Origin of the sequence: Vibrio sp. A1-1, assembly GCF_021728175.1 — a bacterium.
Taxonomy (GTDB): Bacteria; Pseudomonadota; Gammaproteobacteria; order Enterobacterales; family Vibrionaceae; genus Vibrio; species Vibrio diabolicus.
Genome location: NZ_JAKKCL010000002.1, coordinates 579254 through 636924 on the forward strand (window position 1 = coordinate 579254; position 57671 = coordinate 636924).

At 45.8% G+C, this 57671-nt stretch carries 52 protein-coding genes and 6 tRNA genes; 37 read left to right on the forward strand and 21 right to left on the reverse strand.

What is annotated here, in order from left to right:
* Positions 1 to 36 precede the first annotated feature (36 nt).
* From L3V30_RS06710 to L3V30_RS06735, 6 genes are all read left to right on the forward strand, one after another.
* Positions 37 to 121, forward strand: a tRNA-Leu gene (locus L3V30_RS06710).
* Positions 122 to 143: 22 nt separating this feature from the next.
* Positions 144 to 220 (forward strand) — tRNA-Met (locus L3V30_RS06715).
* Positions 221 to 266: 46 nt separating this feature from the next.
* Positions 267 to 351 (forward strand) — tRNA-Leu (locus tag L3V30_RS06720).
* Between the two features lie 29 nt (positions 352 to 380).
* Positions 381 to 465, forward strand: a tRNA-Leu gene (locus L3V30_RS06725).
* Positions 466 to 515: 50 nt separating this feature from the next.
* Positions 516 to 590, forward strand: a tRNA-Gln gene (locus L3V30_RS06730).
* A gap of 53 nt (positions 591 to 643) precedes the next feature.
* Positions 644 to 728 (forward strand) — tRNA-Leu (locus L3V30_RS06735).
* A 135-nt stretch (positions 729 to 863) separates the two neighbouring features.
* Here L3V30_RS06735 and L3V30_RS06740 read toward each other — a convergent pair.
* Positions 864 to 2042 carry a 2-octaprenyl-3-methyl-6-methoxy-1,4-benzoquinol hydroxylase gene (locus tag L3V30_RS06740; protein ID WP_104974402.1) on the reverse strand — a complete coding sequence of 393 codons (1179 nt, stop codon included), beginning with the start codon at positions 2040 to 2042 and terminating at the stop codon, positions 864 to 866.
* 257 nt (positions 2043 to 2299) lie between these two features.
* Between L3V30_RS06740 and miaB the strand changes: the two genes are divergently transcribed.
* The 5 genes from miaB to lnt all read left to right on the forward strand — a co-directional run bounded on the left by miaB (position 2300) and on the right by lnt (position 7918).
* Positions 2300 to 3724: a tRNA (N6-isopentenyl adenosine(37)-C2)-methylthiotransferase MiaB gene (miaB, locus tag L3V30_RS06745; protein ID WP_005391310.1), complete on the forward strand. Its 1425-nt coding sequence runs from the start codon at positions 2300 to 2302 to the stop codon at positions 3722 to 3724.
* 73 nt (positions 3725 to 3797) lie between these two features.
* Positions 3798 to 4895, forward strand: coding sequence for a PhoH family protein (locus L3V30_RS06750; protein WP_005373033.1), 1098 nt, complete (start codon positions 3798 to 3800; stop codon positions 4893 to 4895).
* A gap of 2 nt (positions 4896 to 4897) precedes the next feature.
* Complete coding sequence (gene ybeY, locus L3V30_RS06755) at positions 4898 to 5362, forward strand: rRNA maturation RNase YbeY (RefSeq protein ID WP_237308560.1); 465 nt, start codon at positions 4898 to 4900, stop codon at positions 5360 to 5362.
* Positions 5363 to 5467: 105 nt separating this feature from the next.
* On the forward strand, positions 5468 to 6367 hold the full coding sequence (corC, locus tag L3V30_RS06760; protein WP_005384118.1) for a CNNM family magnesium/cobalt transport protein CorC: 900 nt from the start codon (positions 5468 to 5470) through the stop codon (positions 6365 to 6367).
* A 33-nt stretch (positions 6368 to 6400) separates the two neighbouring features.
* The gene (gene lnt / locus L3V30_RS06765) at positions 6401 to 7918 is read left to right on the forward strand and encodes an apolipoprotein N-acyltransferase (protein WP_041852981.1); all 1518 of its coding nucleotides are present in this window, start codon (positions 6401 to 6403) and stop codon (positions 7916 to 7918) included.
* Positions 7919 to 8002: 84 nt separating this feature from the next.
* On the opposite strand, the gene L3V30_RS06770 is transcribed toward lnt, so the two are convergent.
* A complete protein-coding gene (locus L3V30_RS06770) occupies positions 8003 to 8473 on the reverse strand; it encodes a zinc ribbon-containing protein (protein ID WP_005373024.1) in 471 nt (156 codons plus the stop codon).
* Positions 8474 to 8626: 153 nt separating this feature from the next.
* Between L3V30_RS06770 and leuS the strand changes: the two genes are divergently transcribed.
* The 12 genes from leuS to lipA all read left to right on the forward strand — a co-directional run bounded on the left by leuS (position 8627) and on the right by lipA (position 21158).
* The gene (gene leuS / locus L3V30_RS06775) at positions 8627 to 11200 is read left to right on the forward strand and encodes a leucine--tRNA ligase (protein ID WP_124008592.1); all 2574 of its coding nucleotides are present in this window, start codon (positions 8627 to 8629) and stop codon (positions 11198 to 11200) included.
* A 151-nt stretch (positions 11201 to 11351) separates the two neighbouring features.
* Positions 11352 to 11891, forward strand: a complete 540-nt coding sequence (gene lptE, locus L3V30_RS06780; protein ID WP_005373019.1) for an LPS assembly lipoprotein LptE — start codon at positions 11352 to 11354, stop codon at positions 11889 to 11891.
* A 5-nt stretch (positions 11892 to 11896) separates the two neighbouring features.
* Positions 11897 to 12916: a DNA polymerase III subunit delta gene (gene holA / locus L3V30_RS06785; protein WP_104971365.1), complete on the forward strand. Its 1020-nt coding sequence runs from the start codon at positions 11897 to 11899 to the stop codon at positions 12914 to 12916.
* Positions 12917 to 13004: 88 nt separating this feature from the next.
* On the forward strand, positions 13005 to 13322 hold the full coding sequence (rsfS, locus tag L3V30_RS06790; protein WP_005373015.1) for a ribosome silencing factor: 318 nt from the start codon (positions 13005 to 13007) through the stop codon (positions 13320 to 13322).
* A gap of 4 nt (positions 13323 to 13326) precedes the next feature.
* A complete protein-coding gene (rlmH, locus tag L3V30_RS06795) occupies positions 13327 to 13797 on the forward strand; it encodes a 23S rRNA (pseudouridine(1915)-N(3))-methyltransferase RlmH (RefSeq protein ID WP_017821762.1) in 471 nt (156 codons plus the stop codon).
* A 29-nt stretch (positions 13798 to 13826) separates the two neighbouring features.
* Positions 13827 to 15743: a penicillin-binding protein 2 gene (gene mrdA / locus L3V30_RS06800; RefSeq protein WP_012842067.1), complete on the forward strand. Its 1917-nt coding sequence runs from the start codon at positions 13827 to 13829 to the stop codon at positions 15741 to 15743.
* Positions 15743 to 16864 carry a rod shape-determining protein RodA gene (gene rodA, locus L3V30_RS06805; protein ID WP_005391317.1) on the forward strand — a complete coding sequence of 374 codons (1122 nt, stop codon included), beginning with the start codon at positions 15743 to 15745 and terminating at the stop codon, positions 16862 to 16864. Before mrdA ends, rodA begins: the two co-directional genes overlap by 1 nt.
* Before the next feature lie 2 nt (positions 16865 to 16866).
* Positions 16867 to 17670 carry a septal ring lytic transglycosylase RlpA family protein gene (locus L3V30_RS06810; RefSeq protein WP_012842068.1) on the forward strand — a complete coding sequence of 268 codons (804 nt, stop codon included), beginning with the start codon at positions 16867 to 16869 and terminating at the stop codon, positions 17668 to 17670.
* 90 nt (positions 17671 to 17760) lie between these two features.
* Positions 17761 to 18939 (forward strand): serine hydrolase, encoded by a 1179-nt coding sequence (locus L3V30_RS06815; RefSeq protein ID WP_012842069.1) that lies wholly within the window; start codon positions 17761 to 17763, stop codon positions 18937 to 18939.
* A gap of 139 nt (positions 18940 to 19078) precedes the next feature.
* Positions 19079 to 19357 carry a DUF493 family protein YbeD gene (gene ybeD / locus L3V30_RS06820; protein WP_005384135.1) on the forward strand — a complete coding sequence of 93 codons (279 nt, stop codon included), beginning with the start codon at positions 19079 to 19081 and terminating at the stop codon, positions 19355 to 19357.
* 176 nt (positions 19358 to 19533) lie between these two features.
* On the forward strand, positions 19534 to 20196 hold the full coding sequence (gene lipB, locus L3V30_RS06825; RefSeq protein ID WP_237308561.1) for a lipoyl(octanoyl) transferase LipB: 663 nt from the start codon (positions 19534 to 19536) through the stop codon (positions 20194 to 20196).
* Entirely contained in the window at positions 20193 to 21158 is a 966-nt protein-coding gene (lipA, locus tag L3V30_RS06830; protein WP_005391329.1) for a lipoyl synthase, read from the forward strand. The genes lipB and lipA overlap by 4 nt, the downstream gene beginning before the upstream one ends.
* A gap of 447 nt (positions 21159 to 21605) precedes the next feature.
* Here the strand turns inward: lipA and glyA are convergent, their stop codons facing one another.
* The gene (gene glyA / locus L3V30_RS06835) at positions 21606 to 22856 is read right to left on the reverse strand and encodes a serine hydroxymethyltransferase (protein ID WP_005391333.1); all 1251 of its coding nucleotides are present in this window, start codon (positions 22854 to 22856) and stop codon (positions 21606 to 21608) included.
* Positions 22857 to 23203: 347 nt separating this feature from the next.
* On the opposite strand from glyA, the gene L3V30_RS06840 reads away from it, so the two are divergent.
* The 3 genes from L3V30_RS06840 (at position 23204) to L3V30_RS06850 (ending at position 26448) form a co-directional block, all read left to right on the forward strand.
* A complete protein-coding gene (locus tag L3V30_RS06840) occupies positions 23204 to 23806 on the forward strand; it encodes a YitT family protein (RefSeq protein WP_005496223.1) in 603 nt (200 codons plus the stop codon).
* 90 nt (positions 23807 to 23896) lie between these two features.
* A complete protein-coding gene (locus tag L3V30_RS06845; protein ID WP_237308562.1) occupies positions 23897 to 25417 on the forward strand; it encodes a winged helix-turn-helix domain-containing protein in 1521 nt (506 codons plus the stop codon).
* A 131-nt stretch (positions 25418 to 25548) separates the two neighbouring features.
* A complete protein-coding gene (locus L3V30_RS06850; protein ID WP_024703722.1) occupies positions 25549 to 26448 on the forward strand; it encodes a hypothetical protein in 900 nt (299 codons plus the stop codon).
* 101 nt (positions 26449 to 26549) lie between these two features.
* Here L3V30_RS06850 and treC read toward each other — a convergent pair whose 3' ends face one another.
* The 4 genes from treC to gmhB all read right to left on the reverse strand — a co-directional run bounded on the left by treC (position 26550) and on the right by gmhB (position 31526).
* On the reverse strand, positions 26550 to 28235 hold the full coding sequence (treC, locus tag L3V30_RS06855; RefSeq protein ID WP_237308563.1) for an alpha,alpha-phosphotrehalase: 1686 nt from the start codon (positions 28233 to 28235) through the stop codon (positions 26550 to 26552).
* 87 nt (positions 28236 to 28322) lie between these two features.
* Positions 28323 to 29747 carry a PTS trehalose transporter subunit IIBC gene (gene treB, locus L3V30_RS06860; RefSeq protein ID WP_237308564.1) on the reverse strand — a complete coding sequence of 475 codons (1425 nt, stop codon included), beginning with the start codon at positions 29745 to 29747 and terminating at the stop codon, positions 28323 to 28325.
* A 176-nt stretch (positions 29748 to 29923) separates the two neighbouring features.
* Positions 29924 to 30871, reverse strand: a complete 948-nt coding sequence (gene treR / locus L3V30_RS06865) for a trehalose operon repressor TreR (RefSeq protein WP_006743211.1) — start codon at positions 30869 to 30871, stop codon at positions 29924 to 29926.
* 103 nt (positions 30872 to 30974) lie between these two features.
* Positions 30975 to 31526 (reverse strand): D-glycero-beta-D-manno-heptose 1,7-bisphosphate 7-phosphatase, encoded by a 552-nt coding sequence (gene gmhB, locus L3V30_RS06870; RefSeq protein ID WP_005391350.1) that lies wholly within the window; start codon positions 31524 to 31526, stop codon positions 30975 to 30977.
* A gap of 341 nt (positions 31527 to 31867) precedes the next feature.
* Here gmhB and metN point away from each other — a divergent pair, with 341 nt between their 5' ends.
* From metN to L3V30_RS06885, 3 genes are read left to right on the forward strand one after another with little or no spacing between them, the layout of a single operon-like run.
* Complete coding sequence (gene metN, locus L3V30_RS06875; RefSeq protein ID WP_005391353.1) at positions 31868 to 32902, forward strand: methionine ABC transporter ATP-binding protein MetN; 1035 nt, start codon at positions 31868 to 31870, stop codon at positions 32900 to 32902.
* Complete coding sequence (locus L3V30_RS06880; protein WP_005391355.1) at positions 32892 to 33569, forward strand: methionine ABC transporter permease; 678 nt, start codon at positions 32892 to 32894, stop codon at positions 33567 to 33569. The genes metN and L3V30_RS06880 overlap by 11 nt, the downstream gene beginning before the upstream one ends.
* Before the next feature lie 32 nt (positions 33570 to 33601).
* On the forward strand, positions 33602 to 34411 hold the full coding sequence (locus L3V30_RS06885; protein WP_005391357.1) for a MetQ/NlpA family lipoprotein: 810 nt from the start codon (positions 33602 to 33604) through the stop codon (positions 34409 to 34411).
* Positions 34412 to 34523: 112 nt separating this feature from the next.
* Here L3V30_RS06885 and L3V30_RS06890 read toward each other — a convergent pair whose 3' ends face one another.
* Together L3V30_RS06890 and syd are read right to left on the reverse strand one after the other, a co-directional pair.
* Positions 34524 to 35300 (reverse strand): Zn-ribbon-containing protein, encoded by a 777-nt coding sequence (locus L3V30_RS06890; protein ID WP_053808746.1) that lies wholly within the window; start codon positions 35298 to 35300, stop codon positions 34524 to 34526.
* Between the two features lie 2 nt (positions 35301 to 35302).
* Entirely contained in the window at positions 35303 to 35848 is a 546-nt protein-coding gene (gene syd / locus L3V30_RS06895) for a SecY-interacting protein (protein ID WP_053808745.1), read from the reverse strand.
* A 108-nt stretch (positions 35849 to 35956) separates the two neighbouring features.
* Between syd and queF the strand changes: the two genes are divergently transcribed.
* The 5 genes from queF (at position 35957) to xni (ending at position 43422) form a co-directional block, all read left to right on the forward strand.
* Positions 35957 to 36802, forward strand: coding sequence for an NADPH-dependent 7-cyano-7-deazaguanine reductase QueF (gene queF, locus L3V30_RS06900; protein WP_237308565.1), 846 nt, complete (start codon positions 35957 to 35959; stop codon positions 36800 to 36802).
* A 165-nt stretch (positions 36803 to 36967) separates the two neighbouring features.
* Positions 36968 to 39250: a hypothetical protein gene (locus L3V30_RS06905; protein ID WP_005391368.1), complete on the forward strand. Its 2283-nt coding sequence runs from the start codon at positions 36968 to 36970 to the stop codon at positions 39248 to 39250.
* Between the two features lie 98 nt (positions 39251 to 39348).
* Positions 39349 to 40914 (forward strand): GGDEF domain-containing protein, encoded by a 1566-nt coding sequence (locus L3V30_RS06910; protein ID WP_237308566.1) that lies wholly within the window; start codon positions 39349 to 39351, stop codon positions 40912 to 40914.
* Positions 40915 to 41204: 290 nt separating this feature from the next.
* On the forward strand, positions 41205 to 42581 hold the full coding sequence (gene ppnN, locus L3V30_RS06915; protein ID WP_005391372.1) for a nucleotide 5'-monophosphate nucleosidase PpnN: 1377 nt from the start codon (positions 41205 to 41207) through the stop codon (positions 42579 to 42581).
* A gap of 58 nt (positions 42582 to 42639) precedes the next feature.
* The gene (gene xni / locus L3V30_RS06920) at positions 42640 to 43422 is read left to right on the forward strand and encodes a flap endonuclease Xni (RefSeq protein ID WP_150916390.1); all 783 of its coding nucleotides are present in this window, start codon (positions 42640 to 42642) and stop codon (positions 43420 to 43422) included.
* Between the two features lie 107 nt (positions 43423 to 43529).
* Here xni and rlmM read toward each other — a convergent pair whose 3' ends face one another.
* The 7 genes from rlmM to pomA all read right to left on the reverse strand — a co-directional run bounded on the left by rlmM (position 43530) and on the right by pomA (position 50425).
* On the reverse strand, positions 43530 to 44621 hold the full coding sequence (gene rlmM / locus L3V30_RS06925; RefSeq protein WP_005391375.1) for a 23S rRNA (cytidine(2498)-2'-O)-methyltransferase RlmM: 1092 nt from the start codon (positions 44619 to 44621) through the stop codon (positions 43530 to 43532).
* A complete protein-coding gene (locus tag L3V30_RS06930; RefSeq protein WP_005391376.1) occupies positions 44618 to 45016 on the reverse strand; it encodes a DUF423 domain-containing protein in 399 nt (132 codons plus the stop codon). The genes rlmM and L3V30_RS06930 overlap by 4 nt, the downstream gene beginning before the upstream one ends.
* Entirely contained in the window at positions 45006 to 45629 is a 624-nt protein-coding gene (locus tag L3V30_RS06935; RefSeq protein ID WP_012842074.1) for an alpha/beta fold hydrolase, read from the reverse strand. The genes L3V30_RS06930 and L3V30_RS06935 overlap by 11 nt, the downstream gene beginning before the upstream one ends.
* Complete coding sequence (locus tag L3V30_RS06940) at positions 45610 to 46530, reverse strand: transcriptional regulator GcvA (protein WP_005391378.1); 921 nt, start codon at positions 46528 to 46530, stop codon at positions 45610 to 45612. The genes L3V30_RS06935 and L3V30_RS06940 overlap by 20 nt, the downstream gene beginning before the upstream one ends.
* Before the next feature lie 511 nt (positions 46531 to 47041).
* Entirely contained in the window at positions 47042 to 48490 is a 1449-nt protein-coding gene (thiI, locus tag L3V30_RS06945) for a tRNA uracil 4-sulfurtransferase ThiI (protein ID WP_031780206.1), read from the reverse strand.
* Between the two features lie 211 nt (positions 48491 to 48701).
* Positions 48702 to 49649 carry a flagellar motor protein MotB gene (locus tag L3V30_RS06950; protein WP_074190973.1) on the reverse strand — a complete coding sequence of 316 codons (948 nt, stop codon included), beginning with the start codon at positions 49647 to 49649 and terminating at the stop codon, positions 48702 to 48704.
* Between the two features lie 14 nt (positions 49650 to 49663).
* Positions 49664 to 50425, reverse strand: coding sequence for a flagellar motor protein PomA (pomA, locus tag L3V30_RS06955; RefSeq protein WP_005381564.1), 762 nt, complete (start codon positions 50423 to 50425; stop codon positions 49664 to 49666).
* 263 nt (positions 50426 to 50688) lie between these two features.
* Between pomA and xseB the strand changes: the two genes are divergently transcribed.
* The 3 genes from xseB to dxs are packed head-to-tail and all read left to right on the forward strand — an operon-like array spanning position 50689 to position 53723.
* Positions 50689 to 50931, forward strand: coding sequence for an exodeoxyribonuclease VII small subunit (xseB, locus tag L3V30_RS06960; protein WP_005381566.1), 243 nt, complete (start codon positions 50689 to 50691; stop codon positions 50929 to 50931).
* Positions 50932 to 50952: 21 nt separating this feature from the next.
* Positions 50953 to 51837: a (2E,6E)-farnesyl diphosphate synthase gene (ispA, locus tag L3V30_RS06965; RefSeq protein ID WP_005391389.1), complete on the forward strand. Its 885-nt coding sequence runs from the start codon at positions 50953 to 50955 to the stop codon at positions 51835 to 51837.
* Between the two features lie 20 nt (positions 51838 to 51857).
* Entirely contained in the window at positions 51858 to 53723 is a 1866-nt protein-coding gene (gene dxs, locus L3V30_RS06970; RefSeq protein ID WP_237308567.1) for a 1-deoxy-D-xylulose-5-phosphate synthase, read from the forward strand.
* A 46-nt stretch (positions 53724 to 53769) separates the two neighbouring features.
* Here dxs and pgpA read toward each other — a convergent pair whose 3' ends face one another.
* The 5 genes from pgpA to ribBA form a co-directional block, all read right to left on the reverse strand.
* Positions 53770 to 54276, reverse strand: a complete 507-nt coding sequence (gene pgpA / locus L3V30_RS06975; protein ID WP_046874310.1) for a phosphatidylglycerophosphatase A — start codon at positions 54274 to 54276, stop codon at positions 53770 to 53772.
* A 91-nt stretch (positions 54277 to 54367) separates the two neighbouring features.
* Entirely contained in the window at positions 54368 to 55333 is a 966-nt protein-coding gene (gene thiL, locus L3V30_RS06980; RefSeq protein ID WP_152812631.1) for a thiamine-phosphate kinase, read from the reverse strand.
* 78 nt (positions 55334 to 55411) lie between these two features.
* Positions 55412 to 55879: a transcription antitermination factor NusB gene (nusB, locus tag L3V30_RS06985; protein WP_005381571.1), complete on the reverse strand. Its 468-nt coding sequence runs from the start codon at positions 55877 to 55879 to the stop codon at positions 55412 to 55414.
* Complete coding sequence (ribE, locus tag L3V30_RS06990) at positions 55879 to 56349, reverse strand: 6,7-dimethyl-8-ribityllumazine synthase (RefSeq protein WP_005381572.1); 471 nt, start codon at positions 56347 to 56349, stop codon at positions 55879 to 55881. Before ribE ends, nusB begins: the two co-directional genes overlap by 1 nt.
* A gap of 169 nt (positions 56350 to 56518) precedes the next feature.
* The gene (gene ribBA, locus L3V30_RS06995; protein WP_005381573.1) at positions 56519 to 57628 is read right to left on the reverse strand and encodes a bifunctional 3,4-dihydroxy-2-butanone-4-phosphate synthase/GTP cyclohydrolase II; all 1110 of its coding nucleotides are present in this window, start codon (positions 57626 to 57628) and stop codon (positions 56519 to 56521) included.
* Positions 57629 to 57671: the final 43 nt, after the last annotated feature.

A 57671-nucleotide genomic window follows, 5' to 3' on the forward strand; every position in this document is an offset into this window, starting at 1 on the left:
ATTTTACCAATTATCTTGATATCTACAGATCAAGTTGCGGAAGTGGCGGAATTGGTAGACGCACCAGATTTAGGTTCTGGCGCCGCAAGGTGTGAGAGTTCAAGTCTCTCCTTCCGCACCATTCTTGGTCGAAGTTTTAAAATGGCTACGTAGCTCAGCTGGTTAGAGCACATCACTCATAATGATGGGGTCACAGGTTCGAATCCCGTCGTAGCCACCATTGATTGGATTGCTAGCATAAGCTATCGGTCACGTAGATTTAAGATGCGGAAGTGGCGGAATTGGTAGACGCACCAGATTTAGGTTCTGGCGCCGCAAGGTGTGAGAGTTCAAGTCTCTCCTTCCGCACCATCTTAAATTAATCTACACTATCAGAATACGCGGAAGTGGCGGAATTGGTAGACGCACCAGATTTAGGTTCTGGCGCCGTAAGGTGTGAGAGTTCAAGTCTCTCCTTCCGCACCATTCTTTCTCTCGGTAAGAGAGGTTAAGTAGTCTTTGACTATTTACGCTGTAGGGCTATCGCCAAGCGGTAAGGCAGCGGCTTTTGATGCCGCCATTCCCTGGTTCGAATCCAGGTAGCCCTGCCATATACAACGATATTGAGATTTTACCAATTATCTTGGTATCTACAGATCAAGTTGCGGAAGTGGCGGAATTGGTAGACGCACCAGATTTAGGTTCTGGCGCCGCAAGGTGTGAGAGTTCAAGTCTCTCCTTCCGCACCATTATCGGAAAACCCAGCATGATTTTGCTGGGTTTTTTCTTTTTTTGGTTCTGGACTCGGGAAATCATTAGATTTGCCGAATTAAAAAAGCGAGCTCATGGCTCGCTTTTTTTCTATCTGTGGATTGAGTAACTTACTACATACCTAAAGCGTATTTCAGTACTTGAGCCTTGATCGGTCCTGAGTTTTCAGCAAACTTCAATGCAGCATTACGTACAAACTTCAATGGCCCAAGATCGTTGCTAAAACTTTTATAGAAAAAGTCCATGCCAGTCTGCATGAGTAAGTTGTCAGGTCGACGTGCACGTTCGTATTTAGCGAGTAAGGTATCTTCCAGCTTTTCTTGTTGTTCTGTTACCGAAAGGAGAACGTCTACATCTTTGAAGCCTAAGTTTACCCCTTGCCCTGCAAGCGGATTGATCGTATGAGCAGAGTCACCCACTAATACGCAATTTTTGCTTGAGTAGCTTTGCGCATGACGACGAGTGAGTGGAAATGAGCCAAACTGTAAAACTTCAATATCGCCCAATTCAGCAGGGAAATGACGTAAGATTTCTTCCCTTAGTTGAGGCTTACCCATCGCACACAGTTGTTTAATGCGTTTTGGCGAGTCATACCAAACCAACGAACCTTGGCCTACTTCTTGACCGTCTTCATTAGTCAAAGAGCACAAAGGTAAAAATGAACGCGGGCCTGAAGGAGTAAATTGTTGCCAAGTGATATCTTGCTGTGGCAATTCTGTTTTCACGTTAATCAACATGCAGTGTTGTCGGTAATCCCACGCAGTCACACCAATTCCAGCCAATTGACGAACTTTAGAGTTTGCACCATCAGCACCAATTACCCAGTTAGCTTCAAACTGCACCCCACTTTCTAGTGTCACAAGGTTTACATCTGCAAACTCAATGTCTTTTAATCGCTCGGGACACATCACGGTTAGATTGTCATACTGAGAGAAGACTTGCCAAAGACCTAATTGGATTAGGCGGTTTTCAACGATATAACCTAGTTGCTCCAATGACAGTTCATCAGAGTGAAAACGAGTACGGCACTCCGGGTGCTCCCAAGTCTCTAAACGCCGATAAGGGCAAACTCGCATACTTTTAATTTCTGACCATGCGCCGAGTGAATCAAGTAACTCCACCGACTGGTGCGAAATCGCAGATACGCGAATATCCATCACCTGAGCGGCATCAAAAGCTTTGGGTTTTGCACCTTCAACCAAGACAACGCTTCTGCCCTGCTTGGCAAATCCAACAGCGACGGCTGCCCCAACCATACCGCCACCGATCACGGCGATGTCATACTTGTTCATTTTTTACTCTTCATCGTGCTGATTAATTGGCGTTTTTTATTGTACTTTCCATGGCTATTTTTACAAAATTGTTTAACAAAAAACCTTGTTCTGCATAGGGCGAAAAACTAGATTTCATCAGGCTTTGCAGAGAATTAGCCAGATCACTAGTCAGGTGCTTTTTAAAGCAGTACAATACGCCGCTTACCGCCGTGATGGCGGCTATAATTTGAGCAATAGCTCTCCAATTTAAGTACAACTGAACGAGCGAAAGTGAGATGAGTAAGAAACTGCTAATTAAAACCTGGGGCTGCCAGATGAACGAATACGATTCATCAAAAATGGCCGACCTGCTTAATGCTGCAAACGGCTACGAGCTGACGGAAGAGCCAGAGGAAGCAGACGTACTTCTACTTAACACCTGTTCGATCCGTGAAAAAGCGCAAGAGAAAGTTTTCCACCAGCTTGGTCGCTGGAAAACACTAAAAGATAAAAAACCTGGCGTAGTTATCGGTGTAGGTGGTTGTGTAGCAACGCAAGAAGGTGACCATATTCGTGAACGTGCACCATACGTCGACGTTATTTTTGGCCCACAAACTCTGCACCGCCTACCTGAGATGATCAAACAATCTCAGTCGGATGACGCACCAGTTATGGACATTTCGTTCCCAGAGATCGAAAAGTTCGACCGCCTACCAGAGCCTCGTGCGGAAGGCGCGACAGCATTCGTTTCTATTATGGAAGGCTGCTCGAAGTACTGTACTTACTGTGTCGTACCGTACACTCGTGGTGAAGAAGTAAGCCGTCCAATGGATGATGTGCTGTTCGAAATCGCACAGCTTGCTGAACAAGGCGTACGTGAAGTAAACCTACTGGGTCAAAACGTAAACGCGTACCGCGGTCCAACACACGACGGTGAAATCTGTTCATTTGCAGAACTGCTTCGTTTGGTTGCGTCTATCGATGGTATCGACCGTATTCGTTTCACAACGAGCCACCCGCTAGAATTCACTGACGACATCATCGCGGTTTACGAAGATACGCCAGAGCTTGTGAGCTTCCTGCACTTACCTGTGCAAAGTGGTAGTGACCGTATCCTAACTATGATGAAACGCCCTCACACCGCTATCGAGTACAAGTCGATCATCCGTAAACTGCGTAAAGCTCGTCCTGATATTCAAATCAGTTCAGACTTTATTGTTGGTTTCCCTGGTGAGACAGACAAAGACTTCCAAGACACCATGAAGCTAATCAAAGATGTAGACTTTGACATGAGCTTCAGCTTCATCTTCTCTCCACGTCCAGGTACGCCAGCAGCGGATTACCCTTGTGATGTATCAGAACAAGTGAAGAAAGAGCGCCTTTACGAACTACAGCAAACTATCAATGCTCAAGCGATGCGTTACTCTCGCTTAATGCTTGGCACAGAACAACGTGTTCTAGTTGAAGGTCCTTCGAAGAAAAACCTAATGGAACTGCGCGCTCGTACAGAAAACAACCGTGTAGTAAACTTTGAAGGTAGTGCAGACCTAATTGGTCAGTTCGTTGATGTGAAGATCGTAGACGTATTTGCGAACTCACTGCGTGGTGAGCTAGTACGTACTGAAAAAGACATGGATCTTCGTAGTGTGATTTCCCCAACGCAGATGATGGCGAAAACACGTCGCGAAGATGAGCTGGGTGTAGCTACTTTTACGCCATAAGCTCGTATAAATAGCCATGGAGAGCCTGGTCGTTATCAGGCTCTCATTAAGTGGCAAAAAATGAGAGGCAACATTGAGTAATAAAATCGTAACTCTAGAAATTAACCTAGAACCTTCCGACAACCGCCGACTTGCTAGCCTGTGCGGTCCATTCGATGACAACATCAAGCATTTAGAACGTCGTCTAGGCGTTGAAATTAACCACCGTAGTGACCATTTTACAATTGTCGGTAAACCTCATACCGCATCAGCTGCGCTGGATATCCTGAAAACTCTGTATGTTGATACCGCACCTGTACGAGGTGAGATCCCAGACATTGAGCCTGAACAGATCCATTTAGCGATTAAAGAGTCTGGTGTTCTTGAGCAGAATACTGAGTCTAATATCGAGCATGGTAAAGAAGTCTTCGTCAAAACCAAGAAAGGTGTGATCAAACCACGTACGCCAAACCAAGCACAGTACTTGGTTAATATGGTCACGCATGATATTTCTTTTGGTATTGGCCCAGCTGGTACAGGTAAAACTTATCTTGCTGTTGCAGCAGCAGTTGATGCACTAGAGCGCCAAGAGATCCGTCGTATTCTATTGACGCGCCCTGCGGTTGAAGCCGGTGAGAAACTGGGCTTCCTACCTGGTGATTTAAGCCAGAAAGTCGACCCATACCTACGTCCGCTATACGATGCCCTATTTGAAATGTTGGGCTTTGAGCGCGTAGAGAAGCTGATTGAACGTAACGTGATTGAGGTAGCCCCTCTTGCTTACATGCGTGGTCGTACTCTAAACGACGCTTTCATCATTCTTGATGAGAGTCAGAACACCACGGTTGAGCAGATGAAGATGTTCCTAACGCGTATTGGTTTTAACTCTCGCGCAGTTATCACTGGTGACGTCACGCAAATCGACTTACCTCGTGGTGCAAAATCAGGTCTTCGTCATGCTATTGAAGTACTAAGCGAAGTCGACGACATCAGCTTTAACTTCTTCTTAGCAGACGACGTTGTACGTCACCCAGTGGTTGCTCGTATCGTTAACGCGTATGAGAAGTGGGAAGCACAAGACCAGAAAGAGCGTAAAGAGTTCGAGAAGCGTCGTCGTGAAGAACGCGATGCGAAGTTATTAGAAGCAGCGAAAGCCGAACTGAATGCACAAGTTGCTTCCACTAAGGAATAATCATGGCGATTGAACTTGATCTGCAACTGGCAGTCGAAAATGAAGAAGGGCTGCCTTCGCAGCAAGATTTCCAATTGTGGCTAGATAAGACAATTCCTCTCTTCCAGCCACAAGCCGAAGTGACCATTCGCATTGTTGATGAACAAGAAAGTCACACGCTTAACCATGAGTATCGTGGTAAAGATAAACCGACCAATGTGTTGTCTTTTCCATTTGAAGCCCCTCCGGGTATGGAAATAGATTTACTTGGCGACTTAATTATTTGCCGCCAAGTCGTTGAAAAAGAGGCAATTGAACAGAACAAGCCTCTGTTAGCACATTGGGCGCATATGGTTGTACATGGCATCTTGCATCTGCTAGGTTATGATCATATTGAGGATGACGAAGCCGAAGAGATGGAGTCCCTCGAAACCGAAATCATGCAAGGTATGGGCTATGAAGACCCTTACATTGCTGAAAAAGAATAGCCATTGGCTATTCAGCAGGGAAAGGCGAACCACCAAAATGATTCTCGTGTTCGCCTCTCTATGTGTGCTATCACACTTCTGATAGCGTTACTTAATTGAGAAACAATGAACGAAGATAATTCTCCCTCTTCTAACGAAGATAAGAAAGAAAAGGCAGAAGGTCCGAGTAGAAAGTCCTTCTTTGAGCGTCTAGGTCAATTATTTCAGGGCGAACCAAAAGATCGCCAAGAGCTTGTGGATGTTATCCGTGACTCTGAAGTCAATGACCTGATTGACCATGACACCCGCGATATGCTTGAAGGTGTTATGGAAATCTCCGAAATGCGCGTGCGTGACATTATGATCCCGCGTTCGCAAATGGTTACGGTTGAGCGTACTCACGACCTTGATACCTTGGTTGCCTTGATTACCGATGCTCAACACTCTCGCTACCCTGTGATCAGCGAAGATAAAGACCATGTGGAAGGCATTCTTCTTGCGAAGGACTTACTTAAATACTTAGGCTCAGGCAGTAATCCATTTGATATCGAAGAAGTTATTCGACCAGCCGTTGTGGTACCGGAAAGCAAACGCGTTGATCGACTGCTGAAAGAGTTCCGTGAAGAACGTTATCATATGGCCATTGTTGTCGATGAATTCGGTGGTGTTTCTGGTCTTGTGACCATTGAAGATATCCTTGAAGAAATCGTCGGGGATATCGAAGATGAATTCGATGAAAGCGAAGAGACAGACATTCGTAAGCTTAGCAAGCATACGTTTGCTGTCAGAGCGCTGACAACCATCGAAGAGTTTAATGAGACATTTGGAACTAACTTCAGCGATGAGGAAGTAGATACCGTTGGTGGCATGGTCATGACTGCCTTTGGTCACTTACCTTCTCGTGGTGAACTGGTTGAAATTGAAGGTTACAACTTCAAAGTCACCGCTGCCGATAACCGTCGTGTCATTCAACTCCAAGTGACGATCCCAGACGAAGAAACCCTGGTTGAAGCCACTCAAGAGTAACGCGATACCCATTGGGAATCTCAGAAAATTATAATGATGAATGAACTCTTTCATCGCCTCAAGCGGCCCTTAGTGGCCGCTTTTGTTGGCGCCTCTACTACGCTCGCTTTTGCACCTTACCAGTTGTGGCCTGTTGCCATTCTTAGCCCAGCTATTCTACTGATTCTTCTTGCTAACCAAACACCGAAACGCGCACTGTGGATTGGCTATGCTTGGGGGTTAGGTCAATTTGCAACTGGCGTTAGCTGGGTGTACGTCAGTATCTCCGGCTTTGGTGGCATGCCACTGATTGCCAATTTATTTTTAATGGGCTTGCTTGTCGCCTACTTGGCTGTTTATTCAGGCTTATTTGCTTGGCTCAACAACAAACTCTTTCCTCAATTTACGCTCACAAAAGCGCTTCTCGCTGCGCCCGCTTTATGGCTAATCAGCGATTGGTTGCGTGGTTGGGTGATGACCGGCTTCCCGTGGCTATGGCTAGGCTACAGCCAGATTGATGCTCCACTAGCAAGCTTTGCGCCTATCGGTGGCGTGGAACTGCTCACTCTGTTTATCCTTATTAGTGCAGGGGCATTAGCCTATGCTTGGGTTCATAAACAGTGGCTGATGGTGATTATTCCTGCGGTATTACTCAGCACAGGCTTTGGGATTCGAAACTACGATTGGGTAACACCTCGGCCAGAAGACACGACTAAGCTCGCGCTGATTCAAGGTAACGTTGACCAAAACCTTAAGTGGCTGCCAAGCCAACGTTGGCCAACCATCATGAAATACGCCGATCTCACTCGTGAAAACTGGGACGCTGATATTATCGTCTGGCCAGAAGCTGCAATTCCTGCTTTTGAAATTGAAGTGCCTTCATTTTTGAGCAATATCGACAGTGCAGCAAAAATGAATAACAGCGCAATCATCACTGGTGTCGTCAACCAAGCTGAAGATCGACAGTTCTACAACAGTATCCTGTCCCTTGGCATCACACCATACGGTGACTACAGTTTCGACTTGAGCGAACGCTACCATAAGCATCACCTATTACCGTTTGGTGAGTTTGTACCATTTGAAGATATTTTGCGCCCATTAGCGCCATTCTTTAACTTACCGATGTCGTCGTTTAGCCGTGGGGCTTTTGTGCAGCCCAACATCGTTGCGAATGGCATGCACATGGCACCAGCGCTTTGCTATGAGATCATCTTTAATGAGCAAGTGCGTCAAAATGTGACTGACGAAACAGACTTCATTCTAACGCTATCGAACGACGCATGGTTTGGTCACTCTATCGGCCCTCTTCAGCATATGGAGATCGCCCGTATGCGTGCCTTAGAATTAGGTAAACCGCTCATCCGCTCGACTAACAACGGATTAACAGCGGTAACCGATCACAAGGGTAAAATCGTTGAGCAAGTACCGCAGTTTGAAACTGCAGTACTGCGCGCAGAGCTCACCCCAACCAATGGACAAACGCCATATCGAATCGTTGGTACTTGGCCATTGTATATTTGGGTTGGGTTAAGTTTAGCGCTGGCTTTCGGTTTAAGAAGAAAACAGAGCTGATAACAGCTTGAAAGTAGAAAAGACAAAAAAGAGGCGACCAAGCCTCTTTTTTATTCATAGCACTATACAGTCGTTACGCGCCATTTATGGCTTTAATGACTGGCGAGTAAAGCCTTTGTGACCACATTTAATACACGGAATGATTACAGTTGGGTGGTTATACGTTGTCTTGTGACCACACTCATCACAGACCAAGGTACCTAAGCCTATCACCTCTCCTGCTTCATATAGCCCTTGATGCTCTAAGTCATCGAACAACTCAACCCACTCAACTTTAGTTCGGTCTGTAATCTCTAACAACCCTTGCCATATCGAGTCCGCAATCGTTAAGTAAAACGGGCCGCTTTTGCTATCCTCGTAACTCTCTGAAAACTCTTTTAAGTCTGCTTTAAGGTATGCTTTGATTAAAGCTAATTCATCTTTGGTCAAGTCATTAGCAGCATCCACCACTTTGCCCGACGTCTCAATCGCTTTGTTAACTTCTTCCGGACTGTGCTTCAAGGTTTCAATCACATCCTCGAGCATTTCCTCATAACCTGTTTTACGTTTAGGCATAACTGACCTCCATCTTTCTCCTACCTGCGTCACTTAAGGGCGCATGGGTACAGATTGGCTATTGTTGTGATCCCTAGCTTTAGGTATTCTATGACGATCTATTTAAGTCTGTTCTAACCGAACTCACAAATTCCAAGATAACGGATACCATCGATGCAAGAACAATACAACCCACAAGATATTGAACAAAAAGTTCAAAAGCACTGGGATGACAACAAAACCTTTGTTGTAAGTGAAGACCCAAATAAAGAAAAATTCTACTGTCTATCCATGTTCCCATACCCAAGTGGTCGACTGCACATGGGTCACGTGCGCAACTACACTATCGGTGATGTAGTATCTCGTTTCCAACGCCTACAAGGCAAAAACGTGATGCAACCAATCGGTTGGGACGCATTCGGTCTACCAGCAGAAAACGCAGCAGTAAAAAACAAAACTGCGCCAGCACCTTGGACTTACGAAAACATCGAATACATGAAGAACCAACTTAAGCTTCTAGGCTTTGGTTACGATTGGAACCGTGAGTTCGCAACATGTACACCGGAGTACTACCGCTGGGAACAAGAGTTCTTCACTAAACTTTACGAGAAAGGTTTAGTTTACAAAAAGACTTCTTCTGTTAACTGGTGTCCTAACGACCAAACTGTTCTTGCAAACGAGCAGGTTGAAGACGGTTGTTGCTGGCGTTGTGATACGCCTGTAGAGCAAAAAGAAATCCCTCAATGGTTCATCAAAATCACTGAATACGCTCAAGAGCTACTAGACGACCTAGATAAGCTTGAAGGTTGGCCTGAAATGGTAAAAACCATGCAGCGCAACTGGATTGGCCGCTCTGAAGGTGTTGAGCTGAAGTTTGAAGTTAAGGGTCAACAAGACCTAGAAGTTTACACAACACGTCCAGATACGCTAATGGGTGTGACTTACGTGGGCATCGCAGCCGGCCACCCTCTTGCAGCTCTTGCTGCAGAGAACAACCCAGAGCTTGCAGCGTTTATCGACGAATGTAAGAACAACAAGGTTGCAGAAGCTGAGCTAGCGACAATGGAGAAGAAAGGTATGGCTACTGGCCTTACTGCTATTCATCCATTGAACGGCCGTGAAGTTCCTGTTTACGTAGCAAACTTCGTACTGATGGACTACGGTACAGGCGCGGTAATGGCAGTACCTGCACACGACCAACGTGACTACGAGTTCGCAACGAAGTACGGTCTAGACATCGTGCCAGTTATCAAGCCTGCTGATGGCAGCGAGCTAGACATCTCTGAAGCAGCATACACTGAGAAAGGCGTACTGTTCGATTCTGGTGAGTTCGACGGCCTAGAATTCCAAGCGGCGTTCGATGCAATTGCAGCAAAGCTAGAAGCAGAAGGTAAAGGCACTAAGACTGTAAACTTCCGTCTACGCGACTGGGGTGTATCTCGTCAACGTTACTGGGGCGCACCAATCCCAATGGTAACGACTGAAGACGGTGAAGTTCACCCAGTACCCGCTGACCAACTACCAGTGATTCTTCCAGAAGACGTGGTAATGGACGGCGTAACCAGCCCAATCAAAGCAGATAAAGAATGGGCGAAGACCACATTCAACGGCGAACCTGCTCTACGTGAGACAGATACGTTCGATACGTTCATGGAATCGTCTTGGTACTACGCGCGTTACTGTTCACCACAAGCAGACGACATCCTAGATCCAGAAAAAGCAAACTACTGGCTACCAGTAGACCAGTACATCGGCGGTATCGAGCACGCTTGTATGCACCTACTGTACTCTCGCTTCTTCCACAAGTTGCTACGTGACGCGGGCTACGTAACGTCTGACGAACCGTTCAAGCAGCTACTGTGTCAAGGCATGGTACTGGCAGACGCGTTCTACTTCGAGAACGAGAAAGGCGGTAAAGAGTGGGTAGCTCCAACAGACGTAGCCGTTGAACGTGATGGTAAAGGCCGCATTACTTCTGCTAAAGACACTGAAGGTCGCGATGTAACGCACTCAGGCATGATCAAGATGTCTAAGTCTAAGAACAACGGTATCGACCCTCAAGAAATGGTAGACAAGTACGGCGCTGACACAGTACGTCTATTCATGATGTTCGCGTCTCCAGCGGACATGACACTTGAATGGCAAGAGTCTGGCGTAGAAGGTGCGAATCGCTTCCTGAAACGTGTTTGGAAACTAGTGAAAGAGCACACAGCGAAAGGCGCAGCAGAAGCAGTAGATACCGCAGCGCTTTCTGGTGATCAAAAAGCACTTCGCCGTGACGTTCACAAAACTATCGCGAAAGTGACGGACGATATCGCTCGTCGTCAAACATTCAACACCGCGATCGCAGCGATCATGGAGCTGATGAACAAACTAGCGAAAGCGCCTCAAGAATCTGCGCAAGATCGTGCAATCCTTGACGAAGCACTGAAAGCTATTGTTGTCATGCTTTACCCTATCACTCCGCATATCTCATACGAGCTATGGACAGCACTAGGTGAAACAGACATTGATAACGCTGCATGGCCGACGTTTGACGAAAAGGCGCTAGTTGAAGACGAAAAAACTATCGTTGTTCAAGTTAACGGTAAGCTACGTGCGAAGCTAACAGTCCCAGCGGATATCTCTAAAGACGATATCGAACAGCTTGGTCTAAACGACGAAAACGTGGTTAAGTTCACTGATGGCCTGACTATTCGTAAAGTTATTTACGTTCCAGGTAAACTGCTGAACATTGTTGCAAACTAATCACAGCTTGCAATTTGTCTCTGTTTACGAACTTATTTGTTAACCAAGAGTCATTAAACAGGGTAGTTCGCTACCCTGTTTATTTACCTCAAACCATTCACATGAGTGGTTTAAGGTAAATAACCCCTTCAATTTAGGATGAATACAATCAATGCGCTTTTTCTCTTTGATTAAACTACCAGTGGTATTGGTATTAGCGGGGCTTCTTTCTGCCTGTGGTTTTCACCTTCGCGGCGAGTATTCCGTACCGGAAGAGCTGCACACTATGTCTTTCTCCAGCTACGATGAATACAGTGAATTGACTCGCTATGTACGCTCTCAACTCGAACTGAACAAAGTTGAACTTGTTCAACCATCATCGACTGTACCCAACCTTCATTTGACGGAAGCGACTATCGATGAGCGTACACTGTCTCTGTATCAAAATAGCCGTGCAGCAGAAAAAGAGCTGACATACGTAGTAAAATACCGTGTGACGATTCCTGGCTATGGCTCTAAAAACTTTACGACAACAGTAAACCGCAACTACCTAGACAACCCGTTAACGGCACTTGCAAAGTCTGTTGAGCGTGACGTAATTGAAGACGAGATGCGCTTGCAAGCTGCAAAACAAATGATGCGCCAGTTGGGTCGTATCCGTGCCGAATATGAAGCAGGACAAATCTCTGAGCCAGCGAACACAAACTCTTAATCACTATGCGAATTTATGCCGATAAATTAACGGATCATTTAACTAAACACGTTAAACAAGTTTACCTAATCTTTGGGAATGAGCCGTTACTGATTCAAGAGAGCCGCCAAGCAATCCAAAAGGCAGCGTTTCAACAAGGTTTTGAGGAAAAACACCGTTTTGCGGTAGACGCAAGCATCGACTGGAATCAAGTTTACGATTGCTTCCAAGCAATGAGCCTGTTCTCAAACCGTCAATTGATCGAGCTTGAAATTCCTGAAAGTGGCGTGACAACAGCCGTCAGCAAAGAGCTGCAAACACTGTGTGATATGCTGCATGATGACATCATGCTCGTCATTGTTGGTAGCAAACTGACCAAAGCCCAAGAAAATGCGAAATGGTTCAAAGCATTAAGCTCAAAAGGCGACTGGGTAAGCTGTTTGTCGCCAGATCTACAACGCTTACCTATGTTCATTCAGGCACGTTGCCGCACGTTGGGCCTAAAACCCGATCAACAATCACTGCAAATGTTGGCTCAATGGCATGAAGGTAACCTCTTTGCATTGACACAAAGCTTAGAGAAATTGGCCCTACTCTACCCGGATGGTGAGCTGACCATCATACGTTTAGAGGAAGCCCTAAGTCGCCATAATCACTTTACTACGTTTAACTGGATCGACGCCTTACTGGCAGGTAAAGCAAACCGTGCACAACGTATTCTTCGCCAACTTGAGGCGGAAGGGGTCGAGACCGTGATCTTGATTCGAAGTGTACAAAAAGAGTTGAGCCAACTTTTAAATATGCATCAAGACTTAACTCAAATGGGAATGAACCAGGTATTTGAGAAATATCGAGTTTGGCAAAACAAGCGTCCACTCTATAACGCAGCACTGACCCGCTTATCGGCGAGTCGTATTTGTGCATTGCTCTCCTTGTTGGCTCAAGCAGAGATAAAAGCCAAAACTCAATATGACGAGTCTGTATGGCCAACTATTCATCAGTTGAGCTTAGAAACCTGCTCTCCTGATATTAAGCTGGCAATTTAAAAATCAAAGCGTGATATAGTGCGCGACCTGTTTTGCAAGCAAGAATGTAAAACACTGTAGAGATAAGAGACAAACCGAGGAAAACCGAGTGCTTCGCGAAGAACTGAAAGACTTTTTAGCTGACAAAGCCGACGACATGAAAGCGGAAGACATTATCGTCCTAAATGTGGAAGATAAATCAAGCGTTACAGATTACATGATCATCTGTACTGGCACATCCAAACGCCACGTTTCATCCATCGCTGACCACGTTGCAACAGAAGTGAAAAAAGCCGGTCTCGAGCCACTAGGAATGGAAGGTGAAAACGAAGGTGAATGGGTAGTCCTAGATATGGGCGACGCCATGCTTCACGTGATGCAAGAAGAGCACCGCGAACTCTACCAGCTAGAAAAACTCTGGGGTTAATCTTTTGAAAATTCAACTAATTGCCGTTGGCACAAAAATGCCAAAATGGGTTGAGGAAGGCTTTCAAGAATATCGTCGCCGTTTCCCACATGATATGCCATTGGAGTTGATTGAAATCTCTGCTGGCAAACGTGGAAAAAATGCCGATATCGCTCGTATCCTGCAAAAAGAAGGGGAAGCGATGCTCGCTGCGGTACCAAAAGGCAACCGTATCGTCACGTTAGATATCCCAGGTAAAAAATGGGATACTCCTCAACTCGCTGAGCAGTTAGAAGCTTGGAAATTAGATGGCCGTGATGTATCAATCTTAATCGGCGGTCCTGAAGGACTCGCTCCCGCATGCAAAGCTGCAGCAGACCAAAGCTGGTCATTGTCTGCCTTAACGCTACCCCACCCTTTAGTGCGTATCGTAATGGCAGAAAGCTTGTACCGAGCGTGGAGCATCACCGCGAACCATCCTTACCACCGCGAATAATCGTTGTTTAACTTTAGAGCCAAGCGTTAATGATTCGTAAGCGCCGCAGTCAAATCCGAGATTATCAAGCCGAAGCGCGTCTGTTTGCCAGCCGCGCTATTGTCGCTTTTATCGGCATTGTTCTCTTGATGGGAGCTCTGGTCGCCAACATGTACAACATTCAGGTGAACCAGTTTCAAGATTATCAAACCCGCTCGAACGATAACCGTATCAAAGTGGTTCCTATCGCGCCTAACCGAGGTCTGATTTATGATCGAAATGGTGTTTTACTGGCAGAGAACCGTCCCGTCTTTAACTTAGAACTGACTCCAGAAAAAATTAAAGACATTGATGCAACTATCCAAGAACTACAAACCATTCTGGAAATTACCCCAGATCAGATTGAACGTTTCCACCAAGAGCGTAAACGGACTCGTCGATTTAAGTCGGTCCCACTGCTTACCCAACTGAACGAAAAACAAGTAGCGGTATTCTCCGTCAATCAGTACCGCTTTCCTGGTGTAGAAATAAGTGCGACCTTAAAGCGCTACTACCCTTTCAGCGAAGTATTAACCCACGTGATTGGTTACGTTTCTCGAATCAATGATCGCGACATGCAGCGCCTGATCCGAGAAGAAAAAGACGCAAACTATCAAGCCACTCGCGACATTGGTAAGCTGGGTATCGAAAAATACTACGAAGACCTCTTACACGGTACGGCCGGATATCAAGAAGTCGAGGTAAACAGCCGCGGCCGAGTAATTCGTACGTTAAAGTACGTTCCACCTGTACCCGGAAAAGACATCGTTTTAAACCTTGATATCAACTTGCAGCTGTACGTACACCAATTGTTGGACGGCCGCCGAGGCAGTGCTGTAGTAATCGATCCTAGAGACAACGGCGTACTGGCTATGGTTTCAAGCCCTAGCTACGATCCTAACTCGTTCGTGCACGGAATCTCAGGCAAAGACTATCGTGCCCTTTTGAACGATAAAAACCGTCCTTTGGTCAACCGCACCACACTTGGCATTTATCCACCCGCGTCTACCATCAAACCATTTATGGCGGTAGCCGCGCTACAAGAAGGTGTCGTCACACCGAACACTACGCGAAATGATCCAGGTTATTGGCGCATACCAAACTCCAACACTCGCCCATTCCGTGACTGGTTGCGTTGGGGACACGGACGCGTCGATATCATTAAGTCGATCGAAGAGTCTGTTGATACCTTCTACTATCAAATCGCTTATGACATGGGTATTGACCGTATTTCGAATTGGATGATGATGTTCGGTTTTGGTGATTACACTGGCATCGATATCTACGAAGAAAGTAAGGCGAATATGCCGACTCGTGACTGGAAAATGTCTCGCCATAAAACCCCGTGGTACAAAGGCGATACGATCCCTGTGGGTATCGGCCAAGGTTATTGGACAGCAACACCAATGCAAATCGCCAAAGCGACCTCCGTATTAGTAAATGAGGGAGAAGTGATCGCACCTCACTTACTAAAAGCGACGATAGAGAACGGCAACGACTTCGAAGAACAACAAACAACAGAATACGTAACTTACCCGCCAATCAAGAATGTACCGAAAAAGTACTGGGATATGGCGAAAGAAGGCATGCGTCGTGTAAACCATGGCACGCGCGGAACAGCTCGCCGCTCATTCTACAAAATGAGTTATCAAACAGCGGGTAAATCAGGTACTGCGCAGGTCTTCGGTCTGGGTGAAAACGAAGAGTACAACGCAGATGAGATCGCCGAACACTTACGTGACCATGCGTTATTTACTGGCTTTGCACCATTTGATGATCCTAAAGTGGTCGTCACTGTAGTGCTAGAAAACGCTGGCGGTGGTTCTAGCAACGGAGCCCCAGTAGTGAGAAAGATCTTTGATCGAGTCGTACTTGGCCCAGAAGAAATTGAGCCTGATAACAATGCGAAGAAAGAGGTAAAACAGTAATGAAGATGGATCCCTCTACAGGTAAAAATCGCGCCCTGTTTGAACGCTTCCATATCGACTTACCACTCCTACTTGGCATATTGGCCCTGATGGGGTTTGGCCTAGTGATCATGTACAGCGCCAGTGGCCAAAGTTTACTGATGATGGATCGCCAAGCTATGCGAATGGTGCTTTCACTCGTTGTGATGATCGTTCTTGCGCAGCTCTCTCCACGAACCTACGAGAGCCTGGCACCTTTGATGTTCGTCGGCGGCGTCATATTGCTCTTTGGCGTGTTATTTTTCGGTGAAGCCTCGAAAGGCGCACAGCGTTGGCTTAACCTCGGTTTTGTGCGCTTTCAACCTTCCGAGTTATTGAAGCTCGCGGTGCCATTAATGGTGGCACGCTATGTAGGTCGACAACCCCTTCCGCCAACGCTAAAAACACTCATCGTTGCACTGATTATGGTCTGCTTGCCAACCATCCTCATTGCAAAACAGCCTGACTTAGGGACCTCTATTCTAATTGCCGCTTCCGGTATTTTTGTTATCTTCCTCGCGGGCATTAGTTGGAAAATCATCGCTGGTGCCGCTATCGCACTCGGTGGTTTCATTCCGATTTTGTGGTTTTTCTTGATGCGTGAGTATCAAAAAGTACGAGTTCGCACTCTGTTTAACCCGGAGTCTGACCCGCTAGGTGCGGGCTACCACATTATTCAGAGTAAAATTGCGATTGGCTCTGGAGGTATTTCAGGCAAAGGTTGGTTGCAAGGTACACAGTCACAACTGGAATTTCTTCCTGAACGACACACTGACTTTATCTTTGCAGTAATTGCTGAAGAATGGGGTATGATTGGCTTCCTTTGCCTTTTAGCCATCTATCTATTTATTATTGGACGAGGTTTATACCTCGCCAGCCAAGCGCAAACCGCATTTGGACGAATGATGGCAGGCAGTATTGTACTCAGCTTCTTCGTGTATATTTTTGTAAATATTGGCATGGTAAGTGGCATCCTACCTGTAGTAGGTGTACCGTTGCCACTCATTAGTTATGGCGGCACATCAATGGTAACCTTGATGGCTGGCTTTGGTATTCTGATGTCAATTCATACGCACCGAAAAGCATTCTCTAAGGCGACCTAGACATGCAAAAACGCGCTTTATATTCCTTGGTTTTCTCAGCTCTTATTTTGGCAGGCTGTTCATCCACCAGCCAAAAAACGCAAGACGGCCGTTACGAACTCGAATCCGATGTTGCACCTGATACACCGCTTTCAGTCGAACACATCGAGGATGCGCACCCTAAATATGAACCTTACAGCTTAGGTGGCAACAAGGATTACCACTTGCGCGGAAAAGACTACAAGATAGTTCGCGATGCCAAAGGCTTTAAGGAAAAAGGCCGAGCGTCTTGGTATGGGAAGAAGTTCCAAGGTCATTTGACTTCTAATGGCGAAATCTATGACATGTACTCAATGACGGCTGCGCATAAAACGCTACCGTTACCAAGTTACGTAAAAGTCACCAACACTGACAACGGCAAAACTACCGTAGTACGAGTTAATGACCGAGGTCCGTTTCACGATGGCCGTATTATCGATTTAAGCTATGCCGCAGCACATAAGTTAGATGTGATAAAAACAGGTACAGCGAACGTGGAAATTGAAGTAATCAGTATCAATCAGCCCACGGATAAAAAATCTTTAGAAGCGCACCCTAAGTACGTTATTCAGGTGGCATCATCAAAAAATGAAGAACGCGCACGAACTTTAGGGACAGAGCTTGGTCAAAAACTGGATACAGAAACTTTCCTAGAAAATGCGAAAGAGTCTTATCGCTTGTTGTTAGGGCCATTTACTGACTATTCCCTGACGCAAGCCACTCTAGATAAAGTAAAGTTGCTCGGCTATTCGTCTGCATTTATTAAAAAACACAACACTGCCAAATGACCTAGTGTCATGAATTTCTCCTCGATCCCCTCTTACATAGCTGGGGATTCTGATAAGATGTCCGCAGTTAACCCAAAAATTTGAATTACCATGAATAAAAATAAGTTTGTGAAATCTATTCTCGTTTCTTCGGTTGCCCTTTCTGCAACTTTCGCTCAATCTGCTCTTGCATCACCTATCGTTGTTCCAGATGCCCCTCAAATCGCTGCGAAGGGCTACGTACTGATGGATTACCATTCAGGTAAAGTACTGGCAGAGAAAGAGATGAACACAAAATTGTCTCCAGCTAGTCTGACTAAGATGATGACCAGCTACGTAATCGGCCAAGAACTAGCGCGTGGTAATATCTCAGAAGATGACGATGTCACCATCAGTAAAAATGCATGGGCGAAAAACTTCCCTGAATCATCAAAAATGTTCATTGAAGTGGGCACAACTGTAAAAGTACGTGACCTAAACCGCGGTATCATCGTCCAATCTGGTAACGATGCCTGTGTAGCGATGGCTGAACACATTGCAGGCTCAGAAGATGCGTTTGTTGACCTAATGAACGCTTGGGCCAACACACTAGGTATGACGAACTCGCACTTTGCCAACGTTCATGGTCTAGATAACGCCGAGCTGTACTCGACACCATACGACATGGCATTGCTAGGTAAAGCCCTGATCCGTGACGTACCAAATGAGTACCGCGTGTACTCAGAGAAGAAATTCACTTACAACGGCATCACCCAATACAACCGTAACGGTCTACTTTGGGATAAGAGCATGAACGTTGACGGCATCAAAACGGGTCACACAAGCAATGCAGGTTACAGCCTAGTAAGTTCAGCAACTGAAGGTCAAATGCGCTTGGTTGCGGTCGTTATGGGTACTAAAGATGCCAATGCTCGTAAGTCAGAAAGCAAAAAGCTACTAAGCTACGGCTTCCGTTTCTTCGAAACAGTAGCACCGCACAAAGCAGGTGAAACGTTCGTTGAAGAAAAAGTGTGGATGGGCAACAAAGACACTGTAGCGTTGGGCCTTGACCAAGACACTTACGTAACACTACCACGTGGTGAAGCGAAAAACCTAAAAGCCAGCTTCGTCCTTGAAAAAGAGCTAGAAGCCCCAATTAATAAAGGTGATGTAGTTGGTAAGCTATACTATCAGATCGATGGTGAAGATATTGCCGAATACCCACTAATGGCACTAGAAACCGTAGAGCAAGGTAGTCTATTTAGCCGCATGTGGGATTACATCGTATTGTTATTCAAGAGCTTCTTCTAAGAAGAACGTTAGAGTAGCAAACTTATTCGCAAAGCCGCCTGAAAGGGCGGCTTTTTAAGTTTGAGATCCTCGTCTTGAGTTCCCCCTAATTTGACTGTACTATTTCGCACCGCAACGAATATCTACTGGAGTTATCGATATGCTAACCATCAACTCTGATGCAAAATTAAAAGACCTGCTTGAGTTCCCTTGTTCATTTACTTACAAGGTAATGGGTCATGCAAAGCCTGAACTTCCAGAGCTTGTTCTTGAAGTTATTCAGCGCCATGCTCCAGGTGACTACAGCCCGACCGTTAAACCAAGTGCTAAGGGCAACTACCACTCGGTATCAATCAACATCACTGCAACGTCTATCGAGCAAGTTGAGACGCTATACAAAGAGTTAGGTGAAATTGACATCGTGCGCATGGTTCTATAACTTTTTGATAGATTAAATTTTTTTTGAAAGCAGCTTCGGCTGCTTTCTTTTTATTTATCAACCAGATAACAAAACTTTACATCGCTTTCAGTTAAAAATCTGTTACTCAGCGGTAGAGCATCAGGGTTATCCGGTTTATAATCCAAAAACTTTATATATTAGCAACAGGAATTCCCATGCAACACCAACTTGTTGTAAAACGACTTGGCCGCCAAGACTATGAGCCTGTATGGAAGGCGATGCATGAGTTCACCGACCAACGCACAGAAGAAACCCCTGATGAAGTCTGGTTGGTAGAACATAACCCAGTATTTACGCAAGGTCAGGCAGGTAAAGCTGAGCACCTTATTAACACTGGTGACATTCCTGTTGTACAAAGTGATCGCGGAGGCCAGGTTACGTATCATGGCCCTGGTCAGTTGGTCGCCTATTTCTTGATCAACTTACGCCGCAAAAAATTAGGTGTACGAGATCTCGTTACCACTATCGAGAACCTCGTGATCAACACGCTAAAAACATACAATATCGATTCGGCCGCGCGACCTGACGCACCAGGCGTTTACGTTGACGGTAAAAAAATATGCTCTCTCGGTTTACGCATTCGTAAAGGATGCTCGTTTCATGGCTTAGCCTTGAACGTAAATATGGATTTAACACCGTTTCTGCGTATTAACCCTTGTGGTTATGAAGGTATGGAAATGGTTCAGGTCAGCCAATTTGGCGGCCCAGACAATGTAGAAGCCGTAGAAAAACAATTAATAGAAGAACTCGTTACTTTGCTCGACTATGAGCAAGTAAAATTCAGCACAGAAGCACCTTCTCAAGGTAATAAAGCATGAGCAAACCAATCCAGATGGAAAAAGGCGTTAAATATCGTGACGCCGATAAAATGGCATTGATTCCCGTAAAGAACATGCCTACAGAGCAGAAAGAAGTGCTACGTAAGCCTGATTGGATGAAGATCAAGCTACCAGCCGACAGCCAACGAATTCAAGACATCAAGGCGGCGATGCGCAAGAATAAACTTCACTCCGTATGTGAAGAAGCATCTTGCCCTAACCTAGCGGAATGTTTTAACCACGGTACAGCTACCTTCATGATCCTAGGTGCCATTTGTACTCGTCGTTGTCCTTTCTGTGACGTTGCTCATGGCCGCCCATTACCACCGGAAGCAGAAGAGCCTCAAAAACTGGCGAAAACCATCGCCGATATGAAGCTGAAATACGTAGTAATCACTTCTGTAGACCGTGACGATCTGCGTGATGGTGGTGCACAGCACTTTGCCGACTGTAACCGCGAGATCCGTGCGTTGAACCCGCATATTAAGATTGAAACTCTGGTTCCTGACTTCCGTGGTCGTATGGACGTAGCGCTGGATCTAATGAAAGACAACCCACCAGATGTCTTCAACCACAACCTAGAAACTGCACCACGTCTTTACCGTAAAGCTCGCCCAGGTGCGAACTACAAATGGTCACTTGAGCTTCTTAAGAAGTTCAAAGAACAGCACCCAGATGTACCGACCAAATCTGGTTTGATGATGGGTCTTGGTGAAACCAAAGAAGAAATCATCGAAGTACTGAAAGATCTACGCGCACACGGCGTAACGATGCTGACTCTAGGTCAGTACTTAGCGCCAAGCCGTCACCACTTGCCAGTAGAGCGTTACGTTCCGCCATCAGAGTTTGACGAGCTAAAAGAAGTTGCACTAGAGCTTGGCTTCACGCATGCAGCGTGTGGCCCATTTGTTCGCTCTTCATACCACGCCGATATGCAGGCTCAAGGTATCGAGATTAAATAAGCTCTCGCTTGTTTTCAAAAAAAAAGGTTGGCTCAGTGCCAACCTTTTTTGTATCTGTCAAATGATGATAAAAAGCCATTCTACCTCCGTCATTCTGAACAGCGAGGAACGAGCGTGATTGAGAATCAGTTTCCAACGTACTGATGATTTTTTGGGAAACGCTGAGTAAAAGAGTGTGCCTCAACAAGATTCCTGATCTCGCCTAGGCTCGTCGGAATGACGCGGTTTGGATATATTGAAAGGGACCGTGTTGGTAGCCATCTCCTTATCACACACTCTTCGCTATATCTCATTCCAAACGCCAGACAAACAAAAAGGCCCTCAATTGAGGACCTTTAGTATATCAATGTTCAAAATAGATGAGTCGAGTTCTAGGAGAACAAACGGAGTTTGCGCGAGCAAGTGAGTATGTTCGACACCGAAATTGACTCATTCTATGAAGAATAGTTAGGCGTAAACCGGTAGACGCTTACAAATTTCGAGCACTTTCTGTTTAGTCGCTTCGATAACTTCTTCGTTGCCGATGTTATCTAGAACGTCACACATCCAGTTTGCTAGCTCTTTTGCATCTTCTTCAGTGAAGCCACGGCGAGTGATCGCTGGCGTACCTACACGGATACCAGACGTTACGAATGGGCTGCGTGGGTCATTTGGTACCGAGTTTTTGTTCACTGTGATGTTTGCTGCACCTAGTGCCGCGTCTGCATCTTTACCAGTGATGTCTTTGTCGATCAGGTCCACAAGGAACAAGTGGTTTTCTGTGCCGTTAGATACGATTTTGTAGCCACGCTCTTGGAATTGACCAACCATTGCTTTTGCGTTTTTCACTACGCGAGCTTGGTAAGCTTTGAACTCTGGCTCCATCGCTTCTTTGAACGCTACTGCTTTACCAGCGATAACGTGCATGAGAGGGCCACCTTGACCACCAGGGAACACTGCTGAGTTCAATTTCTTGTACATATCTTCGCCAGCATTTGACAAGATAAGACCACCGCGAGGACCTGCTAGTGTTTTGTGCGTCGTTGTTGTTACTACGTGAGCGTGTGGAACAGGTGTTGGGTATTCGCCTGCTGCGATAAGACCCGCTACGTGCGCCATATCAACGAAAAGGTAAGCATCTACTTTGTCAGCGATTTCACGCATGCGCTTCCAATCAACGATTTGCGAGTAAGCAGAGAAACCACCGATGATCATCTTAGGCTTGTGCTCAAGCGCTAGCTGTTCCATCTCGTCGTAGTTGATTTGACCCGCTTCATCGATACCGTAAGGGATAACGTTGTAGTGCTTACCAGAGAAGTTTACTGGAGAACCGTGAGTCAGGTGACCACCGTGCGCTAGGCTCATGCCTAGAACTGTATCGCCTGGGTTAAGAAGCGCCATGTAAACCGCGCTGTTTGCTTGAGAACCTGAGTGAGGCTGTACGTTCGCGTATTCACAACCGAACAGTTTGCATGCACGGTCGATAGCAAGTTGTTCCGCTTTATCTACGTACTCACAACCGCCGTAGTAACGCTTGCCTGGGTAGCCTTCAGCGTATTTGTTCGTTAGCTGAGAACCTTGCGCTTCCATTACACGTGGGCTTGTGTAGTTTTCAGAAGCGATAAGTTCAATGTGTTCTTCCTGGCGAAGGGTTTCTTCCTGGATAGCTGCGAACAGTTCCGCATCGTAATCTGCGATGTTCATATCACGCTTAAGCATCTGTATCTCCTGACTCAGATTAGTACTGAAAGTTGCAAAAAAACTGGTTAACGACCTAACGCAAACGTTTTCGTCGCATCAATGGCGCGCATTCTACATAATTTGATCTAGGTCATAAAGAGAAATTTACAATTTTTCTCATGCAGTTTTTTCATGATGACAAGCAATAGTTATCATGGTGATGTTGCAATTGTTCAACCACGATTTATTGCCTGTCAATTTTGTGCTTTACACCCTGTAAAACAGCAATTACATAGGTTTACCGCAAATTTTACCCTCTAGCTACCGAAAAGATCATCTTTTTACTACTATGCACGCCTTATTTCTCACCGATGACTGCACTTTTGATGGAAAAACACTCAAGAAAAGAAGACTGGATAGCAATTCTCACTGGTACCTTTTTGGTAGCTCAGGGCGTTTTCTTTCTCCAATCCGCGAACCTTCTAACAGGAGGCACGACTGGATTGGCATTGCTAATAAGCCAATTTACACCTTTTACCTTTGGTGTGCTGTACTTTTTGGCAAACTGTCCTTTTTACTTACTCGCATGGAAACGCTTCGGCCGTCATTTCGCAATCAATAGCGCTATTTCTGGCGCTTTGGTTTCTATCTTTGCCGATCACCTTTATTTGCTAATCTCACTCGAATCCGTTAACGAAATTTATTGCGCGGTAGCAGGTGGCCTATTGATGGGATTAGGTATGCTGATTTTGTTCCGACATCGCTCCAGCCTAGGTGGCTTTAACGTGTTGTGTTTGTTTATTCAAGACAAGTTTGGCATTTCTGTTGGCAAAAGCCAGATGGCAATCGATGCATGTATCCTGTTTGCTTCGTTCTTCTTTGTCACTCCAGAGGTGATTGGCCTTTCGATTTTGGGTGCCTTTGCACTGAATGTCGTATTGGCGATGAACCACAAGCCTCATCGTTATTCCGTGACCTACGGTTCATAAACTTTTGATGATAATTGGAGCGCGATTTATAAGATTTCGCGCTTCAATAACTATATAATATTTCGCGATTTCCAAATAACTCGGTACGGTATGCGCGACTTTCTACAACAAGCCAAACAAACTCACAGCTGTATTGCGATTGGCGAGTTGGTCTACAATCCGAAAACACAGACTCTTCATCAAGACACTGTCGCGATTGATCTCGAACCTCGTACCATTGAGTTATTAGAACTTCTGCTAACAAGCGTGGGACATCCGCTCTCTGCCGACACCATTATCGAAACCATTTGGCAGAGCAAATTCATCTCTAAGAATGTACTCACTAACCGCATTAGCACCTTACGTGCGCTGCTACAACAGCATCTCCCCGAGTACGATGCGACTAAACTCTTGGTCACCTACCCTCGCAAAGGTTACTTTCTAAACCCTGCGAATATCCGTTTAGTGCCACCAGTGAAAAACCATCGACGTGCTATTACATCTCAAGTTACGAACCGTAAGAACATCAAGCTGATTTTTGCTTATAGCTTATGCGCCGTACTTACGGTTTGTAGCGTGACGCTCGCAAGCTTGTTATGGCAACGCCAAGAGATTTCAACACAACAAACACGTCATCAGTTACTTATCCCCAAAGTCGAGTTGCTGCTCAACCGTGTCGATGCGATTGGCTCCCAAGCAAGAAAATATCGCATACTGGTCAAAGCCATCTTGCTGCAACAACAGGTCGAATATCCATACACCGACATCGCCAACCAAGACGCTCCCAGTTACTTTCTTGATCCTATCGGTCATACGCCGTATTTCCCTGGCGCGCGAAACATGCAGACCAGTGATTACGAACTCAACATAGAGTTAAAAGACGGCGCAGAGCAAGGCACCTTGAAAGCTCAAATGAACCTTATTTATCCTGCGACAGGGAAACTGGCGTTTCGCAACGAATACACACTGCGCTTATCCGACCTACAATCGGATATCTTCCAAATTCACTCAGATGTCGCGCAGTACTTCAACTTGCCTGCACCTTCAGCCAGTACATGGCAACTGTCAGACGTTCACCAAAAAATGCTGTTTGAGAATGTCTTTTCTAACCAGCCTCTCCAACAAGCTGATGAGTTTGCAGCTATCACAACCGCAAGGCATCTCGCTTTGTACGAGCAAGAACCTCAAAAGCTGGAGGCGTATTTGACGCAAGTGCAGTCGTCGTTCGATGTTTTGCCAGATGAGCTAAGCCTCTGGTTAGGCATATTGCATTTCAAACTAGGTAACCTAGACCGAGCAAAAGTTCTGCTGACCACTCCAGATGGCGACTCACGTATTCAAAACGCGCTGATTTATACGTTTGTGTCTCACATCGCTTATAAACAAAACAAACTCGAACAGTTCCGTCTCAACTACATGGAATCACTGGTGGCACTGCTGCGCGTTTTGCCTTCCGAGACATTGTTTGAACGTCTTTCTCAATCTGAATCGAAAGAAACTTGCCTTCAACCATGGAAAACGTTGCATGTCAGTTTGACCGATCAAGAAATTATCAGCCGATGGAAAGCGCTCATCAACGAGTATTGCACCAACGTAGCTAACGAAATAAGCCCAAATAAAACAAAGACCTAAATATAAAATTAAGCTTTCGTTAAGCCCTATTAGCTTTTGTTTTTTGCCCTTTTTAGCTCACTAAACTTAGCATGCTCGCATTCAAGCAACGGCCCAACATGAAACGGCCTAATCAATCAGGAATGTAAACCATGCTAAACAAAATGACGCTTATCGCAGCAGCAACTCTGGCTCTTTACGGCTGTGGCGGCGGTTCATCTTCTGGCAGTGCTAATCCAAACAAAGTGCCTCAAGAAAGTTTCGACATCGCGATTCAAAACTCAATCTTCGCTCCCACGCCAAGCACACAACTAAACTACGCGTTTAGCCTGGATGGCCAGCCTGAAGGCGAGATGAAACTGAGTTTCCAAGCGATGGATAACGAGCAATTGTTGGCAGCATTGGCACAAATCCCAAACAGCGAAGCAATGGTCCAGTTGGTTAATGACTTGGTGAACTACGGCGCCAAACAGTTCTACTATTCTGACGAACAGTACAACGACGATGAAGAGGGCAATACGCTTTATTTTGCAGGCTCTGATGGCGCACTTCATGAAGTCACCGACGCTTATTCCATTAACCAGCAGTTTGTTGCCATGCTGATGCACAGCAGCCCTATTTTCCGTCTCAACGGTGACGACGTAAAAGAGAAAAGCCCGAACATTGATATCGGTGAAGAGACCATATCTCTGCAAACCACTCTAACAGGCTACGCAGTTCACAACCTACTAGACAGTTTTGAAGATCATGAGTGGGTGCAAAACCTGCCAATGACAGCATCTTGCCAAGTGGTTTGGCAGCAGCAAATCCGAGAGACTGGCGTACGTAAAACGTTCTCAATTTCAAGCAAGAAAATTGAAGCGGCGTACCTGACGGAAGAAAATACTTACAACCTAAACTGCGATGATATGGACTCAATGGAGTTCGCTACTTCGGCAGAACGTTGGTTTAACCCGAGCTTAGGTCTGATTGAGCAAATCGAGCTGCTAAAAGTACAACAAGTACAAATCAATGAAGAGAAAGTGCTGCTAACAGCAATTGAAACAAAATAAGCCTGTACTCCACAAGTATCTCGCATCTCAATAAAAAAGGCTTTGGGGAGCACACCAAAGCCTTTATCTCGAACATCAATCTTAGGGGGTGACACCCGAGTTTATTCTTCTATCAATAAAATACGAGTTTCGTAAGGTCGTAATACTTGATGGTTTGACGCGACTGCACTCGCTGAGTTTTGATAGTTGGATAGCAAGTTTTTCGCTTTATTCATATCAAAACGCTCTGGCAGAACGCATTCCACCTCTTCAGCGTAGTAGTTGTTGATACACAGCAGCGTTTGTTTGTCGTTCTGGCGAGCGTAAGCAAAAATGCGTTGATGCTCTGGCAATAAATCTTCATAACGGCCATCGGTGATCACCGGAACCTGTTTACGTAGCTCAATCAAACGTTTGTAGAAGTAGAACACCGAGTTCAAATCAGCAACCGCTGCTTCTGCGTTGATTTCAGAGTAGTTCTGCGCCACTTCAAGCCACGGTGTGCCTTCGGTAAAACCGGCGTGCTTTTGGCTGTTCCATTGCATTGGCGTACGTGAGTTATCACGCGACTTCTGCGCCAAAATCGCCATCATCTCCTCGTGTGATACGCCATCACGGTTGACCATGATGTCGTACATGTTGGTGCTTTCTACGTCGCGGTACTGGCTGATCTCAGTGTAACCTGGGTTGGTCATGCCAATCTCTTCCCCTTGGTAAACATAAGGTGTGCCTTGCATCATGTGTACAGACGCCGCCAACATTTTGGCTGATTCGACGCGGTATTGTTTATCATCGCCTAAGCGGCTGACCACACGAGGTTGGTCGTGGTTACACCAGAACAGCGCCCCCCTACCTTTGCCATTTAAGCCCGTTTGCCAATGGTTGAAGATCTGCTTTAACTGAATGAAATCAAAAGGCGCTTTAGTCCATTTTTCACCATTCGGATAATCCACTTTCAGGTGGTGGAAGTTGAACACCATCGACAGCTCTTTGCCGTCTAGTGAAGAGTATTGCTGGCAGTGCTCTAGCGTGGTCGAAGACATTTCACCCACCGTCACGCTGCCGTACTTTTGGAACACGGCTTCGCTGATTTCTTGCAGATATTCGTGCACGCGAGGACCATCAGTATAGAAACGACGGCCATCGCCAATATCATCGCTTGGGAAATCTTGTTGTTTAGAAATCAGGTTGATGACATCAAGACGGAAACCATCCACGCCTTTGTCTGCCCAGAAGCTGATGACTTCTTTGACTTCTTCGCGCACCACTGGGTTTTCCCAGTTCAAATCCGCCTGCTCTTTAGCAAAAAGGTGCAAGTAGTACTGCCCTGTCGCTTCATCCAATTCCCAAGCATTGCCTCCAAACTTCGATTGCCAGTTGTTGGGCTCTGCGCCATCAACCGGATCTTTCCAGATGTAGTAATCACGGTAAGGGCTGTTTTTGTCCCCTAACGCCGATTGGAACCACTTGTGTTCTGTCGAAGTATGGTTGACCACGATGTCCATGATGATTCGAATGCCCAACTGATGAGCCTCTGCCAACAGGGTATCGAAATCTTGCATCGTGCCGAACTCGGGGTTGATCGCGTAGTAATCGGAGATGTCATAACCGTTATCAACCATTGGAGACTGATACACTGGCGTCAGCCAAATCGCATCCACACCGAGATGTTTTAGATAATCCAGTTTAGAAATGATCCCTTTAATATCGCCCGTGCCTTTACTGCCGCTGTCACAAAAGCTTTTTGGGTAAATTTGATAGATGGTTGCGGTTTTCCACCAGCTCTCATCATGCTTGGTCATAGCCATTTCTAACACTCACTTACCAGTAATCGGAAACTTAAAATTTGAAAAGAAAAATAGGAGGAGGCAGCCAAGTCACTGCCTCAAATTGAATTACGCGTTTGCCGCCTCAAGCTCACCTTTCGCTTGTGCACGCTTATAAAGAAGTAACGTTAATGCAGCGGGTACCACCATCGCGACCAACATCGCCAGAGCAAAGATGCCCCAGAACTGCGGCTGGATAGATAAGATGCCCGGCAAGCCGCCCACACCGATACCGTTCGCCATGACGCCCGCACTACCACAGATAGCAGCAGCACATGCACTACCGATCATCGCACTCAACATTGGGAACTTGTATTTCAAGTTGATGCCGTACATCGCCGGCTCTGTTACGCCAAGGTAGGCAGAAATCGCTGCTGGCACTGAGATTTCACGCTCATCCTGCTTTTTACTGATGATAATGATGCCAACCACTGCCGATGCTTGAGCAATGTTCGATAGTGCAATCAAAGGCCAAATCGGCGTACCACCCAATTCTTGCATCAACTGCAAGTCAACGGCGTTAGTTGTGTGGTGGATACCTGTGATCACAAGTGGCGCGTATAAGAAGCCGAAGATGGTTGAGCCAATCATCGCGAAGTCACCCGTCATGGCTGTTTTTGCTGCGAAAGCAACGCCGTCACCCAACATACGACCGAATGGGCCAATGATAGAGTGCGCAAGAATCACAGACACAATGATAGAAACAAACGGTACTACTACTAGGTAAAGGTAAGATGGAATGATGCGTTTTAAGCGTGTTTCGATAAACGCTAGTGCGATACCTGCTAACATCGCGGGAATCACCTGCGCTTGGTAACCGACTTTCTCAATCGCAAACAACCCAAAGTCCCACACTTCAGGTACTTGCTTACCAATCAGGTAGGCGTTCATTAACTGAGGCGAAACCAATGTCACGCCAAGCGTGATACCCAGAATCGGTGTACCGCCGAGCTTTTTCACGGTCGACCAACACACACCAACGGGTAGGAAGAAGAAAATTGCTTCACCAATTAACCATAGGAATGAATGAACAGTCGCCCAAAACTGACTGATTTCCGTTAGGGTTTGACCATCAAACATCTTGATGTCGCCAATCACATTACGGAAACCAAGAATCAAACCACCAGTAATGATCGCAGGCAACAGTGGTACAAAGATTTCTGCAAGGTGGGAAATACCACGCTCAACGATATTCATGTTTTGGCGAGCAGCATTCTTGGATTCGTCTTTGCTCGCTTCACTTTTACCGCTAAGCTCGATCAGAACTTTGTAAACCTCATCAACTTCAGTGCCGATGACGACTTGGAATTGACCTGCGTTGGTAAAGCAGCCCTTCACCATCGGTAATGCTTCTAACTGTTTCGTGTCTGCTTTGTCCGTATCGTTTAGAACAAAACGCAAGCGAGTTAAACAATGGCTTACACTGGCAATATTGTCCGGCCCCCCGACCAGCTCAATAAGACGCTCCACGTCTTTACGCGCAATCTTACTCATAACTTTGTCCACCCTGTATTGGATACATTCGATTCATCATTTTATTTTTATAAATGGGAACATTCCCACTTCTTAATTTTAATATTGCCATTCAAAGACAAAAAACAAAATGGGAACAGTCCCATTAATTGAGAATGATCACAGTATAATTTTAGAGCAAACCGTTGTAGTGTGGATTAGCGGCAAATAGGTTGTTGAGTGAAGTGAACGACTTCTTCATCGCCATTTAATTGATTAATCAGCATTTTAGCGGACTTTTCCCCCGCAAGGGTATAACCTGGATCGACACTAAATACTTTAGGGAAAAGGAAAGAAAGCAACTCGTTACCACCCACGCCTGTCACGACCACGTCTTCACGACCTAACTCTTGAAGACGCTTGATTACGCCCAATGCAATGGTATCGCTGGCACACACAATGGCTTGCGTGTCTGCTTTCAGAACGTGGTCCACCAGCTGATAAGCACTTTCATGGCTAAGCTTACCAGTTTGGAAGCAAGGCGTAAGTTGCTTGCGCTGACACCAAGCTTTGTAAGCATTTAAACGCGCTAAGCCTGTGGTTTTATCTTCGGGATCAACACCAATATAAGCAATGCGAGATAAAGATTGCTGCTCAAGGTGAGACAAAGCCATGTCTATCACGCCTTGGTTATCATAATTGATGGAAGAGACGTTATCGGTATCCATCGCAATCACCACAATACGATTGCCCCACTCGGCTAAGGCTTGCTCATCGCATCCAGTAAACCCAAATACAATCACGCCATCCACATTGCGACGCTTAAGCACACTCAAGTGCTCATTGGTTTTGTCTCGGTCAAACTGACTCTCCATGATCACCGCATCATAACCAGCGGAATACAATGCATTGAGCATTGTACCAACAGCACGATTTTCGGATGGTGAGTCTAGACGGGAGATGATAACACCAATGACTTTTTGGCTACCGCCACGCATTGATTGCGCAGATTTGGACGGTACATAACCAGATTCACGAATGATTTGCTCTACTTTCTCTCGCGTTTGAGGTTTCACTTTTGGATCGTTGGTAAGCACACGGCTTACTGTTGATTTGCCAACGCCTGCCAATTTCGCGATATCAAGAATGGTGAGTTTTTTGCTCATAAGTGATCAAACTAGAGTGGATGAATGCTTAGGTGACTGAACTTTAACAGTAATAAGAGAAAAGGGAAGCAAACGCTTCCCTTAAATATGCGAATTGTGCAGATTATTTCTTTAGATATGCAGGCACGTCAGCAACACTATCAAGCACAACCGTTGCCAATGCTTCACCTTGCTCGGTGATTGGCTTACCTGTGCGAACCAAAATCTTGGTGCCAACGCCTGCGGCTTCTGCTGCCATCATGTCTTCGGCTTTATCACCAATCATCACAGATTTTTCCATGTCGATTTTCAAGAAGTCGCGAGCAGAGATAAACATACCAGGTTTAGGCTTGCGGCAATCACAATCCTGCTTGTAATCGCCAATGCCATGTTCAGGGTGATGTGGACAGTAGTAGATACCATCAAACTCAACACCATGATCAACAAAGTTCCAGTCCATCCATTGAGTCAGAGACAAGAAACGGTCTTCACTGAATTTACCACGTGCGATGCCCGATTGATTCGTCACTAGCACTAAGAGGTAACCTTGATCTTTCAGCGCTTTCGTCGCTTCAAACACACCATCAATGTACTCAAAATCATGTTCGTCATGAACGTAGCCGTGGTCAACGTTTATCACGCCATCACGATCGATAAAAACAGCAGGTTTTGCCAAAACGTATTTCTCTATTAACTCGGTTTAATCAGATTATTACATACCTTATAAACTTCAACACTATCTAATTCATTCTAGGCCTCGACAAAACAGTTGATTTGTTGGGCAAGAATCGGTAATTCTGAGGGGGTTCTCCACTTATCTTCTCCTCGTAACTTACTCCTCATTCTCTTCAAAACAGAACATCCATACATTTAGACGTCTAGACGTAAAAATATCTATTGACTTCATTCTGGTTAACCCATAGCATCAACTGAGAAGTGAGATAAAGCTCAACATTAAGTTCTGTCAAAGGCCGTTTTTGACAGCGAAGTTCCCCGTATCTTTGGGCAGGTTGAAACATGATAGAAATAAAAAACGTCAATAAAGTGTTCTACCAAGGCAGTAAGGAAATCCTTGCCCTGAAAGACATTAACCTACACATCGCCAAGGGCACCATCTTCGGTGTTATCGGTTCATCTGGTGCTGGTAAAAGTACGCTGATCCGCTGCGTAAACATGTTAGAAGCACCAACATCTGGCTCCATCATCGTTGATGGCATTGATTTAACAAAACTCAGCAAAAAGCAGTTGGTCGAAACGCGCCGTAACATCGGCATGATCTTCCAGCATTTTAATCTGCTTTCGTCTCGTACTGTGTTTGATAACGTGGCGCTACCACTGGAACTGGCAGGCAAAGACAAATCGCAAATCACAACAAAAGTCACTGAGTTACTAAAACTTGTTGGCTTAGCCGACAAACACGAAAGCTATCCGTCCAACCTAAGTGGCGGTCAAAAACAACGTGTGGCGATTGCTCGCGCATTGGCATCCGACCCAAGCGTACTGCTGTGTGACGAAGCCACTAGCGCACTGGATCCTGCAACAACTCAATCTATCCTTGAGCTATTGAAAGAGATCAACCGCAAACTCAACATCACGATTCTACTGATCACCCACGAAATGGAAGTGGTAAAAAGCATCTGTCACGAAGTGGCGATCATCGGTGGTGGTGAATTGGTGGAGAAAGGCACCGTTGGCGATATTTTCGCGCACCCTAAAACGGAGCTGGCGCACCAATTCATTCGCTCAACGCTGGATCTATCCATTCCTGAAGATTACCAAGCACGTCTGCAAGCAGAGCGTGTTGATGGCAGCTACCCATTAGTTCGCTTAGAGTTTACCGGCGCAACCGTCGATGCACCGCTAATGTCGCAAATTTCTCGTAAATACAATATTGATGTGAGTATTTTAAGCTCCGATCTCGATTACGCTGGCGGCGTGAAATTCGGCATGATGGTAGCAGAGCTATTTGGTAATGAAGAAGATGACAACGCAGCACTGGAATACCTGCGTAAGCACAACGTAAAAGTAGAGGTACTTGGTTATGTCCTTTAATACGATTTCTGAATGGCTGAGTTTAAACAGCAAACTACTTTTAGGTGCAACGTGGGAAACGCTTTACATGGTTGCGGTTGCCGGATTAGTCGGCTTTGCCGTGGGTATTCCATTAGGCGTAATCCTCCATATTACTAAGAAAGGCGGCCTACTTGAAAACACCAAACTAAATAGCAGCTTAGGCGCTGTCGTTAACATTGGTCGTTCTGTTCCATTCCTCGTCCTGATGGTTGCGATTATTCCAGTGACAAAAATGCTAGTTGGAACCTTTATCGGTACAACCGCAGCAATCGTCCCACTGACTATTGGTGCCATTCCGTTTGTTGCCCGTCTTATTGAAGGTGCTTTGTTAGAGGTACCAACAGGCTTGGTGGAAGCGGCGCAGTCAATGGGGGCGACACCAACACAGATCATCACAAAAGTTCTACTACCTGAAGCAATGCCGACTATTGTTAACTCAGTAACGATCACCTTAGTCACTCTCGTTAGCTACTCGGCCATGGCGGGAACGGTAGGCGGCGGCGGACTCGGCGACGTAGCCATCCGTTACGGTTTCCACCGCTACGATGTAACTATCATGGCTGTGACTGTCGTGATGCTGATTGTTCTAGTACAGATTATTCAGTCTATCGGTGACGCAGTGGTGCGCCGTGTAGACCACAGATAAGCATTGAAAATACAAATTATAAGGAGATAAAGATGAAATTTAGCCTTAAAGGTCTTTTGACTGTAGCAACAGCCGCTTCTGCTCTTGTTCTAGCGGGTTGTGGCGACAAAGAAGTAGACGTAAATAAAGTAAAAGTTGGCGTTATTGCTGGTGCTGAAGCACAAGTTGCCGAAGTGGCAGCTAAAGTAGCAAAAGAAAAGTACAACCTAGACGTTGAGTTAGTAACATTTACCGATTACGTAACGCCAAATGCCGCTCTGGATGATGGTTCAGTAGACGCGAATGCGTTCCAACATAAACCATACCTAGACCAACAAGTGAAAGACCGCGGCTACAAACTGGCTATCGCGGGTAACTCATTCGTTTACCCTATTGCTGGTTACTCTAAGCAAGTGAAGTCAATCGATGAAATCCAAGATGGCGCACGCATCGCAGTACCAAACGATCCAACAAACCTAGGTCGCTCACTACTGCTTCTTGAGCAACAAGGTTTGATTACGTTACGTGATGGCGTTGGTCTACTCGCTACAGTACGTGACATCGTAGGCAACCCTAAAAATATCGAAATCATTGAGTTAGAAGCGCCACAACTTCCACGTTCATTGGATGACGTAACGCTATCTATCATCAACACCACTTACGCAAGCTCTATCGACCTATCGCCAGAGCGTGACGGCGTGTTCGTTGAAGATAAAGACTCACCATACGTAAACCTAATTGTTGCTCGCGAAGAAAATGTTAATGCGCAAAACGTACAAAACTTCGTAAAAGCTTACCAAACGGAAGAAGTTTACGAAGCGGCAAAAGAGCTATTCAAAGGCGGCGTAGTGAAAGGTTGGTAATCCCACTTTTCTAAACCATACTGAAAATAATAGTCTGAGCATAAAAAAGGGCTGATGTGAAAACATCAGCCCTTTTATTTCTCTATCTAACCATTTAAGTAACCTCAATTAGTTACTTAAGGTGGTCCCAAGAGATATTCGACACGATTCGGCAGTCATCACACTTAAAGTGAAATATGTCATGTAGTGGCTCATCGAGTAGCCACTCTCCACCGCATTTGGGGCACTTGCGCGCTTTCTCGCTCTCCAGCGACTGACCACCGACACGATACTGGTAATAGTACGTAGGAATCTTCGTGATGTATTCGATACGACCTCGCAAATCCCAACCGCGGCGGAACAACACGCTGTCTACATCGCAAATCTCGTGCAGCGCCGCATGCTCTGCACGGCACCCGCCAGCCATTTGGATTTCATCGCACGCTTGCCATTCTGTCTGCCATTTGATGACGGCTTTATGGTCACCATTTAGCGTCGGCTCATTGCGATACAAAGGAATCGGCAACAACGTTTCCCCACTGCGCAATGGCGAACACGTATGAACATAAGTCGTGTACAACACTTGCCAGCTAGGTGTCTCTTCTTCGGCCGCTTGTTCTGAATTTAAATCACGGCCAAGCATACGCATTTTCGGTGCAAGCAAGGACGCGTCTGACAAACGGTTCATGCACACTTTGACAAAATCTGAGTGATAACGTGGATGCAAACTGTCTTGCTCTGGGCAAACGACACGAACATAAAACTCGCCATCTCCCATCACTATCGGGAATTCACGGCCTAGTACTTGGCCGTTGTAACGCAACGCATCCATCAAACCATTAATGGCTTTGTCTACCGCGCTGACGGTGGTGTTATCAAAACACTCAAACTGCAACTCAACAACGTACATATTTAGACAGCGGCCTCTAACTTGCTCAAGAACTCAGCCAATGAATCCGCCAGCACATCGCGTTTAGACGTACCTAAACGCTCTAAAATCACATTACCAGTGAGGTTACAAATCGAGATCACATCCATTTCCTCATCTGTCGCCGCGATAAATACCGTTGGTTTAAGTTTCAGGCGACGTTGCGTCACCAAATGACCAAGAATATTTTCTTGTAGGCGCACAAAATCATCATCGCTCCACACTTGCAGCAGCGTCAACGAATTACCTTGCCAAGTTGCCTCCATATCGGCGCTGTATTGAGAACCATAAAAGGCTTTTACATCATCTTGCAGTGACAACTCAATCGCATTTTCCACATTAGTGAAATCGGCCATTTCATCACGTGCGACCGCTTTCCAAAGCACCTTTCCATCACGCTTCTCTTCGACACAAGGAGAAACAAGATCTGCAAGCTCTTCACTGCTTGGCAACTCATTATATTTAGCTTGCCAAGCTTGTTGGTAGCGCAGGCTGAACTCTTGTAGCGCCTGAGTAACGTTTTGGGTCATGAAGGTCTCCTCATTCCTTATTTATCAGATAGCCGTGTTTGCCGGATGGCAATTGACCAGCGGATTCAGTAAAATTCTCGCCATTCTAATCGAAAACGACCACAAAGTATGAGCAAATATTCTGACGCTAAAGAGCTTGCTGGCCTAACACTAGGTAAAAAAACCGAGTATGCGAACCAATACGACCCAAGCTTGCTGCAACCAGTTCCTCGTAGCCTAAACCGAGATGACCTTCAGTTAGGCGAAAGCCTTCCTTTTATGGGCCACGATATTTGGACGCTGTACGAGCTCTCTTGGTTAAATAGTAAAGGCTTACCACAAGTGGCCGTTGGCGAAGTATACATTCCAGCCACCAGTGCAAACTTGATTGAGTCGAAGTCTTTCAAACTGTACTTAAACAGCTACAACCAAACCCGCTTTGCAAGCTGGGAAGAAGTTGAAGAGCGTTTAACGCAAGACCTATCTGAATGTGCCGGTGAAAAGGTGTTGGTCGAGGTGAACCCGGTTACTCACTACACCAATCAGCCTATTGTGACAATGGAAGGCGAATGCATTGATGACCAAGACATTGACATCACCAGTTACAATTTTGATGCCGATTTGCTTGAAGGCGCAGCAGGTGAAGAGCAAGTGGAAGAAATCCTACATAGCCACCTATTGAAGTCAAACTGTTTGATCACCAATCAACCCGACTGGGGCAGTGTAGAAATTCGCTACCAAGGTGCGAAAATAGATCGCGAGAAACTGCTGCGTTACTTGGTATCTTTCCGCGAGCACAACGAATTTCACGAACAATGTGTTGAGCGTATTTTTACGGATCTAATGAAATACTGCCAACCAAGCAAACTGACCGTATTCGCCCGCTACACGCGCCGTGGTGGCTTGGACATCAACCCGTACCGCTCAACGGAACAAGACAAGCCAGATCACAACCACCGCATGGCTCGTCAGTAATCGCGTTAGTGACAGAAATAAGTTCGGTAATCTAAAGGGTTACCGGACGTTTTTATTGTCCAAGCATGTTACTATATCAAATGGCTTCAACCTGCATTTAAGGGGCTTGTTGAGGTCTTTTACCGTTATCCGCCATATCTAAAAACAGTTCGAGGGAACGAAAGGATGTTTTGGGACAGTTCGCGTCTATTCAAGTTGATTGGCTTTCTTTGCTTGCTGTTTGTACAGCCGCTTCATGCGACCATTTTATCGTCCGCGTTACTCAACGAAGCACAACAATTGGCGGAAATAGAGCCATCACAAGCAAAACAAGCGGCAACCAACTACTTGTCACAACGTGAGCTAACGGAACGCAAAGAGAGTGACAGCCCTTCGGCTATGTCTCGTGACGAGACCGATCGTAGCGTTCGTACACCAAGCAGCACCATCGAAGCACACAAGATTATCGCTCAGGCAGACTACGCCATGGGTAACGTTCGTTCGGCTATCGAACACCTAAACAAAGCCGAGCGCTTAGCGCAAGAATATCAATTACCGTACATGGATTTAGATCTCCAGCTGATGCGCAACCAAATGATTTGGATGTACGACAAAAACTACTCAAAAGCGGAAGACACGCTTAACCAAATTGAGCAGCAACTCGATGAAGCCGATGCGGTATTGCAACGTACCGACAGCGTTCGCTATCGATTAGTGATGCAAAGAGCGCTCCTCGCTTCACATAGTGGCGATCTGATTAAAGCGGAAAGTTTGTATTCTCAAGCCAAAACTATGCTTGAAGACAGCCGATCTGACTTAGCCTTGATCGACTATTACACAGCCGTCGGCGAGTTTTATCTGAATAGCAAGAAATACAATTTGGCTTTGTCGGAACTGCTTTACGGTTATTGGCAATCTATTGAGAGTGACAGTGGCGCAAGGTTAGCAAAAGTTAATCGCCTGTTGGCGAGGCTCTTCCAAGAGCGCCGAGTTTACGACAAAGCGATCGAATACTTATCTCAAGCCGCAGACTTCTATGACTCCTACCCTAGCTCTCCCATCCTAGCGGATGTCCTTGAGCAAATGGGTGACATTTATTTTTACCAAGGCAAGTTTAACCTTGCCTTAGTGCACTACTTCAACGTGCTGGACCATGAAAGCACCAGTAAGAACATTAATCGGATCATTAAGATTCGCTTAAGCTTGGCGGCTACCTATCTACAACTCTATAACTACGCGCTAGCTGAACAATACCTAGACCGTTCTAAAGAGCTTTTAGAATACACTGACATTCCTAAGCTTGAAGCAAAGGCAGCGTTGCTTCAGTCAGGCCTGGCTTATCATCAAAACGACAGTAAAAACGTCATTACCAATGCAAAGCTGGCGTTAGCACTTGCTGAAAAGTCACCTGAAAATAACAACTTCATTAAGCAGCAGTCTTACCGCTTACTCGGGCTTGGTTACGAGCAGGCAGGCGAATACCAACTTTCTCTGCAGGCTTATAAGAAATACACCAACCTTGTGCGTTTAGAGCAAAAACAGCTCAACCAAATCAGTGAGGATGCATTCCGCCAACAAAAAGAGTTTGCTGAACAAACCATCCACTATATCGGCCAATCGGAACGCCTTGAGCAAGTGGAAAGGGAACACCGCAAATTCCAGAAAATCTCATTCGCATTGTTTATTACTGTGTTGGTGATGTTTTTGTTCATTATGCGCCGCGGCGTGATCATGCAGCGCCAAGCAAGTGAAATCGAAAAACTGCGTAATGATCTCTTCACTCACTCTCGTTCCCGTTTACGTAACTTGCGTATGCTGAACGTGAAGCTGTCTCGCTCATTGAAAAAGTCGAGCGAAACTTTCGAGCAATGGCAAATGGGCGAATTGATCCACGAGCCACTTAACGATCGCCTGCGCTTTGTCATGATCGACTTGCCATTCCTACGAAGCATGTACGTCCACAACGGTTATAAAGCAGGTCTAGAGCTGGAGCGCGCATTTGGCGACTTTCTAGCGGAAAAGATAGAAAAGCCATCGCGTCTTTACCATTTCTCAGATGCAAACCTACTCTATATCGAGCCGAACGCTGACCGTGATGCTTCTGCCGAAGTCATGTTCGAGAAATTCCAGACTTGGGTGGATGAGTTCGCTCAGCAGCACAACGTCAACCGCATTATTCGCATGGGTATCAGCGATTATCCGTTCTTACCCCGAGCCTACACTGCAATTAACGACGAGGAATTACTCGATCTGTTGCTGCTCGCGACTCACATTGCGCGAGAAGTCAGCTTGAAGGATAAGCAAAGCCACTGGGTTTTCTTGAAAGCCATCGATAACGCGCCCGCCGCGAGCTTTGCAACGGGTAACATAAGAACCGCCTGTCAGCATGCCATTAGCCAAGGCCTGATTAAGATCCATTCGTCCTACAAGAATGAGGACGACATCAAGAAAATATTAAAAAATGGATAATTAAACGCCTGTTAGACATAATAACTAATGACGCTATAACGTTTTTTGTTATTATCGGATAATTGTCAGTAGTACATGGACTTAACCGTAGTCACTTCATGGGAATCTTGGAATCCGATATTCAGTCGCAGCTTCATCAGCTGAGTTGTCAACTTGACCAACTCAGACTGACACATCGTGATACTTCACTCAAATTCAAACGTGAACAACAAGTTCTTAAACGCGTTGTGGCATCATTGTCTTCAGCTTGCCAGGGTTCGAATACCCAGGTATCCAATTACCTGTTTGAAATCCAACAAGAGCTGCAACATCAAAAAGATATCAGTACTCTTATCCCACGTTTAGCGGTATTAGAGAGAATGCTCAAACAGCAGTCGAAGACGATGGACAAACAGAACGGCTACTTAGACGAACAAATCAAACACAGTGGTGAAACACTCCAACGTGTCACAGGTTTACCTGCGCAGTTAAAACGTGAACTACGGAACTTAATGAGTTTCTCAGAAGCTCATGCCAGCAATAAAGCCGATCAAGCCACTAAGCTACTGAGCATTTACGAACGCGCTCTGAAAATCATCACTTCCAACTCGCGTTTGCATCTCAGTGAGTTTGAGAATAATCCTGATAAGTCTCAACTTGAGTGCTTAGCCAGCGATCTACAACATACCATCACCGAGCTGGATTTTGAGGGAGAAACGGGAGATAGGTTGCTTGATATTCGGGCTAAGCTGCTTCTTGGCGTGAGTGCAGAGTCTCTCATTGAGCTTACGCTCTCAACTCTGAAATTGGTTGTCGAAGCAACAAAGTTCGAGCGCGAAGCGTCTAGCCAATTCCTTGATCAGCTGAACACTTCTCTCGCAAGTAACCTAAAAACCGTTCATCAGAACGTCGACCAACATCATACCTACTTTGAGCACCGTCAAGAGCTCAACACAGAAATGAACAGTCTGGTTGAATTGAGTCAACTATCGCTCGACCAAGCTCAAGATCTAGCGGATGTAAAAAAAGAAGTCGCCCCGTTACTTGTGAAAATGGCGTCGCTGACAGAGCGACTTAAAATGACGGAAGAACGAGAACAAGCGCTGCAAGAGCGTTTGAATTACAGTAAGAACCAGCTCGAAGCCGTGTTTGAAACCACCCAAGATCATCGTCGACGCTTAGATGACCAAGCTCAGCGCATGTTGCTAGACCCTCTGACTAAAGTCTATAACCGCACCGCATTTAATGACCGACTAGAGTTAGAGTATCGGCGTTGGATTCGCTCTCAACAGAATCTGCGTGTAGTGTTGTTTGACGTTGATAACTTCAAAGCGGTGAATGACAGCTATGGCTATACGGCTGGTGATAAAGCGTTGAAGATCATAGCTCGCACCATTAATAAACGCGTATCAGAAACTGAAACGGTAGCTCGCTTTGGTGGCGAAGAGTTTATTTTACTCGTTCCAGAACAATCTGAAGAATACACACTGGATCTCATTAAACATATCCAGCGTGATATTAGCCAATTACCATTTAAGTTCCGTGAGCAAAATATCATGATCACCCTAGCGGCTGTGTCGACCTCTTTTAAAGAGTCCGATACGCCAGAGTATGTACTCGATCGACTCGGCAAGATGCTTGCGGACGCTAAAAAACGTGGAACAAATCAGCTTAACTGGAGCTAGATTTCGTACAAAAAGCGAACAAACAAACCAGAATTGGCGCAATTTACGCTTTATAACCACCCATTTTCAACGAGTTATCACATTTCTTCCCTTTCAGTCTGCTAAGCTGTAAAAACCCAAGTCACTTCAAGATGATGCATTTACAGAACGCGAATGTACCATCTTGAGGTTGCTTGGGAGTCAATAACCATAAAACCAAATCGGCCAACTGCCTTTCATCAAACCATACGTATAACCCAAAAAGGTGAGTTGGTACTTTCCCTCAAAATAATGCAACACAAGGAGGCGTTATGATTACCCATATAAGCCCCGCTGGTAGCATGGACTTGCTATCTCAATTAGAAGTAGAGCGCTTAAAAAACACGGCCTCGAGTGAACTTTATCAACTGTACCGCAACTGCACGTTAGCGGTGTTGAACTCCGGCAGTCATACCGATAACTCGAAAGAGCTGCTCGATAAACACCAGTCGTTTGATGTCAACGTAGTGCGCCGCGAGCGTGGTATTAAGCTTGAGCTGACTAACCCACCTGAGCACGCCTTTGTCGATGGCGAGATAATTAAAGGTATCCAAGAGCATCTGTTCTCCGTGTTACGCGATATCGTTTATGTCAATATGCATTTAGCAGACGCACAACGACTCAACCTGACGAACCCAATTCACATCACTAACCTCGTGTTCGGTATTCTGCGTAATGCCAGAGCACTCACACCAGGTATCGAGCCAAACCTCGTCGTGTGTTGGGGTGGTCACTCTATCAATGGCGTGGAATATCAATACACACGTGAAGTCGGTAACGAGCTTGGCTTGCGTGAACTTAATATCTGCACGGGTTGTGGCCCTGGTGCGATGGAAGGGCCAATGAAAGGTGCCGCTATCGGACATGCGAAGCAGCGTTATACTCAGCAACGTTATCTTGGTTTAACCGAGCCTTCGATTATTGCAGCCGAGCCACCAAACCCAATCGTGAATGAGCTGGTTATCATGCCGGACATCGAAAAGCGTTTGGAAGCCTTTGTACGTATGGCGCATGGCATTGTGATTTTCCCTGGTGGTCCGGGCACTGCAGAAGAGTTGCTGTATATTCTTGGCATTATGATGCACCCAGACAACGCCGATCAGCCAATGCCTATCGTGTTAACAGGACCAAAAGAGAGTGAAGAGTACTTCCGCTCTATCGACGAGTTTGTTCGCGATACACTTGGCGAAGAAGGTCAAAAGCATTACGAGATCGTCATTGACGATCCGGCAGAAGTGGCACGTATCATGAAGCGCTCAATGGACTCTGTACGCCTTCACCGAAAAGAAAAAGGCGATGCTTATAGCTTTAACTGGTCATTAAAAATCGAGCCTAACTTCCAGTTACCATTCGATCCAACTCATGAGTCGATGGAGCAATTGGATTTAAGCTTAGATCAAGAACCTCAAGTCTTAGCGGCCAACCTGCGTCAAGCCTTCTCCGGTATCGTGGCTGGTAACGTCAAAGCCGAAGGAATTCGAGAAATCGAACGTCGAGGCCCTTTCACCATTCACGGTGATCCTGTACTAATGAAAAAGCTCGATAAGTTACTACAAGACTTTGTCGAACAACACCGAATGAAATTACCTGGCGGTTCAGACTACGAACCGTGTTATCGCATCGCTCACCCAGAAATTGGTGGTCGATAGTCAGGCTAGCATTCGTTACACTAGGGGCATTACGCCCCTTTTTTATTGCTAAGTCATTATGTCTATTCATCTTGTTATTATTGATGCCCTAAACCTGATCCGCCGAGTGCACTCTGCACAACCGGATCCAACCGACATAGCAAGAACCATCACCACGACACAAAGAACCCTCACTCGCATTCTGTCAGAAGCCAACCCGACACACATCATTGCGGTTTTCGATCACCATGAACAAGACAGAGGGTGGCGAGCTGAGATTCTTCCAGACTATAAGCAAAATCGAAAACCAATGCCGGAACCACTGATGCAAGGTCTAGATGCGATTCAGCAAGCATGGTGGGAACAAGGTATTGATTCATTGCTTTCTGAAGGCGATGAAGCGGACGACTTGGTTGCTACTCTCGCGACTAAAGTGGCCAGTCATGGTGAAAAAGTCACCATCGTTTCTACGGATAAAGGCTACTGTCAGCTGCTTTCTCCTACCCTACAGATCCGTGATTACTTCCAACATCGTTGGTTAGATGAACCGTTTATCGAAAAAGAGTTCGGCGTAAAACCAAGCCAACTGGCCGATTATTGGGGGTTAACGGGGATCAGCTCTAGCCAAGTGCCTGGGGTTCCGGGCATTGGACCAAAAGCGGCGAAAGAGATTCTTACTCACTTTGAGAATATTGAAGCAGCCTACGCCAGTGAAGACCTCGCACCGAAATACCGTAAAAAATTAGACGAGCACATTGAGTCTGCACGCTTATGTAAACGCGTCGCGGCTTTAAAGTGCGACATTGAACTCGGCTTTAACTTACAGGACATTCGCTTTACAGGACCAAATAAAGCGGAATAGTGTCAGATGATGGTTTCAAACCATAAAGCACTCAGACAATAAAAAAGCGCCATTTGAAGGCGCTTTTTCTATTCTCGGGACTATCCCCAAATGACTAGGAGATAGAATTAGTACGGCGAAATGTTCGATAGACACTGGATATGAATCGTGATCTCTTCACGATCATGATACAAATGCTTAGCTTGTAGTCTGAACTTTACCTTATTATCAATCAGGAACTGCTTCAGGTTTTCAAGGTCTTGCAGCACCTCGTCATAGCGGCCTTTCATTGGCAGCTTAAGGTTAAAGATTGCCTCTTTCGCCCAACCTTTTAACAGCCACTGGCCCATAAGGTGAGCAACACGAGCTGGCTTTTCTACCATGTCACAAACAATCCATGTTACGTTCTTACGGTCTGGTTCGAATTTAAAACCATCCACCATATGATGCTTGATCTGGCCGGTTTCCATCAAGCTGTCTGCCATCATGCCGTTATCGACACAGTGAACGAACATCGAGCGCTTCACCAGTTGGTACGTCCAACCGCCTGGGCATGCGCCTAAATCGACCCCCCACATTCCTGGAGCCAAACGCTCATCCCACTCTTCACGTGGAATAAAGACGTGAAATGCTTCTTCCAGTTTAAGCGTTGAACGACTTGGGGCGTCTGCTGGGAACTTAAGGCGAGGAATACCCATGAAGAACTGAGAGTTATTGTCAGTGTAAGAATAACCGACATAACAATGGCCAGGCTCCACAAAACAAATGTGCAATACTGGCTTCTTCGCGTTGTCTTTGTTCAACATTAGACCTTTACCGCGCAACGCTTGACGCATTGGGACAGTAAATTTACGGCAGAATTTCAGTAGCTCTTTCGCTTCATTCGTATCCGGAGTTTCAATTCTCAAATCCCCACAGCGAGGAAACGCTTCAATGTCTGCTAGCTCATTCAAAATTGGGCTAATGCGGTCATCACTTGGCAGCGATTGAAACTCAGCCGCTACCGCAAACATTTGGCGAGCGAAGATTAACGACTTAAAGTCCAAACCTCTCGCAAGTTTGTCCGCATCTCCATCTTGGTAACACTCGAAGACAACATAACCTGAGTTTCTCTTCACACGAGGGAAGCCATACACTTCCAACTGTGTCGCTTTGTCCTGAATTTCACCAGCACACTCTTTCTCAAAGCCAGAACGGCAATAGAGCATTAGTTGTTTCACTTGGAGACCTCTTTGATATTGAACGCAGCAAAAAAGAACAGACACCAACCAATCATGAACAGCAATCCTCCCATTGGAGTAATCGGCCCAAACCACTTAATGCCTGTCAGCGCCAGTGCGTAAAGACTGCCGCTAAAACAAAAGATGCCGATGATAAAGCAAATCGCTGCAATGAAAAAATATTTTTGTGCTTTTTGTCCCAAATTCAATAGCAATAAAACCGCACAAAACACAATCGCCAACGTGTGAATAAATTGGTACAACACTCCGGTCTCAAATACGCCAAGTAAATACGGAGCCAGCTGAGCTTTTAGCCCATGTGCAGCAAAGGCACCTAGAGCGACAGAAACCAGCCCAGACAGACCAGAAAATGAGAGTAACCACTTACTTTTCACGGTACACCTCTTTGATAAACGCCACTAACTGCTCTACCGCGAGATCGATGTTACCCGCCTCGGTATGGCCTGAGCTCTTGCGCGGTTTAAAGCTGTGGTCACCATCGGGTAAAAAACTCACCTTAACTTGCGATGAAAGGACAAAGTCATCGAACTCCTCACGCTTACCAAAGGTGTCTCGCTCCCCTTGCAGAATCAGCGTAGGTTTCTCAATAGTTGCTAAGTGCTCGCCTTTGTATTTCTCTGGTTTTCCCGGTGGGTGAAATGGAAACCCTAAACAGGCAATGCCCGCCACCAGCTCATTTTCAGCCAGTAAACTCGACATGCGACCACCCATTGACTTACCACCAATGACAATAGGTTGAGAGGTAAAGTGAGCAATCACTTCTTCATAGGCTTCAAGCAGCTTTGGCGCACGATCTGGTGGACGCTTTTTCCCATCTTCCGCTCGCTTAATCATATACGGGAAGTTAAATCGCACCACGCGAATTCCTTGCTCAACTAATCCTTTGGCAACGGCGGTCATGAAATCATGTTCCATCCCCGCTCCAGCGCCATGGGCAAAGATAAATAGAGGACCGCTCTCAGGTCCCTCAACTATCCATTGGCTCATCTAATACTTCCTCTTGCTCTTTTCTCGCGGTCGCTAACATCCAGTCTCTAAACGTTGCGATTCGGCCCATATCTGCCTGCTGTTCATGACACACCACGTAGAATGCATTCTTGGAGATCAACACCTCGTCGAATGGCGCGATGAGTCGTCCAGCTTCCATTTCTGGCTTGGCGAGTACGTTGTTACCAAGCGCGACCCCCTGACCATGCGCAGCAGCCTGTAGCACCATCGTCGAGTGACTGAAAATAGGACCGTGGTTTACATTGATACCTTCGATGTTGTAATGACGCGCAAACTGCTTCCAGTCTTTACGCGAAGTATCATGTAACAAAGTGTGTAATTTGAGGTCACTTAGAGATTCTAATGGTTTGTTGCCTAAAAGTAACGAAGGTGAACAAAGTGGGATCAGAAACTCTTGGTACAATTTATCCGCTCGCAAACCCGGCCAATTCCCACGGCCATAGTAGATAGCCACATCTACATCATCAGTCAGTGAACCTTCATCCATATCCACAGCTTTAATACGTACATCGATATCTGGCTCTTGAGCATTAAAATCGGCCAAACGAGGCACCAACCATTGGATAGCAAAACTCGGCGGTAGACTGATCGTCAATGCCCCTTTTTCACTACGTTCCAATACCTTATCTGTCGCCTCGGCAATCGAGGTGAAAATATCTTTGATGTCGAGAAAGTAACTTTGTCCTTCTTCTGTCAACAATAGCGAACGATTACGGCGACGAAAGAGCTTCAACGATAAGAACTCTTCGAGTGCTTTAATCTGGTGACTGACCGCGGCTTGAGTAACAAACAACTCTTCTGCCGCTCGCGTAAAACTGAGATGACGAGCAGCCGCTTCGAAGACTCGAAGCGAATTTAATGGAGGCAATCTGCGAGACATATGGGACCTCAAATAGGATTAGTTTTTTTAATCTGAAACATTATAAAATGTCCGTTGTCGAACAGCCAGATAAATTCTATATTTCACCCCGCAACACGAGCCTGAACGGCTTGATTTCTTTGGAAATCAATTGGCTTCGTTGTTGCGATGTTGTGTTTGCAAACTCGTATTTCGAGTTAGGTAGATTTCTACCATAATGTTTTGTCCACACTCCCTGTGACAAAACATATACTTCCTGTATTTATTTTTGACCTGTCTGTCAAATTTGTTACACCGCCTAAATTAGGCGGTGTTTTTTTATCTATCGAAAATCTCATCCGTATATCTGGCAGCAACATCACTTTATTACTCTTCTTTCGGATTAATTATCGTTATATCAACACAAAGTGTATGGCTTTGCGATAAGCCTCAACATTATGCTAAGTAATGATTAGCTGTAACGCGATCAAAAACAAAAAAGGCGCAAATTGATGTCTCAATTTGCGCCTTTTAACGTCTTTTTATCAGTCAACTATGGGCGGTAAACTTTTACGTTATTGAAGCCTTGCTCTTGCAAGTAAAGCGCTTGCAGACGGCTCATCACACCGCGGTCACAGTACAGTAAATATGTCTTAGATTGGTCTAAATCACCAAACTGTGTACCCAATTTGTAGAATGGGATATGTTTCACATCCACACCTTCGATTTCGAGCGGGTTATCGTCTTCCTCTTCAGGACTACGAATATCTAGCACAACCGCGTGCTCTTCTACCGCCTCAACCTGCTCGACTTCTGGTGCTGCTTGCTCAGACTCTTTCGCGATATCACGAATGTCCATCATGCGTGCATCACGAACTACTTGCTCAAGAATGCTAAAGTCAAACTTCTCTTCTTCCGCTTCTAGCTTCGCTTTAATCGCTTTTACTGTCGGCTTCTTAGAAATAACACCACAATACTCTGGCATAGTCTTCGCAAAGTCTTCTGTGCCGATTTCGCGTGCTAGGTTAATGATGTCTTCTTTATCCCAGTTGATAAGTGGGCGCAGAATCAACGTGTCCGTTACGTTATCGATATGGCGGAGGTTAGTTAGCGTTTGGCTCGATACCTGACCGAGCGCTTCGCCTGTTACCAATGCTTCGATCTTCATCTTCTGAGCGATCATGCCTGCTGCACGCATGAACATACGCTTCAAGATAACCCCCATTTGGCCGTCATCGACTTTCTCTAGGATTTCCGCAACCACAGGTTCGAAATCAACTGAGATGAAACGTACTTTTGCTGAAGAGCCGTATTTGTTCCATAGGTAGTGAGAAACCTGCTTAACGCCGATTTCGTGCGCTGGACCACCTAGGTTAAAGAAACAGTAGTGTACTTTTGAGCCACGTTTGATGTGTAGATAGCTAGAAACACCAGAGTCAAAACCACCAGAGATCAAGCTCAACACGTCTTCTTGCGTACCCAGTGGGAAGCCGCCTAGACCTTTATGACGAGCCAGCACTTGGTTTAGCTTATCGTTCGAGACTTCCACCTTGATCGTCACGTCTGGGTTTTGCAGCTTAACTCTTGCGCTCTCAATCGCTTGGTTTAAACCACCGCCGACATAACGCTCTAGTTCGATAGAGGTAAAGTCGTGCTTACCGCGACGCTTCGCACGTACAACAAAGGTTTTATTTTCGAGTGCAGAGCGATTTAGCTCCAGTACTTGTTCGAAGATATCGTGCAAGTCTTTAAATTCGGTCTGCTTCACTTCCAGTACGTGGTGAATGCCTGGTGTATGAGTCAAAACCTCAAGAACTTCAGCGTGGAATTCGTTACTCTCAGAGGTCACTTCAATGTGATCACGACGGTTGAATACCGCGACAGATTCCGTGCGGCTCTTAATGATGTTACGAATGTTGCACTCTAAAATCTTTGTGAAGCGCTTACGCACAGATTCACTTTTTACAAAAATTTCTGGATGGGGCTTTACAATAAATTTCATAGTCTAATTCGCAGGTTAGTTTCGCAATCAACAAAGAGTGACACTCAACTTCAATACTTCATACGCAGTAAAACCGCGTTTCAGTCACAAAAAGTAGTCTGAGCTCACTTTTAAGGCGCAAGATTATACACCCAAGCGGATTGGAAAAACAAAAAAAGCGAGCAATCTGCTCGCTTTCTTATCTCTCTACTGACTTAAAACCAAAGTCTAGTTATTGAATTACAGGCACTTCTTCACTGTATAGTGGCTCGCCTTGCATGATGCTGATTTCAACCCGCCGGTTAAGCGCGCGATTTTCATCAGAATCATTCGGCAACAATGGTTCAGTATCTGCCATGCCTCGCACTCTCAAACGTTGATGAGAGAAACCTCTCACCTTCTCCATCTCTTGTGCGACCGATACGGCGCGCTGAGAGGAGAGATCCCAGTTAGAACGATAAAGCTCAGAGTCCAACGGTCGGTTGTCCGTATGACCAGATACTCGCACAATGCCTGGCACGTCTTTTACTAACTCTGCAATTTGTCGAACTAAAGGGCGGAATTTAGGCTGCAAGAAGGCCGAACCTTCAGGGAATGCACCTTTTTCACGCATGCGTATAACAATCTGTTGGCCAAGATTTTCAACTTCAATCGCACCTTGTTCAATCTCTCGCTCTAAGGCTTTCTTGATACTTTCCATCAAGGTTTCCATCTCTTGCGACATCTCTTCAGATTGCTGCTGTTGCATATCCGCTTCTGAAGATTGATTGTTTTGCGTTGACGTTTCTGGCGATTGACCACCGGTTAACTTGCCTTCATCACGCTTTGTGCCACCAGCTCGGTCAGACTCCCCTTCATGAAACTCGAGCGTCTGCTGAGTGATGTCCATGGTTTGCTGCATGATGACATCAATCGGCGTTGGTTCTGGTCGGCCCGGTCGAAACTCTTGAGCAATGATGCTAGTACCTTTGGGAATGTCTTTCACTTCAAGTTGATTTTGTACACCAAAGGCAAATTTCATTGATCCCGCAATCTGTTTGAACTTCAGTACGTCCATTTCAGAAAACGAGAGCAGAAGAACAAAGAAACACATCAGTAGCGACATTAAATCCGCGAATGTCCCCATCCATAACGGGAGACCGGGTGGCGGACAATCGCATTTGTTATCTTCATCATCCATCACTACTCTCCAAGTTACTCGTCAATCTCAAGGGCACGTTTACCTTCGTTGAGGTAGTTCTTCAAGTAACTATCAATCACTCGCGGGTTTTGACCATCTTGAATCGCTAATACACCATCCATGATCAAACGGCGGTTTAGCGTTTCTTGGTCACGGCGCAGAGAAAGCTTATCCGCAATAGGGAAAAACACCATATTGGACAGGATCGCGCCATACAATGTGGTTAAGAGTGCAACCGCCATTGCTGGTCCAATCGCTTTTGGATCATCCATGTTTGAAAGCATCGCAACAAGACCAACCAAGGTACCAATCATTCCCATCGCAGGAGCAACGTCACCAAAGGCGCGAAATACGCCAGTACCTTGCGTATGTCGTTCATCTGTAAGCGCGATGTCTTTTTTTAAGGCTGCTCTTACCACGTCGGCATCATGGCCATCAACAAGCAAATCAATGCCTTTTTGCATAAAAGTGTTATTAATTTCCATCTCTTCAAGAGCAAGAAAACCACCTTTACGTGCCGCATCGGCCATTTCCACAATTTTTGCGATCAAGTCTTCCGGTTCATCCGCTTTAAACATGAAGGCTTTGCCTGCGATCTTTGTTGCACCAAAGAACTGTCCCATTGTGAACTTCATCAGTACTACAAATATTGAGCCACCAACGACAATAAGGATCGACGTGACATCGACAAACATGCCGATGCTGCCACCAAGCACCATCGCCATAATGACGAATGCAAAACCACCAATCAAACCTAATAGGGTTGCTAAATCCACAAAGCACTCCTCACGCTATACTCAAATACTGCCATTGGGCGGATTATTACCTGTATCGACAACTCGCGCAGAATTTTTAGAAAAATCTTAGCTAATGGATCACAAATTAGACTTAACAACCTTAACCAAAATATGGGGTTTCAGCGCTTAGGCTCGTTTAACGCTAATTTTGTGACAATTATATAAGGTTAAATTTGACCAAGTTACTAGGCTAAGGTAACTTTCGTGCATCTTCTCCAAGGCTTGATTAAGGCAGAAAAAAGATGGCGGTCAAGAAACCAGAAAACATGACCTTCGAAGCAACCATTGAAGAGCTTGATAGCTTGGTTGATCAATTAGAAAATGGCGATCTTGCCCTAGATGATGCTCTACGTAAGTTTGAACGAGGCATTGCCTTAGCTCGTGCTGGCCAAACTAAACTTAGCGACGCCGAACAGCGCGTAAGTATTCTTCTCAGCGAAGATGATGAAGCACCACTGAGTGACTTCAAACCAGATTCAGAATAACCATCAGTAGTGAGCAATGTGATGCAACAGACATTGACGTCTTTTCAACAAAGAAACAATCAGCAATTGAACTTGTGGCTCGATCAGCTTCCATATCAAGAGCAGCCATTGATTCAAGCAATGAAATACGGCCTTTTGCTAGGTGGAAAACGCGTTCGCCCTTTTCTTGTTTACATCACAGGTCAAATGCTCGGCTGTAAACCAGAAGACTTAGACACTCCTGCCGCTGCTATCGAATGTATACATGCCTACTCACTCATTCATGATGATCTGCCTGCCATGGACGATGATGAACTGCGTCGAGGTCAACCAACTTGTCATATTAAGTTTGATGAAGCAACCGCAATACTGACAGGTGATGCACTACAAACTCTCGCCTTCACCATTATTGCCGATGGTCAATTAAACCCGGCAGCCGAGACTCAACGCATCAATATGATCAAAGCGTTGGCGCATTCTTCTGGCGCCAACGGCATGTGTGTTGGACAAGCTTTAGATTTAGGCGCAGAAAATCGCCAAGTTTCTCTTGAAGAAATGGAAGAGATACACCGTAAAAAAACCGGAGCTCTGATTGATTGTGCGGTAAAATTAGGTGCATTAGCTGCTGGTGAGAAAGGTATCGAGGTTCTACCTCACTTGGAGCGCTACTCAAAAGCAATTGGTTTGGCGTTTCAGGTTCAAGACGATATTCTTGATATCATCAGTGACACAGAAACACTGGGTAAGCCTCAAGGTTCTGACCAAGGTCTGAATAAGAGCACTTATCCTTCCCTGCTGGGTTTAGAGGGAGCCATTGAGAAAGCTCACACTCTGTTACAGGAAGCACTTCAAGCATTGGAAGCTATCCCATACAATACTCAGTTACTCGAAGAGTTCGCCCGATATGTCATCGAGCGCAAAAATTAACACTATAAGCGCGCATTTATATGACTCTTGATATTTCAAAGTACCCAACACTGGCGTTAGCAAATACACCGGAAGAATTACGTCTCCTTCCGAAAGAAACATTACCAAATCTGTGTGATGAACTGCGAACGTATCTGCTAAATTCAGTGAGCCAATCTAGCGGACACTTAGCGTCTGGCTTAGGCACCGTAGAGCTAACTGTCGCTCTGCATTATGTTTACAACACCCCTATCGACAAATTGATCTGGGATGTTGGTCATCAGGCTTACCCGCATAAAATCCTCACCGGACGTCGCGATAAAATGCCAACAATTCGCCAAAAGGATGGTCTACACCCTTTCCCTTGGCGTGAAGAAAGTGAATATGACACCTTATCTGTCGGTCACTCTTCGACATCTATTAGTGCTGGTCTTGGCATGGCCATCAGCGCGCAAAAAGAGGGCAAAGGTCGTAAAATCGTCAGTGTAATTGGTGATGGCGCAATTACAGCTGGCATGGCATTCGAAGCCATGAACCACGCTGGCGACGTTCATCCTGATATGTTGGTTATTCTGAACGACAACGAAATGTCGATTTCAGAAAACGTCGGCGCCCTGAATAACCACCTTGCTAAGGTACTTTCTGGCAGCTTGTACACTTCTATCCGTGAAGGCGGTAAGAAAGTGCTGTCTGGTGTTCCACCTATTAAAGAGTTGGTTCGCCGTACGGAAGAGCACCTAAAAGGCATGGTAGTGCCTGGCACTCTGTTTGAAGAGTTCGGCTTTAATTACATTGGCCCTATTGATGGACACGACGTCAATGAACTCGTCAAAACGCTAAAAAACATGCGTGAGCTCAAAGGCCCTCAATTCCTGCACATCATGACCAAGAAAGGCAAAGGTTATGAGCCTGCCGAGAAAGATCCTATCGGCTACCACGCAGTACCGAAGTTCGCACCGGCAAACAATAGCTTACCGAAGAGCAGTGGCGGTAAGCCAACTTACTCAAAAATCTTTGGTGACTTTTTATGTGACATGGCGGCCCAAGATCCTAAGCTAATGGCAATTACGCCAGCAATGCGCGAAGGCTCTGGTATGGTACGTTTCTCAAAAGAGTACCCAGACCAATACTTTGACGTGGCGATTGCTGAGCAACACGCTGTGACACTTGCAACAGGTATGGCAATTGCTGGCGATCATCCAATCGTAGCTATCTATTCGACTTTCTTGCAACGTGGTTATGACCAACTGATCCACGATATCGCGATCATGGATTTACCAGTAATGTTCGCTATCGACCGTGCAGGTCTCGTTGGTGCAGACGGCCAAACTCACCAAGGCGCATTCGATCTAAGCTTTATGCGCTGTATTCCGAACATGGTGATCATGGCGCCAAGTGACGAAAACGAATGTCGACAAATGCTTTACACTGGCCATAAACATACTGGCCCTAGTGCGGTTCGATACCCTCGCGGTAGCGGGATGGGCGTAGAAATCGAAACTGAGTTTACGGCTTTAGAAATCGGTAAAGGACGCATGGTTCGCCAAGGTGAAAAAGTTGCTATTCTGAACTTTGGTACTTTCTTGGGTAATGCACTAGAAGCCGCTGAATATCTCAATGCAACCGTGGCAGATATGCGCTTTGTGAAGCCGCTCGATAAAGCATTAATTCGTCAATTAGCCGCAGATCATGACGTGCTCGTGACGTTAGAAGAAAATGTTATCGCAGGTGGTGCAGGTGCAGGTGTCGTTGAGTTTATGATGAAAGATAAAATCATTAAGCCAGTCTTAAACCTAGGCTTACCCGATGAGTTTATTCATCAAGGAACACAAGATGAACTGCATGAAGAGCTTGGTCTCGATGCAAAAGGGATTGAACAATCCATCTTGGATTATTTAGCAAAATAGAATTTAAAAAGGGATGCTCATGGCATCCCTTTTTTATGTCCAACGTTTAATTCATCCAGCCTGCGTATTTTGCGACTAGAAACAGGGCAACACCAGCCATAATTCCCGCCACGATATCATCAACCATAATACCCAGCCCACCGTGAACTCGCTTATCTAGCCACCCAATTGGCCACGGTTTTACCATGTCGAAAAAACGGAACAGGATGAAGCCAGTGAGCAACCACTTCCACTCGGTCAACGGAATATTTAACGCAGGGACGATACCCATCGTAATCCAAAAACCCGCAAATTCATCCCATACGATTGAACCATGATCATGTACTTTCATGTCTGCAGACGTCACTTGGCAGATTTGAATGCCGATCACACACGAAATCAGAACAACAATGACATACGCCGTAAATGGCAATTGCGCCAACAACAAAAAGAAGGGCACGGCCGCCAGCGTCCCCATTGTTCCTGGAATAAACGGGGATAATCCACTGCCAAAACCCGTCGCCAATAGATGCCACGGGTTCTTTAATGAAATCAGAGAAAGAGGGTTGGTCATATCCTTAAACCTATACTGCTAGTTTGGTTTCAATCGTCATGCCTGTGAGTTGCTCAATAGTAACAGGCTCTTGGCTAGAGCTTAGCTCAGATCATTTAAAGTGGTCGAAGCCACTTAAGTCCCAATCAAGTGGTTGATTGTTATCATGCAGCTCGAAGGTTCCATTTGGTCGGATTTGACCAATACATGTGACCTTACAGCCAGTATGAGATAAAGCGCTTTGTAACGAGCCTCGATTTTGCTCCGGCACGGTAAAACACAACTCGTATTCTTCGCCACTTGCTAAAGCATACTGCTGCGCGCTGATCTTATCATCTAAAAACTGGACTAATTCTGAAGAGATCGGTAGCTGAGAGACATCAATACTCACCCCAACCTGAGATCGCTGTAAAATGTGCTTAATATCAGAGATTAAACCATCTGAAATATCTATCGCCGACGAGGCTAAGCCAACAAGAGCTTGTCCAGCAAGCACACGCGGAGAACTAAGGTAATGAGCTCGCTCTAGTGCTTCCGCGCCGACTCTGCTGCGCAGAGAGTCATCTAGAATCACATCCAAACCAGCTTTTGCATCGCCAAGGTTTCCCGTTACGTATACCCAATCCCCAGGCTTTGCGCCGGAACGTGTGAGAGCTTTACCTTCAGGAACAAAACCTTGCACCGTCAGAGTCAGACACAATGGGCCTTTTGTGGTGTCACCGCCAATTAACTGAATACCATAGTAATCAGCCAATTCGAAAAATGCATCACAGAAAGGTGCAAGCCATTCTTCATCTGGCTCGGGCATCGTTAATGCAAAGCTCACCCACGCAGGCGTTGCTCCCATCGCTGCCAAATCACTGATGTTAGAAGCCAATGCTTTGTGCGCCACCCACGCCGGATTTGCGTCGGATAAGAAATGCGTTCCAGCCACCAATGTATCCGTGCTAATCGCAATCTGAACATTAGCCGGCGCTTTGACGAGTGCGCAATCATCACCAGCCGCTAGGTGGACATCTTTACGTTGGTTCTGACGCCCGACGAAGTATTTGTCTATCAGATTAAATTCACCAGACATAATTCACTTACTTTTTGATGTAAAAGCTTTTGATACAAAAAAGGTCAGCATGTGCTGACCTTTTCATTGAAGAAATCGTTATTTCTTACGAATGTGAGGTGCTGCTTTATCAAGTACACCGTTCACAAACTTGTGGCTATCTTCTGCTGCGAAGACTTTTGCAAGTTCAATCGCTTCATTGATAACAACTTTGTAAGGAACATCTTCGCGACGAGTCATCTCGTACATAGCAAGGCGAAGAAGAGCAAGTTCCATCATATCTAAATCCTGCATAGGACGAGAGATGTATGGACGAATTTTGCTATCTAGCTCAGCGTGGCTAAGTACAACACCGCTTAGTAGTTCACGGAAGTAAGCTACGTCTGTTTCTGGAGCAGCAAGCGCTGGCTCAGATGCATGAAGTTCTTCTTCATCGTATTTGTCGCCAGACAAAAACTGTTCTTCAATCTTGGCAACATTCTCTTTAGTAATTTGCCATGAGTAGATCGCCTGTAGAGCGAATTGACGTGCGTTACGACGTGCGGCTGGTTTCACACTGGCCCCCATTAGGAATCAATTTCAGATAGTACATTAATCATTTCAAGTGCGCTTAGTGCAGCCTCTGCACCTTTATTACCAGCCTTGGTTCCTGCGCGTTCAATCGCTTGATCGATCGTATCAACAGTCAAAACACCAAATGCTACTGGAATGCTGAATTCCATAGACACTTGTGCTAGACCTTTGTTCATTTCACTACAAACATAGTCAAAGTGAGGCGTTCCACCGCGAATAACAGACCCTAGAGAAACAATAGCGTCGAATTTGCCAGTTTTAGCAACACGCTGAGCTACTAGAGGTAGTTCTACGGCACCTGGACAACGCACAACCGTGATGTTGTCTTCGCTTACTTGTCCGTGACGCTTTAGTGTATCGATCGCACCAGAAAGTAGGCTTTCGTTAATAAAACTGTTGAAACGAGAAATAACGATAGCAATTTTTGCATTTGGCGCTGGGAAGCCACCCTCGATCACTTTCATAAGCTTTCCTTTAACTCTATTTATAAGTGAAATATGTTCATCAAGTGAGAATCGCCGGATTCTAGCACAAATTTGTGAGCAATATCTAATGGAAATTGGAGGCAAATCACCGGTTCCTAGCCATTGACGAGTTGAGTGCGTAAAAGACTAGGAACTTATTGTTCGGTTGTTACTCGCAAACGTACTCAACCACATTCAGACCAAAACCACCTAATGCGTGGTACTTTTTGTTGGTCGATGACAGAAGGCGCATATCATGTACACCGAGATCCGCAAGAATCTGTGACCCCACACCAACACGGCGAGACGTGCCCTGTTTCTTAGCAAGCGTTGGTGCTTCACCTTTGTCTTGCGCTTCAAACATCTTCACACGATGAATAAGTAGATCGGTCGACTCTTCATGGCCAAGAACAACCAGCACACCACCTTCTTCACCAATACGTTTCATTGCCTTATCTAGTGTCCAGCTGCGCTCTGCATTACGATCGCTACGTAGTAAGTCGGTAAAAACATCTTGAAGATGTACGCGAACCAGTGGCGCTTTTTCTTTCAAATCGCCCTTGCACATTGCGTAGTGCACTTGGTTATCAATGGTGTCCTTGTACGTGACTAACGTGAACTCGCCAAACTCTGTCGGTAACTTGCACTCTGCCACACGTTCAATCGTTGTCTCAGTGTTATTGCGGTACTCAATTAGGTCGGCAATAGTGCCCAATTTAATACCGTGTTTCTCTGCAAAGATCTCTAGATCAGGGCGACGAGCCATGGTGCCGTCGTCATTTAAGATCTCAACAATAACCGATGCTGGCTCTAAACCAGCAAGGCGAGCCAAATCACAGCCAGCTTCAGTGTGACCTGCGCGAGTCAGTACACCGCCATCTTGGGCCGCGAGCGGGAAGATATGACCAGGCTGCACCAAATCCGCAGCTTTGGCGTTTGGCGCGACTGCCGCTTGAACCGTGCGTGCGCGATCCGCGGCTGAAATACCCGTCGTTACCCCTTCTGCCGCCTCAATCGAAACAGTAAAGTTGGTTGTGTATTGCGCATTATTGTCTTGCACCATTGGTGGCAGACCTAGGCTTTCGCAACGATCTTTGGTCATGGTTAAACAAATCAGGCCACGGCCATAGGTTGCCATAAAGTTGATGGCTTCCGGCGTAATATGCTCGGCAGCCATGATCAAGTCACCTTCATTCTCGCGGTCTTCATCATCCATTAGGATGACCATTTTGCCTGCGCGAATATCATCAATAATTTCTTGTGGCGTACTGATTGGCATAGTTTGTTATCCCGTTATTCTAAATTTGTTATTGCGACAGCAA

Coding starts and splice junctions, on each gene's coding strand:
- holA (WP_104971365.1), top strand. CDS start 11,897: ATGCGAATTTATGCCGATAAATTAACGGATCATTTAACTAAACACGTT.
- xseB (WP_005381566.1), top strand. CDS start 50,689: ATGGCGGTCAAGAAACCAGAAAACATGACCTTCGAAGCAACCATTGAA.
- rodA (WP_005391317.1), top strand. CDS start 15,743: ATGAAGATGGATCCCTCTACAGGTAAAAATCGCGCCCTGTTTGAACGC.
- lptE (WP_005373019.1), top strand. CDS start 11,352: ATGCGCTTTTTCTCTTTGATTAAACTACCAGTGGTATTGGTATTAGCG.
- lipA (WP_005391329.1), top strand. CDS start 20,193: ATGAGCAAACCAATCCAGATGGAAAAAGGCGTTAAATATCGTGACGCC.
- glyA (WP_005391333.1), bottom strand. CDS start 22,856: ATGCTTAAGCGTGATATGAACATCGCAGATTACGATGCGGAACTGTTC.
- ispA (WP_005391389.1), top strand. CDS start 50,953: ATGCAACAGACATTGACGTCTTTTCAACAAAGAAACAATCAGCAATTG.
- treB (WP_237308564.1), bottom strand. CDS start 29,747: ATGAGTAAGATTGCGCGTAAAGACGTGGAGCGTCTTATTGAGCTGGTC.
- ybeY (WP_237308560.1), top strand. CDS start 4,898: ATGGCGATTGAACTTGATCTGCAACTGGCAGTCGAAAATGAAGAAGGG.
- queF (WP_237308565.1), top strand. CDS start 35,957: ATGAGCAAATATTCTGACGCTAAAGAGCTTGCTGGCCTAACACTAGGT.
- ybeD (WP_005384135.1), top strand. CDS start 19,079: ATGCTAACCATCAACTCTGATGCAAAATTAAAAGACCTGCTTGAGTTC.
- metN (WP_005391353.1), top strand. CDS start 31,868: ATGATAGAAATAAAAAACGTCAATAAAGTGTTCTACCAAGGCAGTAAG.
- L3V30_RS06810 (WP_012842068.1), top strand. CDS start 16,867: ATGCAAAAACGCGCTTTATATTCCTTGGTTTTCTCAGCTCTTATTTTG.
- L3V30_RS06890 (WP_053808746.1), bottom strand. CDS start 35,300: ATGTACGTTGTTGAGTTGCAGTTTGAGTGTTTTGATAACACCACCGTC.
- ribBA (WP_005381573.1), bottom strand. CDS start 57,628: ATGCCAATCAGTACGCCACAAGAAATTATTGATGATATTCGCGCAGGC.
- treR (WP_006743211.1), bottom strand. CDS start 30,871: ATGAGCAAAAAACTCACCATTCTTGATATCGCGAAATTGGCAGGCGTT.
- L3V30_RS06905 (WP_005391368.1), top strand. CDS start 36,968: ATGTTTTGGGACAGTTCGCGTCTATTCAAGTTGATTGGCTTTCTTTGC.
- L3V30_RS06850 (WP_024703722.1), top strand. CDS start 25,549: ATGCTAAACAAAATGACGCTTATCGCAGCAGCAACTCTGGCTCTTTAC.
- leuS (WP_124008592.1), top strand. CDS start 8,627: ATGCAAGAACAATACAACCCACAAGATATTGAACAAAAAGTTCAAAAG.
- nusB (WP_005381571.1), bottom strand. CDS start 55,879: ATGGGGGCCAGTGTGAAACCAGCCGCACGTCGTAACGCACGTCAATTC.
- L3V30_RS06940 (WP_005391378.1), bottom strand. CDS start 46,530: ATGTCTCGCAGATTGCCTCCATTAAATTCGCTTCGAGTCTTCGAAGCG.
- L3V30_RS06950 (WP_074190973.1), bottom strand. CDS start 49,649: ATGGATGATGAAGATAACAAATGCGATTGTCCGCCACCCGGTCTCCCG.
- L3V30_RS06845 (WP_237308562.1), top strand. CDS start 23,897: ATGCGCGACTTTCTACAACAAGCCAAACAAACTCACAGCTGTATTGCG.
- pgpA (WP_046874310.1), bottom strand. CDS start 54,276: ATGACCAACCCTCTTTCTCTGATTTCATTAAAGAACCCGTGGCATCTA.
- L3V30_RS06885 (WP_005391357.1), top strand. CDS start 33,602: ATGAAATTTAGCCTTAAAGGTCTTTTGACTGTAGCAACAGCCGCTTCT.
- L3V30_RS06840 (WP_005496223.1), top strand. CDS start 23,204: ATGGAAAAACACTCAAGAAAAGAAGACTGGATAGCAATTCTCACTGGT.
- L3V30_RS06740 (WP_104974402.1), bottom strand. CDS start 2,042: ATGAACAAGTATGACATCGCCGTGATCGGTGGCGGTATGGTTGGGGCA.
- mrdA (WP_012842067.1), top strand. CDS start 13,827: ATGATTCGTAAGCGCCGCAGTCAAATCCGAGATTATCAAGCCGAAGCG.
- ribE (WP_005381572.1), bottom strand. CDS start 56,349: ATGAAAGTGATCGAGGGTGGCTTCCCAGCGCCAAATGCAAAAATTGCT.
- thiI (WP_031780206.1), bottom strand. CDS start 48,490: ATGAAATTTATTGTAAAGCCCCATCCAGAAATTTTTGTAAAAAGTGAA.
- ppnN (WP_005391372.1), top strand. CDS start 41,205: ATGATTACCCATATAAGCCCCGCTGGTAGCATGGACTTGCTATCTCAA.
- L3V30_RS06880 (WP_005391355.1), top strand. CDS start 32,892: ATGTCCTTTAATACGATTTCTGAATGGCTGAGTTTAAACAGCAAACTA.
- lipB (WP_237308561.1), top strand. CDS start 19,534: ATGCAACACCAACTTGTTGTAAAACGACTTGGCCGCCAAGACTATGAG.
- corC (WP_005384118.1), top strand. CDS start 5,468: ATGAACGAAGATAATTCTCCCTCTTCTAACGAAGATAAGAAAGAAAAG.
- xni (WP_150916390.1), top strand. CDS start 42,640: ATGTCTATTCATCTTGTTATTATTGATGCCCTAAACCTGATCCGCCGA.
- L3V30_RS06935 (WP_012842074.1), bottom strand. CDS start 45,629: ATGAGCCAATGGATAGTTGAGGGACCTGAGAGCGGTCCTCTATTTATC.
- L3V30_RS06770 (WP_005373024.1), bottom strand. CDS start 8,473: ATGCCTAAACGTAAAACAGGTTATGAGGAAATGCTCGAGGATGTGATT.
- thiL (WP_152812631.1), bottom strand. CDS start 55,333: ATGTCTGGTGAATTTAATCTGATAGACAAATACTTCGTCGGGCGTCAG.
- L3V30_RS06815 (WP_012842069.1), top strand. CDS start 17,761: ATGAATAAAAATAAGTTTGTGAAATCTATTCTCGTTTCTTCGGTTGCC.
- treC (WP_237308563.1), bottom strand. CDS start 28,235: ATGGCTATGACCAAGCATGATGAGAGCTGGTGGAAAACCGCAACCATC.
- L3V30_RS06910 (WP_237308566.1), top strand. CDS start 39,349: ATGGGAATCTTGGAATCCGATATTCAGTCGCAGCTTCATCAGCTGAGT.
- dxs (WP_237308567.1), top strand. CDS start 51,858: ATGACTCTTGATATTTCAAAGTACCCAACACTGGCGTTAGCAAATACA.
- lnt (WP_041852981.1), top strand. CDS start 6,401: ATGATGAATGAACTCTTTCATCGCCTCAAGCGGCCCTTAGTGGCCGCT.
- syd (WP_053808745.1), bottom strand. CDS start 35,848: ATGACCCAAAACGTTACTCAGGCGCTACAAGAGTTCAGCCTGCGCTAC.
- miaB (WP_005391310.1), top strand. CDS start 2,300: ATGAGTAAGAAACTGCTAATTAAAACCTGGGGCTGCCAGATGAACGAA.